Origin of the sequence: Azomonas macrocytogenes, from assembly GCF_014191985.1 — a bacterium.
Classification (GTDB): Bacteria; Pseudomonadota; Gammaproteobacteria; order Pseudomonadales; family Pseudomonadaceae; genus Azomonas; species Azomonas macrocytogenes.
In genome coordinates this window covers 1-52,678 of sequence record NZ_JACHXI010000023.1, presented here as the reverse complement: position 1 = coordinate 52,678, position 52,678 = coordinate 1, and the positions used below count along the sequence as shown (strand labels likewise).

Below are 52,678 nucleotides of genomic sequence, written 5' to 3'. Positions count from 1 at the left end.
CGTCTACAACCGCCTGACCAGCTACGAGGCAGAGCCGGCCGAGGATTCCTCGACCCAGGGGCTGATCGATCATTTCCGTGGTCGGCACCGCGGCTGAGCCTCCATTAATCCAGGTAATAAGCGGCGGGCATAAAAAGCCCGTCCACCGATTGCGTCGTGTTCCAGTTTTCGGATCGGAGCATGGCCGTTGTACCCAGACAACAACTCCAAGAGGAATGGTTACGATGAGCGTCGAACTAACTCTGCAAGAGCGATCGAAGATCATTACCGGCACAAGCAACCCTGTTTCGAGGAAACTCGCTTTTGCCCTGGTGACAGCCCTGTTCTTCATGTGGGGATTTTCCCACGGTTTGCTGGATGTGCTGAATCACCACTTCCAGGAAACCCTGAACATTTCTAGAGCCAAATCCGGATTGGTACAGACAGCGTATTTCGGAGCCTACTTCGTCATGGCTCTGCCAGTCGGGGCGTTCATGCAACGCTACGGCCACAAAGCAGGCATTCTGCTTGGTTTGGCGCTGTTCTCACTGGGCTCGCTGCTATTTCTGCCAGCCTCCTGGTCGGCAACCTTCGAACTATTTCTGGGCGCGCTTTTTGTGCTTGCCTGTGGTTTGGCTTGCCTCGAAGTTTCCGCCAATCTTTATGCAGCAGCGCTGGGCAATCCCGAAACTACCGTGCAACGCCTGAACTTCGCCCAATCCTTCAACGGCTTCGGCGTCTTTCTCGGACCACTGCTGGGCGGCGCAGTACTCTATGCACCACCGCTGCGCATTGGAACCGAAATCATCGCACCGACTTCGGTAATCTATGCCGCGCTGGCAGTGCTGGTCCTGCTGTTGATGCTGGTCTTCACTCGTATCTCATTACCCGAAATCGCTAACACAGAACAAAACAAGACTACAGATAAAGAAAATTCTTCGCTGTGGGCCAGGAAGAACTTCACTTTTGCCCTGCTCGCCCAGTTTTGCAATATTGGCGCTTATGCGGGTGTAGGAGCCTTCTTTATCAATTTCTGCCTGGAACACTGGCAAGGAATATCGGCGCAATATTGCTCGTTCCTATTGTCGATCGCCATGGTCGGCTACATGATCGGCCGGTTCTTCGGTACTTGGTTGATGCGCCGTATTCCGGCTCGCCATTTGCTGCTTGGTAATGGTCTCGCCTGTGCCTTTCTCTGCGTCGTCGCCATGATGGCTGTCGAAAAGGTTTCCGTACTGGCAGTGATCGCCATGTATTTCTTTATGTCTATCATGTATCCGACCATCTTTGGCATGGGTGTAGCCGGACTGGGTGAGAAGACCAATAAGGGTGGGTCCATCCTGGTAATGACGCTGGTTGGTGCAGCTATCCTGCCGCTGGTCATGGGAGCCCTGGCTGATGAATTCAGTATTGCGACATCATTTATCGTCCCGTTCCTATGCTACGTGGTAGTAGCTTTGTATGCCCTTTCGCAAAAATCGATAGGGTCTTCCGTTTCCAGTTCTGCCGCCTGCTAGGCCGGTAATGCGACAAGGAGATATGCAATGTTTTTAGTATGTGGCGAAGCTCTGTTCGATCTGTTCGTCGATCCTGCGCATAGTGAATTTCCCGGTAAGGTCGGCTTTACCGCCATTGCTGGCGGTTCTCCGTTCAATGTGGCCGTTGGCTTGAGCCGGTTGGGTGTAGGCTCTGCGTTGCTGACGGGTGTGTCGAACGATTTTCTTGGCCAGCAACTGCGGCAAGTGCTGGAAAACGAAGGCGTATCGACCCACTATCTGGCCCAGCCTGAAGCAACCAGTACAACCTTGAGCCTGGTAGCTGTCGATAAGCGAGGCGTCCCGCACTACAGCTTCTACGGACATTCAGGGGCGGATCGTCAGTTGCTACCGTCTCATGTACCTGAAATCGGCAAGGAAATCCGGGGAATCCACGTAGGTTCATATTCTCTGGTCGTGGCGCCGACAGCAGGAACCCTGTATGAACTGGTCCACAAATCGTCCCAGGATCGTCTGATCACACTTGATCCGAATGTCCGCCTGAATGTTGAGCCCGATCTCGATGTCTGGAGAGAGCGGATCACGGCATTCGCCCAGCATGCCCATATCATCAAGGTCAGCGAAGAGGATCTGGAGCTGCTCTATCCTGGACAGGACCCACAGGTAATAGCCGCTACATTGCTTGCCAACCAATGCCAGCTGGTCTGCTTGACCCATGGTGAGAATGGCTCAAGTGTTTTCACCCGCAATCATGGTAACTGGACCAGCCCGGCATGCCAGATCAATACGATAGACACCGTGGGTGCCGGCGATACCTTCCAGGCAGCGCTGATTACCTATCTGCTTGAAAACGGCTTCGATACACCGGCCACTCTTGCCACGCTGCAACGTGCGCACATTGAAGCAATGATTGACTTTGCCACGCAGGCTGCGGCCCTGACCTGCCAGCGTCACGGACCGGACCTACCTCGTCGTCATGAACTGCCCCGCGCAGGCAATGAACTACAGGCAGCTGCGCTCTGAGAGCCTGTTCACGATCTCGCGAGCCAGGGCTAAACGGTGGCAAAAACGGCTGAAGAAGCGGATCGGGCTGGCGATCCAGGTCGGTTTCAACGCCGTTTGGCCGACACACAGCAGATCGTGAATAGGTTCTGGAACACGTGGTGGATAGGATAGAGGCTGGATAAACCCCGGTTTTCCAGCCTGGACATAACCTCGATAACAACAAGGACTTCTCATGAACAAGCTTTCCTCCGGCCTTATCGGCCTAGGTGCATTGGCGGGCGTCACACCCGCACTGGCCCTGGAGCAGGTGCTGATCGATACTGACAAGCCGGCACAAAACTGGAGTATCGACAGCAAGCAACTCGGCATCGAAACCGACAAACCGTTTTCGATCACAGTGCGAACACTGCATGGCGGACGTCAGGAAGGTGTCAGCCTGATCGATATCGACAATGGCTCCATGCGTATCACAGTGGTGCCAACACGTGGCATGAACGTGTTGCGCGCCGTTGCAGGAGACGTGAAGCTGGGCTGGGATTCGCCTGTCGACGAGGTAGTCAATCCGGCCTTCATCGAACTCAATAGTCGCAACGGCCTTGGCTGGTTGGAAGGCTTCAACGAGCTGGTCACTCGTTGTGGCTACGAATGGATTGGCCATCCCGGCCTGGACAACGGAGAGCTACTGACCCTACACGGCCGTGCCTCGAATATTCCAGCCTCGAAAGTCACTCTGAGCATCGACGAAAAGCCGCCTTATACCATTCGCCTCAAAGGTGAGTTGAAGGAAAAGGCATTCAAGAAGGTCGACTTCGCCATCACCACTGAACTGGCCACTGACCCAGGCTCGTTACGCTTTACCCTGAATGATACCCTGACCAACGAGGGTGATTATTCGCAGGAATATCAGGTGCTTTACCACAATAATTTCGGCCCACCGTTGCTGGGACAAGGCAGCCGTTTCGTTGCCCCGCTCAAGCAGGTCTCGCCCTTCAATGAAAAAGCCCGTGCCGAGCTTTCCAGCTGGCAGGATTATCGTGGCCCCACTGAAGGTTACGACGAAACCGTCTATAACCTGGTTCCCTATGGGGATGACCAAGGCAATACGCTGGCTGTGTTGCACAACGCTGCCGGGGACCTGGGTATTGCAGTGGATTTCAATACCAACCAATTGCCGGTGTTCAGCCTCTGGAAAAATACCGATACCAAAGGCCAAGGCTATGTTACCGGTCTCGAGCCAGGTACCAGCTTCTCTTATAACCGTAGCCTGCAACGCCCGTTGAATCTGGTTCCAACCATTGGCCCCAAAGAGCAGCGAAACTTCCAGGTCGGTTTTTCATTGCTGCCGAAAAAAGAAAATATCGAAGCAGCCCTGAAAAAGATTGACGAAATCCAGGCGGGGCGCGGGATCGAAGTGAAGGAAGCGCCACTGGTTAAATTGGACAAAAACTGACCGTTGCAGCTTTTCCGGGAAATTGTGTTCGTTACACGGTGAGGCCACGCCTTTTGGCGTGGCCTTTCTATATATTGATAGTGCATGAATTGGATTAATGTTCGTAAAGTTACGATTTGTATTTATGATGTTATAAATAGCCTATTGCAATGTAGCCTTTAGTAACAACTTAACTCCTGTTCCGCCCCCTTTCCTCTGAACCGCTTGCACTGCGAGCCGGCCTTTCCACGCTCTACCCAAGCAAAACAACAAGCACAAAATCCGCGTCCTTGAGCGGTTACTGCACATGCATCGTGATATATGCATAAAGCAAATGTGAAAATGCCGTGAAAAAATATATTTTTGTCAACTTTAATTCTTAAAAAGTTCCGATTTAAAAATATTTCTAATTGTTACGTCGAGTATCAACATTTTATAATTCCTCCTACGCAAATGTACTGCCCGCCTCATGGGCCATGCGTGTTTCAAGGATCAAGATCGCTTGCCGGAATGGCATTGCGCCGAACCGATACACAAGCCTTCATAAATCCCCTCTTAAAATTGGGACGCCTGTCTATATGAATGCGATTGTCATTACCGCTCTGCGAAGGCCCTATACGTTCGTTGTCCTTTCCCTGCTTATTCTGATGTTCGGGATCAGGTCGGTTTTCCATACCCCGACAGATGTATTCCCCAATATCAAAATCCCCGTTATTTCCGTCGTCTGGACCTATTCCGGTCTGATGCCGGAAGACGTTGGCGGACGCATCGTTCGCTACTATGAGCAGGCCGTCACTTCCACGGTGGAAGGCATCGAACATATCGAAAGCATTTCCTATTACGGGAGTTCGATCACCAATATCTACTTCCATCCAGGCACCGATCTGGGCCCGGCCGAAGCAGATGTTGCCTCGATTTCACAAACGGTCATCCCGCAATTGCCACCCGGCATCTCGCCACCGATGATCATGCGTCTCGAGGCATCGTCAGTGCCGGTGCTGACCATGCAGGTGACCTCCGACTCACGTACCCCGGCAGATCTCTACAACCTTGCCTTCGCCCGGATTCGGCCCTTTGTCGTGACGGTTCCGGGGGCCATCATTCCACACCCCTATGGTGGCAAGCCGCCTTTCCTGCTGGTCAACCTCAACCAACAGCAGTTGTTGGCACATCACCTGTCGGGCGTGGATGTCGAGAAAGCCCTGGAGAAGCAGAGCATCGTGCTGCCAGCCGGCGACCAGAAAATTGGCCGACAGGACTGGATGGTGCAGACAAACGCGATTCCGTTGGCTATCGACCATTTCGAAGACCTGCCAATCAAGAAGGCTGGTAACGCCTACATTCATTTGCGCGATATCGCCGATGTGTCCCTCTCCGGGCCGCCACAAACCAACTCGGTACTGGTCAAGGGCAAGCAGGCCGTGCTGGTCGTCATTATGAAGAGCGGCGAAGCCTCAACGCTGGATGTGGTGCAGGGTGTCAAGGATCTGATGCCGAAATTGCAGAAGATTCTGCCGCCGGATGTTCATGTCAGTCTCATGAACGATGCGTCGACTTTCGTGAAAGATTCGATCAAGGATGTGGTCCATGAGATGGTCACCGCTGCCGCGCTGACAGGTATCGTGGTGCTGCTCTTTCTTGGTTCATGGCGCGCCACAGTCATCATCGCTACCTCGATTCCGCTGGCCATTCTCTGCTCCATCATCGGGCTCGGCTGGGCGGGCCAGACCATCAACGTCATGACCCTGGGAGGATTGGCACTGGCCGTCGGCATCCTTGTCGATGACGCAACCGTCATGATCGAGAACGTCGATACCCACCTGGAAATGGGCAAGGATATCGAAACGGCGATCATCGATGCCGCCAACCAGATCGTCATCCCGACCCTCGTGGCGACGCTCTGTATTTGTATCGTCTGGTTCCCGCTGTTCACCCTGGAAGGTGTCTCCGGCTGGCTGTTCATGCCAATGGCCGAAGCCATCATCTTCGCCATGCTCGCCTCGTTCATCCTGTCGCGGACCCTGGTTCCGACTATGGCGAAGTACCTTCTTGCCGGCCATGCCCACCATGCCGCCACTGAACATCCACATGCACCGGCGCATCCGCATGAAGCAGCAGTACTGGATGCGGCGGAAGAAGCGGAGTTCAACGAGGAGCACCACCGGCAATTGCAACTCGAAGCCAAGCGCACCGAGTATGCGAACAAAATGCTGCCAGCCGGCGCTGGCCACGGCACAGCGGAGCATACGGAGCCCAGTAAGCCTGGTTTCCTAAGCCGCTTCCAGAAGGGCTTCGAGAGAGGGTTCTCGAACTTCCGCGAAGGCTACCGTGATCTGCTGGAGAAAGCAGTCGCACACCGTGCCGGATTCGTCTTCACCTTCCTCATCCTGGCCCTAGCATCCACCAGCCTGTTCTACTTCAGTGGTCGTGACTTTTTCCCGGAAATCAAGTCCGGCACCCTACAGATGCACATGCGGGCGCCGCTCGGTACGCGTATCGAGGTCACCGGTCGTATCGCGACCCTGGTCAACCGGGAAATAGAAAGACTGCTGCCAGGCCAGGTCGAGGGAATCGTCAACAACTGTGGCCTGCCGGTCGGTCCGCACAACCTGGCGTTCATCCCGACCCCAACCATCGGTACGCAGGATTGTGACCTGACGATCTCGCTGAAGAACGAAACCTCGCCCGTGTGGGATTATCGAGCCATTCTGCGCGAAGGACTGGCGAAGAAATTCCCCGGTACCGTCTTCACCTTCCAACCGGCCGATCTCACCGCCAAGATCCTCAACTTCGGCTCTCCAGCACCTATCGATGTGCAGGTTTCCGGCCTCAACGCCCAGGAAAACTACGAGTTCGCCCTAAAGCTCGAAGACAAGCTGAAGAAAATCACTGGCGCCGCTGACGTCAATATCCAGCAAACGATGCGCACGCCGACAATCATGGTCAACGGCAACCGCACCCTGGGCCTGAGCAGCGGCACGACGGAAGAGGATCTGGCCAACAACGAGTTGATCACCCTGTCCGGCAGTCAGCAGGTGCATCAGAGCTACTGGCTCAACCCGGAAAACGGCCTGTCCTATCCCATCAACATCTATACCCCACAGGAGCAACTCACCAGCGTCAACGACCTGATGACCACGCCGCTCGGCAACGGCGATGGCAACCCGGACGGCAAGCCGACGCAATTTCTCGGCAGCATGAGCACCCTCATGCCGAAAGGCACACCTGGCCAAGTTTCGCACTACAACCTGATTCCGCTCTTCGACATCTATGTCTCCAACGAAGGACGTGACCTGGGTGGCGTAACGGCGGATGTGGAGAAAGTCATCGCCTCCATGGAAGAGGAATTGCCACGAGGTGCGGCAGTCGATATCCGCGGTCAAGCCGAAACCATGGAAAGCTCTTACAGCCAGCTAGTGGCTGGCCTGGCGATCTCGGTCGCTCTCATCTACCTGCTGATCGTAGTGAATTTCCAGTCCTGGCTCGATCCGTTCATCATCATCACCGCCCTGCCGGGCGCACTGGCGGGCATCGCCTGGGGGCTGTTCCTCACCGGAACCAACCTCTCCATCCCGGCCCTGACGGGGGCGATCATGTGCATGGGTACAGCGACGGCGAACTCGATCCTGGTCGTGTCCTTCGCTCGTGAACGGCTGGAAGTGCATGGCGATGCCATTCGCGCCGCCATCGAAGCCGGTTATGGCCGGATTCGCCCGGTCGTCATGACCGCAGCTGCCATGATTATCGGCATGGTGCCCATGTCCATGAGCAACTCCCAGAACGCACCGCTCGGCCGGGCCGTCATCGGCGGCCTGACAGTGGCGACCATTTCCACCCTGCTTTTCGTTCCCTGTGTCTACGCCATCGTCTATTACCGGAACAACCGCAAGAAGGAGAGCGCCTGATGCGCAAGAGTAAAAGCAAAAGTGGCGTGATCCTCGCTGTCGTGGTCGTTGCGGCTGTTGGCGGGCTTGGCGGCTATCAGGTTTACGACCAGATACACCGGACCGAGGAACTACGCGAAGAAACTCTCGAAGGAGCAATCCCCAAGATCTCCGTCGTCAATCCGGAACCAGGCCCGACCGAGCAAAAACTCACCCTGCCGGGATCGGTCGAAGCCTGGTACCAGGCACCAATCTATGCCCAGGTCTCCGGGTACGTCAAAATGTGGCACAAGGACTTCGGCGCCCATGTGAAGACCGGTGACCTATTGGCAGAGATCAACACGCCGGCGCTCGATGCTCAATATGCCCAGGCCAAGGCCGACTTGCGTTCGGCGGAGGCCAAGTATCATTTGGCGGTGGTTACCGCCAAGCGCTGGGTAGCCTTGCGCCATTCCCAGGCGGTATCGGAGCAGTCCATCACCGAACAGGAAGCCAACGCGCGATCCGAGAAAGCGTTGTTCGAGGCAGCCCAGCAGAATGTCAAACGCTTCGAGGCCTTGCAGAAGTTCAAGCATATCGTTGCGCCGTTCGATGGCACCGTGACCTCGCGTTCGATCAACGTGGGCGACCTGGTCAACGAAGGCGGTGGCAACCTGGGTGCGAGCGGTGACGCAACGGAGCTGTTCTCCGTCGCCGATACCCATGCCATGCGCTTGTTCGTCTCCGTTCCGGCGGTATTCTCCTACATGCTCAAACCGGGTCTGACCGCAGATGTCGAAGTTCCGCAATACCCCAACCGGCACTACACGGCGGACTTTCTGACGGTAGCCAAGGGGTATGATCCAAACACCCGTACAGCCGTCACCGAGTTCACCATCGATAACACTGATGCCAGCCTCTGGCCCGGCTCCTACGCCACCGTCAAACTGACGGCGCCAGCGGATAGCCATATTCTCACCATTCCGACCAGTGCCCTGGTGTTCGAGGAAAACGGCCTGCAAGTGGCGAGCGTGACTGCCGATAACCATATCCATTTCAAACCGATCACGTCCGGCAAAGTGCTTGGCGAACGCGTCCAGATCACGGACGGGCTCACCACGGCCGATCGCATCGCCGACAACCCACCCGCTGCATTGATGGAAGGTGAAGAAGTCCAGCTCGTCCCGCCGACACCCGGTTACAACCATGGTCCGTCCAACCATGCAGGAGCCCAGGATGAAACCTCCGAGCATGCCGGTGCGGCAGCCCATCAACCTCCGGTGCAAGAGGCGAACAGATGAAGAGATTCTGGCCCGCGATAAGTCGTTCTGCCGGTCTCGCGCTTTTCATGAGCCTGTCGGCTTGCGACCTGGCACCTACCTACCAACCTCCGGAGTTCGTCGTCCCGGCGAACTGGCAAGGCAACGGGCCCGGCTCCGCCGATTCCACGCAGACGGTCCAGCCTGGCTGGTGGAAGCTCTACCACGATCCGGTCCTCGACCGGATCGAGGAACAGGCAACGGCCAATAACGCGGACCTGCAGGCCGCCGCCGAACGTTTCCAACAGGCACGCGATTCGATGATGCAGGCGCGCTCGCGGCTTATGCCGCAAGCGCTCCTTGGCTTCGGTGCCTCTGCCAGCATGGTGTCTTGGGAGCCGGATATCTGGTCGGCAATCCGCAACGAAACCCGCGCCCAAGTCGCCGCTGCCCAGCAACGTGCCGCCGAATACGCGGCGGCGCGCCTGAGCCTGCAAGCCGAAATCGCCCATGACTACTTTGCCCTGCGCGGTCTCGATGCGCAGGATGCGAACTATAAGCAGTCGATCCAGTACTACGAAAAGTCGCTCGACATCGTGCAGACCCGTGTGACAGGTCTCCTGTCGCCACGGCTCGATGCCGTGCGCGCCCAGGAATTGCTCTACAGTACCCGGGCGGAAGAGCTCGATATACAAGCCCAGCGGCAGGTAATGGAGCACGCCATCGCCGTGCTGAGCAATGTCGCTCCCAGCAATTTCCATATCGCGCCGGTCGATACCAATGCCAATACGGCCGTACCGAGTATTCCGGCGAACATCCCCTCTTTGCTCCTGCAACGTCGCCCCGACATCGCCCGTGCCGAGCGGATGATGGCCGAAGCCAACGCCAATATCGGCGTCAAGCGCGCCTCCTTCTACCCCAATGTGTTCCTGCGTGCCGGGGGAGAAGAGTCAGGTGTGGGCGTCGAACTACCGGTCTTTACCGGTGGCGCACGCCGGGCTGGCACGCAGCAGGCCTGGTCGATGTATCGGGAAACCGGCGACAACTATCGCTCGACGGTGCTCAACGCCTTCCGGGAAGTCGAGGACGGCCTAAGCCGGGTAAACCGTTTCAGCGAGGAACTCAAGAGCCAGCATGCGGCGGTCGATGCGGCAGGCCAGACTCAGGACATGACCATGGAACTGTACAAAGGCGGCCTCAATACCAGCCTCGATCTGATCGTGGCCCAGGTAAATACGCTGCAATCCCGCACCCGGGAAGTGCAGGTCAAGATGGAGTTGCTGCAATCTTCAGCTGAACTGATTCGCGCCCTCGGCGGCGGCTGGAACCAAGCCGCTTTGCCGACATCCGACCAGATCCAGCCCTTCGGCACCCTGCAATACAATGATTTGGACAAGCCCACTCCGACGGGTGGCATCGATGTGAACACCGACCCCAAGGCCGGCACCGATCTGACGCGTTCCGTATTGCTGGAAGAAAGCAAACCAGCGCGCTAAGCCTGCCAGACCTGCAACAAAATATGGGCCCGAACTCCGGGCCCATGCCTACCACCTCAATGCCACCTTACTACTACCGGACCTGCTGCGTTTCCATCAGGTCGATATCGCGGATCAGCTTGCGGGCTACCTCCTCATCGAGCAACTTGCGCCGCGCCAGGCGGAACAGCTCATCACGCTCGGCGCGCAGGCCAGCCAGGCGCAAATGGCGCTCGATTTCCTCGGCCATGCGGTAATCCTCCTGCTTCTCCACTTGCTCGGCATGACTGTCGATACGATAGCGATAAATATCGGTAATCCGCGCAGCAGCCTGGATATACAGGTCGACATCCGGACGCCCCTCACTCATCTTGTGCTGGGCCTGTTCGATAGCACGGATCGCCGCTTCCGCCGCCAGATCGCGAGCCCGATCCACTTCGGCATGTCTTTCCGGCTCGGCAGGCATATCGATTCCCTTGAGCAACAACGGCATGCCGATACTGGCGACTATCAGCGAAACGATGATCACCCCGGCCGCGAGCAGAATCGCCAGATCCCGTGCCGGAAACGGCGTGCCATCATTCATCACCAGCGGCAAAGTCAGCACACCGGCCAGGGTGATCGCCCCACGCGCACCAGCCACCGAGGTCGCTGCAGCGATACGCCAGACCTTGCGTGGCCTGGGTTCGGTCGATTTGCTCCCGAAAAACCTGGTGACCCGAATGGAAATCCAGACCCAGGCGAAACGCAGCAGACCGAGCGCCAGGTTGATCACCAGCACGTAGAAAAGCAGTTGCTGCCAGTCTGGCCGGCCAATTTCCTCCATCGCCAGGCTGGCGCCGGCGACGATACCCGGCAACTGCTCGCCGAGCAGGACGAAGATCAAGCCGTTGAGCGCAAACTGCAGCATGTCCCAGACCGCGGTACGCTGCACCCGCGTCACCGCCAGCACTTTGCCGGACAGCTCGTTGTAGCTCATGGCGATACCGGCGGCCACTGCGGCAAGAATGCCCGAACAATGCAGATGCTCGGCAGCCTGGTAGGCCAGGAACGGCATGATCAGACTGATGAGAATCTGCGCGCCAGTCTCTTCGCCAAAACGGTGCGAAATCCAGGACTTCGACTTGTTGATGATCCAGGTGATCGCGACGCCGATGGCGATACCACCCAGCGACAATTGCAGGAAAGTCAGGAAGGCTTCGGTCAGCACGAAGCTGCCGGTCAACGTAGCGGCCACGGCAAAGCGCAGACAGACCAGGCCGGAAGCATCGTTGAGGAGCGACTCGCCCTCGAGGATGTGCATCAGGCGCTTGGGCACCGGCACCCGTGCGGCGATCGCCGAAACCGCCACCGGATCGGTCGGCGAGATCACTGCCGCCAGAGCGAAAGCCACTGACAACGGTATGGTCGGGATCAGCCAGTGGACGAAATAACCAACCCCCAGCACAGTGAATACCACCAGCCCCAGGGCCAGGGCCAGAATCATGCCTCTATCGCGGAACAGGCCTTCCTTGGGGATTTGCCAACCGTCGAGAAACAGCAGGGGCGGCAGGAACATCAGGAAAAATACCTGAGGATCGAGCTCTAGGCGCCAGTCCGACACCATGCCGATACAAGTACCGAGAAAGATCTGCACCAGCGGCGACGGTAAGGGAACAGGTGACATGCGCACCAGAATGCTGGCGACCAGAACGGCCACGAACATGACCAGAATCAGCGTGATGGTTAGCATCAAAACTCCTGAAAACATCCGAAACAGCCGCTGCATCCACTGAGCAATCGACGCGGCAGACAAGCACAGCGAAACGGCGGCGGACGTTTCAGGGTAACAAAATCGCCGTTACGGAAAAAACGATCAAGCAGCAGATATCGAAGCAGATCCAGTACCTGCCGCAAAAATTGCCTCCTGCGATTGACGCCGCATCGGCGGATTGCCTGAAAGAATTGATCAGAAAACTCAGCAGACCGAAAAACAGCAGGATCAAGGGCATCAACTCCAGCACATTGTCGCGCTGGGTCCAGATCATGATCGAGGCGTAGTTGTCAGGTTGTGAGACGTCATTCAACCCAAACCCCTGCCCCGCGCCAGCAGCAGCATTTGCTTTCTCGTCCAACCACTGAAGAAAATAACCGCCACGTGCGATCATGATCGACGCTCACCCTCCTGATGCGACAGGGTCTTGGCCCATCAGCATCGCCCACAAGGAACCTAGAATGGCTCCAAGACATGTAATCAATGCTTCGGTAAGTCCCAAAGGCAGTCTGGAAACCCTATCTCAACGCGAAGTACAGCAACTGAGCGCCGCCGGTTCGGGCAGCGTCTACACGCTATTCCGCCAATGCGCCCTGGCGATCCTCAACACGAGCGGCCACAGCGACAACGCCAAAACGATTCTCGAGCTCTACAAGGACTTCGAAGTCCGCATCCACCAACAGGATCGTGGCGTGCGCCTGGAACTGCTGAATGCGCCAGCGGATGCTTTCGTCGATGGCGAGATGATTGCCAGTACCCGCGAAATGCTGTTCAGTGCCCTGCGCGACATCGTCTATACCGAGAGCGAACGCGGCAGCCCGCACATCGACCTGAGCAACTCGCAGGGAATCACCGACTACGTCTTCCACCTGCTGCGCAATGCCCGCACCCTGCGTCCCGGGGTCGAGCCGAAAATGGTGGTGTGCTGGGGCGGTCATTCGATCAGCGCCGAAGAATATCGCTACTCCAAGAAAGTCGGCCACGAACTGGGTCTGCGCAAGCTGGACATCTGCACCGGCTGCGGCCCGGGTGTGATGAAAGGACCGATGAAAGGCGCCACCATCGCCCATGCCAAGCAGAGGATCAACGGCAGCCGCTATCTGGGGCTGACCGAACCGGGAATCATCGCGGCCGAGACGCCCAACCCGATCGTCAATGAACTGGTGATCCTGCCGGACATCGAGAAGCGCCTGGAAGCCTTCGTGCGCGTCGGCCACGGGATCATCATCTTCCCCGGCGGCCCTGGCACTGCCGAAGAGTTTCTCTACCTGCTGGGCATCCTGATGCACCCGGACAACCGGGAGCTACCCTTCCCGGTCATCCTGACCGGCCCCAAGAGCGCCGCGCCCTACCTGCAACAATTGCATGCCTTCGTCGGCGCCACGCTGGGCGAAGCTGCACAGAGCCACTATCAGATCATCATCGACGACCCTGCCGAAGTGGCCAGGCACATGGCTCAGGGACTGATCATGGTCAAACGCTTCCGCCGGGAGCGCAACGACGCCTTCCATTTCAACTGGCTGCTCAGGATCGAAGAAGGGTTCCAACGCCCGTTCGAACCCTCTCATGCCAACATGGCCAGCCTGCAACTCAAGCGCGAATTACCGCCTCACGCGCTGGCCGCCAACCTGCGCCGCGCCTTTTCCGGCATCGTCGCCGGCAACGTGAAAGACAAGGGGATTCGCCTGATCGAGCAACATGGACCCTACGAGATCCATGGAGATACCGCGATCATGCAGCCGCTGGATCGCCTGTTGCAGGCGTTCGTCAATCAACATCGTATGAAACTGCCGGGCGGCACGGCCTATGTACCCAGCTATCGAGTGGTAACCTGAAAAGCGGATCGAGGCTTGCGGAGAGCCTCGATTCATCCTCGGCAACATACCTATATTCTTATATCCAAAGGCTATTTATTTTCCATTCCGGATTTTGCTTAGGGTATAGCCAACCGGACCACCGGAGCCTCGCCAATCCAGCCTGCTCCGGTTCATCTTTGCGATGCCGCGATGCGGCATTATCAAAGATGAGACATTCGATGAAACCCCTCGCACGTTACCTCTACGGCCTGCTGCTGGTCGCAACCACCTGCCTGACCCAGGCTGAAACCCTGGATATCAGTTATCAGCGCTCATCAACGCTGCTGATGCTGCTGAAACGCAACGGCGCCCTCGAAGAACGCCTGAAACCCTTGGGCTTCGAGATCAAATGGCACGAATTCTCTTCAGGGCTGCTCAGCTCGCTGAATGCCGGCAGCGTCGACCTGCATGCCGATGTAGCCGATGCCTTCGCTTTGTTCACCCAGGCTGCCAACGCGCCCCTGACCTATTACGCCAAGGAAGACAGCCAGCCGGCAGCTCAAGCGATTCTGGTCGCCAAGGACTCGCCAATCCGGAACATAGCCGAGCTCAAGGGACGCAAGGTCGCCGTGAGCAAAGGCTCGGGCAGTCACTTCCTGCTGTTGTCTGCCTTGCAAAAAGCCGGACTGAGTAGTAACGACATCCAGCCCCAGTATCTGGAAGCACCGGATGCACTGGCAGCCTTCGTCAATGGCCAGGTGGATGCTCTGTCCATCTGGGATCCCTTCCTTTCCAGCCAGGAGCGCAGTGGCAAGGTCCGGGTGCTGGCCAATGGCAGCGACGGTATCGCCGCCTATTACCGTTTCTACATGGCCACCACCACGTTCGCCGAACAGCATCCGCAGGTGCTGCAAATTGTGTTCGACGAGCTGCAGAAAACCGGCAGATGGGTCAAGGAGCATCCACGCGAAGCGGCTGAAATCCTCGCGCCGCTATGGGGTAACCTGCCCGTGGAGGTCGTCGAACAGGCCAATAGCCATCGCAGCTACTCCGTCATTCCTGTGCGCCGGGATGAGCTGGACGAGCAACAGCGAATCGCTGACCTTTACCAGCAAGCCCATATCATTCCCCAGAAGCTGAATGCCAGGGACATCCGTATCTGGCAGGCACAGTAAACCAGACAACCGCACCAACATCTCCCTTGCGGCTACAGCCCGAACAGCTGTGCCGCATTGCCGTAGAGCAGCTTGTTGCTCATCACCTGAAACCGGGAGCCAGGAAATCGTCGACGGACTGGCCCAGTGACATTAGCTTGATTACCAGCAGCCAATCGAAGAACAAGCCTTCGGCTTTGATGGCTTTGCCTCTGTGCGAACGGCAACGGCTGTTGCCGCTTCAAGGATGCACGTTGGGGAATTGGCTACTTGCCTAGTCAAGACAGCCAGAATTCTGGATCAGCTACCCGTTCTTGAGCAGAGATTTACGGTCGAATATTCCATGACATGCCGCTGCCCCTGGTAATCATCGTAGGTCATTCGGGTAAGCACGGCACCGCACTCATCAGCAGCCCGCGTGATGCTGATCACCTTGGCAATATTCGGATGCATTGAGTAATGGTATTTTTCGATCTTCGCAGACGTCTGCTGCTCCGTCGCCGTGCCATACGCAGGACGCGAAATAACCGTATCCAGTTTATGATCAGCCGCAGGTTCCTGTATTCCGCCGGCTACAGCCGTACACGACATTCCAGCCAAAGCCAGCAAAGCAATTAGTTTTTTCATTGAAGGTCACCTATCGAGCGATATTTCATGGGTTGATTCCATCAGCCTCGCAAGGAGCCAGCACCAACATAAGAAAAACCTTTTTTATTACATACTCCCTTTTAGCGCCGCTACCTTATTTAGCTGAGATATGCCTTTACTGCATTTATTAAGATAAGAGCTCTTCATTGAAAGGTTCCAGCGGCAGTTACAACAATGACTTTTGCCAGAATCTGCAATAATCCAACTCTCAACTTTATGCAGCAACGCTCAAGATCGCGGCTTGCTGACGATTCTCAATGCCTGCTGAAAACCTTGTGCCGACGAGCCCGCTGCGAATGGCTGCACCTCGTCGGCAAGCGTAAGCTTCCCTATCCAAGCGGCCCCTCAAATACCCATGCCGCAGTAGTACCCTATCGCCTGACGGCAGATAACTGCGCCTCAATAAGCGCCACCTTTCAATAACACCCGAGTGAATGTATCTATCACTATCAACACTCATTCAAATATTAAAACAATTTAAATCTATTCAAAAACAGTTTGAGATATTAATTAAAGATTTCCACAAGTATATTTTTTACGTGAAAACAACCTCAAAAATCACGTTGAACCGTAATAACCAAATCGATGATCAGCATCATGCAAGATGCACATCAAACTCATATAATCATTTTTATATCAATAATATAAATACATCATACAACAATCACCAGGTATCTTTTTGATCAACTGTTCAATAGCCAACAGTGATCTCGATTAACCATTAAATCGATCCAGGCCAATTTCTCATCGTCATACTGTTGCCTGACGTTCAACGCCATAACAAAGTGTTGCCCCACATACATCTGTTATTTTCAAAACAATAAAAAAAGCGTGAAAACATGCTTCATTAAGTTCGGCACGAACCTTGCCATAAACTTTCAATACCAAGTCAGGAATGAACTCATTTAAAAAGAATACGTTTTAAACGTTATTAAAACAGGAGTTATTCGAATATGGCCTCTCGCATTATTCTCAATGCCTTCGACATGACCTGCGTCAGTCACCAGGCCGCCGGGACCTGGCGCCATCCAGAAAGCCAGGCATGGAAATACAAGGATCTCGATTACTGGGTCGACCTGGCCAAGCTGCTTGAACGTGGTTATTTCGATTCGTTGTTCATCGCCGACGTGGTGGGTGTCTACGATGTCTATCGCGGCTCGGTGGAAACCTCGCTGATTGATGCCGACCAGGTGCCGGTCAACGACCCATTCTTTCAGGTGCCGGCCATGGCCGCTGTTACCAAGCACCTGGGCTTCGGCGTGACCTCGGCGCTGACCTACGAACTGCCGTATGCGCTGGCACGTAAATACTCCAGCCTCGATCACCTGACCAAAGGCCGGGTGGCCTGGAACGTGGTGACCTCCTACCTGAACAGCGCCGCCCTCAATCTCGGCCTCAAAAAACAGATTTCCCACGATGAGCGCTACGACATCGCCGACGAATTCCTCGATGTCACCTACAAGCTGTGGGAAGGCTCCTGGGATGAGGACGCAGTACTGCGCGACCGTGAAAAAGGTGTGTTCACCGATCCAACCAAGGTTCACCCCATCGGTCACAAAGGCAAATATTTCGATGTACCTGGCATTCACCTCTGCGAGCCTTCGCCACAGCGGACCCCGGTGATCTTCCAGGCTGGTGCCTCCAGCCGAGGCCGCGACTTTGCTGCCAAGCACGCCGAAGGCGTATTCATCAGCCCGGCGACCCCGGAGCAGGCTCGAACAGTCTCCGACGATATTCGCGACCGGGCCGTACAAGCGGGCCGTCAGCGCGACTCGCTGAAAATCTTCGTCCTGCTCACCGTGATCACCGGCGAAAGCGACGAAGCTGCACAGGCCAAATACGAGGAATATCTGCAGTACAGCAACGGCGAAGGCATGCTGTCGTTCTATGGCGGCTGGACTGGTGTCGACTTCTCCGAGTACGACCCGGACCAACCGCTGGAAGCCATCGACAATGACAGCATCCGCTCGGTGCTGGAGTTGCTGTCAACCGCCGACCCGAACCGCAAGTGGACCCCCCGCGACATCATCAAACATCGCAGCATTGGTGGTCTAGGTCCGGTATTCATCGGCGGCCCGCAGAAAGTTGCTGACGAACTGGAGCGTTGGGTGGATGTCGGCGGCATTGACGGTTTCAATCTGGCCTACGCCATCACTCCCGGCACCTTTGAGGACTTCATCGAGTTCGTCGTCCCTGAGCTTCAGCGCCGCGGCCGCGTGCGCACCGCCTATGAAGGCGAAACCCTGCGCCAGAATCTGTTGGATGGCGATTCCTCCCATGTCGCCGACGATCATCCGGCAGCCCGCTACCGGGGGGCCTTTAAAGAAGGCGCCAATGCCACCGCCCATACCAGGCCATCGAAATTCTCCGATCTCGTCTGAAGCCACAGCCCTAGCCCAAAAGGAACCTAAGCCATGTCCAGCGCCCAGTCTTTCAATCCGCTGTCTCGCGGTAGCGACTATGAACAGCTCGCCAAGCGCTTCCGCCCGATCTTCGAACGCATTGCCGAAGGCGCCGAACAGCGCGAGCGCGAACGCAGCCTGCCGGTGGAGCAGATCCGCTGGCTGAAAGAGGCTGGCTTCGGCGCCGTGCGCGTCCCGCAGGAATACGGCGGCGATGGCGCCTCGCTGCCGCAACTGGTGCGCCTGCTGATCGAACTGGCGACTGCCGATTCCAATCTGACGCAGGCTCTGCGCGGTCATTTCGCCTTTGTCGAAGACCGGCTCAATGCGGCGCCGAGCCCCGAGCGTGATCGCTGGTTCAAGCGTTTCGTCGACGGCGATCTGATAGGTAACGCCTGGACGGAAATCGGTGCCGTGAAGATCGGCGACGTGGTCACCAAGGTCTCTCCCGAGGGCGATCACTGGCGGCTAGACGGCACCAAGTACTACAGCACCGGCAGCCTCTTCGCCGACTGGATCGATGTCTATGCACAGCGCAGCGATAACGGCGGCGATGTGATTGCCGTGGTCAGCACGCATCAGGACGGCGTCAAGCGCAGCGACGACTGGGACGGCTTCGGCCAGCGCACCACCGCCAGCGGTACCACTGTGTTCGAGAATGCCCGGGTCGAAGCCGAGAATGTCATCGACTTCGCCACCCGCTTCAAATACCAGACTGCGCTCTATCAGTTGAATCTGCTGGCAGTCCTGGCGGGCACCGGCAAGGCCATCGAGCGCGATATCGCCCGCCATGTCCGCGAGCGCACCCGTGTTTTCAGCCATGGTAACGCACCAAGGGTCAGTGAGGACGTGCAGATACAGCAGGTGGTCGGGCAGATTTCGGCACTGGTCTACGCAGCCGAAGCCACTGCGATTCGTGCCGCCGAACCCGCCCAATGGGCCTACGAGGCGCGTTTCGGCAAGGACGATGAAAACGAACGGCAAGCCAATATCGCCGCCGAGATTGAATCGGCCAAAGCACAGGTCGTCGTCGCCGAATTGATCCTGCGCGCGGCCAGCGACCTGTTCAACGCCCTGGGCGCATCGGCGGCACGAATCGACAAGGTACTCGATCGCCACTGGCGCAACGCCCGCACCGTCGCTTCGCACAATCCGCTGATCTACAAGGCGCGCATCATCGGTGACTGGCTGATCAACGGCACCGAGCCGCCCTATATCTGGCAGATCGGCGACGGGTCGGACAAGGCCGCCTGAAAGCCAGCCCTTTCAAGGTGTTTGGTTTCAAAACTCGGGATTTCCAGACCGCAGCCCCCGGAGCGGTACCGGAAGGAGGGAACCCCGACCGCAAAGCGGTTAGGGCCGGAAAGCACATATCGCAGGCACCCATGCGCTTCCCTCTCCCGCTAGTTGGGTGACTACGAGGAAACGAGGCATCCATAGGGTACGAGCCGCTGCCGACTGCTGAAGCTGAATGCCAACGCGCCGGCCAGCGCTTCAAGAAATAGCGACCGCATTGAGATAGTGATCGCCCAATTTACGCTGCTGTTCGAACAACAGCGGTTCCGGCTCACCAGCAGGCTGGTGAGGCAGATCGTTACCCGTCAACCTGCGCTGCAGCTCAGAGCCCAGCCTGGCCGCTTCCACCGCGGCCAAACGCGCTTCGATGGCAGCCGTGGCAGAGGTCCCGGCACGTTGCTGTAGGGATTCAGCGGCGTTAATGCGAACCTGCAGCTCACCGATACTGGCAATCACCAAGGCATCGTTTCTGCTCGGTTGTGTGCGCAAATATTCGACCAGGGCGGTCAGGGTATTGCGGGCATAGGCCAGATCCGGCTGGCTGTGGGAATGCGTATGGGGCATGGCTGGGAGCTCCTTCAATTCCAGGAATGACGTGCCGGCTTGACGCCATTGAGCACATGGTTGCCGATCAGGTGATATTTCCAGCGCACCGGATCGTGCAGGGTATGAGTGCGTGCATTGCGCCAGTAACGATCCAGATCCTGACGCGAGGACACCGAGCGCGTTCCACCCAGTTCGAACAGCTTGCTTGACGCCAGCAAAGCGATCTCGGTGGACAGAACCTTGGCCTGGCCGACGATCACCGAAGCCTCGGCCACACTTTCCTCGCTCGGTTCAGCCAAGGCGCGCTCCACTGCCTGGGCGGATTTTTCAAGGATTGCCTCGGCCGCGCGCAGGCGCCACGCCAATTCGCCGATGGCCGCCTGGCTCAGCGGATCCTGCCAGCCGTGCTCCAGACCGCTATCGACCCAGGGCCGGGCTTCGCGCGCGACACGCAGGGTCTCGGCGAAAGCGCCGCGAGCGATGCCAGTATCCACGGCGGCCTGGATGATCTGCGAAACCGGGCCGTCGGCGGTCGGCTGGTCATAGGCTCTCCAGGCCGGGATTACCTCACTGGCAGGAACCCGCACGTTCTCGATCAGTACCTTGCCGCTGGCGGTGGTGCGCTGGCCGAAACCGTCCCAGTCGTCGATGACCGTCAGCCCCTGGGCATCGCGCGGCAGGAAGGCGATGAACGGGCGATTCTCCCCATCCACTCCCACCACCGGCACGATATGGGCGAACAACGCACCGGTGCAGTAGAACTTCTCGCCATGGACGACCACCGTGTCGCCCTCGAAGCGAACCCTGGTTTCGAAGGCGGTGACGGTCTTGCTCCTGGCCTCGGAGAAGGCATTGCCAAAGCGATAGCCTTCCAGCACCTTGGCGAAGTAGCGCCCCTTCTGCTCTTCGTTGCCGGTCAGCAACAGGTTGTTGAGCACGCCGAAATGATTCTGCGGCAACTGGCCGAGGGAGGAATCCGCCGCCGAGATGGTAGCGACCACCTCGCTCAGGGTGCTCCAGGAAACACCGGCACCGCCATAAGCCTTGGGCACGGTAATCCCCCAAAGACCACTCTCAGAAAAGCGCTCAAGCTCCTCCCATGGCAGACGCCGCTCACGGTCGCGCTCGCCAGCTTCGCGGGCGAAGTCCTCGGCCAGCTGCTGAGCGACCTCGATTGCCTCGGCGTCACTGCGGATAAGCTTTGCCTTGCGTCGGGGCGTTGGCGACGCCTGCGCAGGCAGGTTGGAAACGGTGCTTTGGGTCATGCAATGGCTCCTTGCGGGACAGGTTTGGCCGAACAGGCTTGCCAGGCTTACAGCAGCACCCATGCCAACTTATTAAACCATTTAAAATCATATAGTTGAGCAGGATATCGATTTACCCCTGAAAGTCGCTCGACGGACAGTCTGTGGATTCGTTGCCCGCCAGCGGACAGTGATGAGGCAGAGCAGCCGTACATCCAGCGAACGCCACATAACTGGCGGACGCAGAAAGACGAATTCCAGACTCGCCAAGAAGAAATCAGGCACTGCGCCCCCCCAGATAGAAGTGTTGAATGTCTTCGTGCGCCTCGCCCTCGCCCACCACCCGACCGTTTTCCAGGATGTAGGCGTAGCCGGCATGGCGCAGGGCGACGTTGAGATTCTGTTCGGCGACCAGGAAACTCACGCCTTCCCGGGCATTGAGCTGGGCGACGATCTCGAAAATTTCCTCGACGAGGATCGGCGCCAGGCCCATGGAAGGTTCGTCGAGCAACACCAGTTTCGGCCGGGTCATCAGTGCGCGGCCGATGGCCAGCATCTGCTGCTCGCCCCCGGAGGTCAGCCCGGCCTGGGTCTTGCGCTTGGTCTTCAGACGTGGAAACCAGGCGTAGATGCGCTCCAGGTCCCGTTCCAGTTCGCGGCGGCCCGGATTGCGCAGGAAGCCGCCGCTGCGCAGGTTCTCCTCGATGCTCAGGTGCGCGAACACATGGCGCCCTTCGAGAACGTGGACGATGCCGCGGCGCGCCAGCTCGTTGGGCGCCACCCCGGCGGTATCCACGCCGAGAAAGCGGATGGCGCCACGGCTAACCTGGGCGCGGTCGGCCCGGACCAGGCCGGAGATGGCCTTGAGGGTGGTGCTCTTGCCGGCGCCGTTGGCGCCCAGCAAGGCGACAATGCCGCCCTGCCCGACGCGCAGCGAGACGCCGGCCACGGCGAGGATCGCGCCGTCGTAGATCACTTCGATGTCCTGCACGGCCAGCAGCTCGACGGGAGCGGCGGCGCAATGGGTCTGGCTGTTCATCAATGGATTCCTGTCGGTCAAGGCGGGCCAGGCTGTGCCGTTACCCGCCCGCTAGTGAGTGAATAGATCAGGCCAGGCGCAGCGCCTCAGCTCTCTGCGCCGCAATCACGCGGGGTCACGCTTTTCTCCCTAGCGTATTCCGCCGACTTGGCCTCGATCAGAGGGCGCAGGGTCTGGCGGTCGGCCTGTACCCAGTCGGTGATCAGCTTCCACTGGCCACCGTCCCACTGTTGCACCTTAGCCGCGCCACCGCCCTCATGGTCGTTGCAGGACAGCTTGAGTGGTTGCATCAGGCCGAGAAAACCGATTGTCTCGAGGCGGGCAGCGTCGATGTTCAGGTGCTCCAGCCCCCAGCGGCCTTCGTCACCCTCCAGCGGACGCTTGCCGAATTTTTCCTGCCCGGCGCGGATCGCCTCCACAGCAATGGCGGCGTTCACCAGACCGGAGTTGTAATAGACGCTGCCGAAACTTTTCGGGTCCTTCAGATCGCTCTTGCCCTTATCGAGGATATGTTCCTTGATGCGCTTGTGGATCTCGAAGCCGGCGCCACCCGGATAGGGCGTGAGCGCTAGATAACCCTTGCCGGCCGAGCCAGCGGGTAGCACGTCCTCGTCGGAACTGGCCCAGATATCGCCGACGATGCGCTCGACCGGAAAGCCGAAGCGCGCTGCGGTCTTGATCGCCACCGGGGTGGACACGCCCCAGGTGCGCAGGAATACCCAGTCCGGCTTGAGCTGGCGTACCTGGCGCCACTGCGCCGACTGCTCGTTGCCCGGGTCGGCCACCGGTATCTGGATGTTCTCGAAACCGTACTTTTCCGCCAGCAGCTTCAGCGGACCCTGGGTTTCCCGGCCATAGGCGGAGTCGTGGTAAACGGTGGCGATTTTCTTGCCCTTGAGCTTATCCAGCCCGCCCTCGCGTTCGGCGACATAATTGATGAAGGCCGAAGCCTCGCTGTAGAAGGTCAGCATCACCGGGAAGTTATAGGGGAACACGCTCCCATCAGTAGCCTCGGTGCGACCGTAGCCGAGGGTGATCAGCGAAATCCTGTCGGCGGCGGCCTTGTCTGCCAGGGCATAGGCGGCCGGGGCACCGTTGGGTTGGTAAACCGCCACCGGCGCGCCGTTCAGGCCGTTCTTGAAGCGCTCGTAGCACTCGATGCCCTTCTCCGCCGTCCACTCGGTCTCGCACTCCTGCCATACCAGTTTGACGCCGTTGATGCCGCCTTCCACCTCGTTGATATAGCGCAGGTAATCGATCATCCCGGCCCACACCGGGATACCGCTGGAGGCATAGGCGCCGACCCGGTAGGTGGCCAGCGGAAAGAACTGTTCGTCGGTTGCCGCCTGGGCGGGCAAGGTATTGCAAATGCTCAGCGCGAGGAATGCGCCGACGAAGGTGCGTTTCAAGGTTGCATGCATGTCGTTACTCGCTCGTATGAATCGAAAGACCGGCGCTATTGCCGCCTCGCACCGGCGTTGTTCCAGATGCCGGGTAAATAGTTGCCTCGGCTCAGCGCTCGGCGGCGCAGTTGCGCGGGGTGATGCCCTTTTCCTTGGCGTAGGCGGCGGACTTGGCTTCGATCAGCGGGCGCAGGAGTTGGTGGTCGGCGCGAATCCAGTCGGTCACCAGTACCCATTGCTGGCCGTCCCATTGCTGTACGCGGGCGGCTCCACCGCCTTCGTGGTCGGAACAGGAAAGTTTCAGCGGCGCCAGCAGACCCTCGAAGCCGATGGCCTTGAGGCGGGCAGCGTCGATGTCCAGGTGCTCGAAGGCCCAGCGGCCCTCCTCGCCATTCAATGGACGGTTGCCGAATTTCTTCTGCCCAGTGCGCAACGCCTCCACGGCGATGGCCGCATTGATCAGGCCGATGTTGTAGTAGACCTCGCCGAAATACCGCGTGTCTTTCAGGTCGCTCTTGCCTTGGTCGATGATGTACTGCTTCAAGCGCTGATGGATCTCGAACGCCGTTCCACCGGGGAACGGCGCCAGCGCCTGGTAGCCCTTGGCCGCGCTACCGGCCGGGATCACGTCGGCTTCGGAACCGGCCCAGACATCGCCGACGATGCGCTCGACCGAGATGCCGAAGCGCGCCGCGGTCTTGATCGCCACCGGGGTGGACACGCCCCAGGTGCGCAGGAACACCCAGTCCGGCTTGATCTGGCGCACCTGGCGCCATTGCGCGGATTGCTCGTTACCGGGGTCGGCCACCGGTATCTGGATGTTCTCGAAGCCATACTTCTCCGCCAGCAGCTTCATCGGCGCCTGGGTTTCGCGACCGTAGGCGGAATCGTGGTAGACGGTGACGATCTTCTTGCCCTTGAGCTTGTCCAGCCCGCCCTCGCGCCCGGCGATGTAGTTGATGCCCACCGACGCCTGGCTGTAGTAGTTCATCAGGATCGGGAAGGCGTAGGGGAACACGCTGCCGTCGGTGGACTCGGTGCGTCCGCCGCCGCCATCGATCAGTGGAATTCTGTCGGCGGCGCCCTTCTCCATCAGCGCATAGGAGCCCGGCGTGCTATGGGTGAAGAAGAAGGCGGTCGGCGCGCCATCCTGGCCAGTCTTCAGGCGTTCGTAGCACTCGACGATGCGGTCGACGTTCCACTCCGTCTCGCACTCCTGCCAGACCAGCTTGACGCCGTTGACGCCGCCTTCCACCTCGTTGATGTAGCGGAAGTAGTCGATTTCGCCGGCCCACCAGGGGATGCCGCTGGAGGCATAGGCACCGACCCGGTAGGTGGCCATCGGAATGAATTGCGCGTCGTCGGCCGCCCACGCCTCCGGCGGGCTGGCCTGAAGGCCCAGGACAAGGCTGGCGACCAGGGAATACTGCAAGGTTTTACGCATGTCTTTCACTTCTGCTGGTTGGGTATGGATTCATCCCTCCCGAGGTCGGGTCAGGTGGTCGAAAGCGATCAGAAACGCAGCGGCCAGACCCGCAAGCGTTCGCGCAGATTATCGAGCAGGCGGATCAATCCCTCCGGCTCCTTGATCAGGAAGGTGATGATCAATGCGCCGAAGATGATTTTTTGCAGGTTCTGCAATTGCCCGGCATCGACGTGGCCGCCGAACAACCACTGGCCGGCCTGATTGAGAAAGATCGGCAACAGGCTGATGAAGGCGGCGCCGACGAAGTTACCGGCGATGCTGCCCATGCCGCCGATAATGATGATGAAGAGGATCTGGAACGAACGGTTGATATCGAAGCTCCCGGCGCTGGCGGTGCCCAGGTAGGCGAAGGCCCAGAGCGCGCCGGCCACGCCCAGGTAGAAGGAACTGACGGCGAAGGCCAGGCGCTTGTAACGGTCCACCGGGATGCCGATCACCGCCGCGGCGGTATCCATGTCGCGGATCGCCATCCAGTTACGGCCGACCTGGCTACGCACCAGGTTGACCGCCACCCAGGTCAGCAGCACCACCGTGCTCAACACCAGCAGGTAACGCCCCACCGGCGAGGCCAGGCTGTAGCCGAACAGCTCCAGGCGCGGCGCACTGATGGTGCCGGAGGAGCTGTAGTTGTAGAACCAGGGGAACTTGGTGAATACCCATTCGAGGAAGAACTGCGCGGCCAGGGTGGTGACCATCAGGTAGAAGCCCTTGATTCGCGAACTCGGAATGCCGAACAGGAAACCGACCGCCGCAGCGATCAGCCCGCCGCCGAGCAACGCCAGTGGCAATGGCAGCCCCGGTACGCGCAACAGCAGGCTGTAGGTGGCGAAGGCACCCACCGCCATGAAGCCGGCGGCACCCACCGAAGTCTGTCCGGTATAACCGGTCAGCAGATTGAGGCCGAGCCCGGCCAGCGACAGCACTAGGAACGGGATCAGAATGGCATTGAGCCAGTAGTCATTGCCCAGCCAGGGCAGCACACCGAAGGCAGTCGCCAGCAGCACCAGCAAAGGCCATGGCAGATGCCGGGCGACCAACTCCACGGGGGCGTTGTCGACAGCGGCGGACAGAGGGTGAGAGGTTGCAGTCATGAGGTCACACTCGTTCGATGGTGCGCTCGCCGAACAGACCGGCGGGACGGATGTAGAGGAAGATCAGGGCGAGGAAGTAGGCGAACCAGGGCGTGATGCCGCCGCCGATCAGCGGACCGATGTAAGCCTCGGCGAGATTTTCCGCCGCACCGACGATCAACCCGCCGACGATAGCCCCGCCGATGGAGGTGAAGCCGCCGATGATCAGCACCGGCAGCGCCTTGAGCACCACCAGCGAGAGGGAAAACTGCACTCCCTGGCGCGCGCCCCACAGGAGCCCGGCGACCAGCCCGACCACCCCGGCCACCGCCCAGACGATCTGCCAGATGCGGTTCAGGTTGATGCCGATGGACAAGGCCGCACGGGTATCGTCGGCTACCGCGCGCAGCGACACGCCGATCCGCGTGTGGTTGAACAGCAGCGCCAGCACGATCACCAGCAGCGCCGCGGTAGCCGCCGCCACCAGATCGAACTGGCTGACCATGATCTCGCCGAAGAACAGCGGCACATCGTCGATGCCCAGATCCAGCGCACGCACCTGGGCGCCCATCAGCCCCTGGGCCAGCCCCTCGATGATGAAGGACAGGCCGAGGGTGGCCATGAACAGGGTGATCTGCGAGCGGTTGACCAGCGGGCGCAGCACGGCACGCTCGATGATCAGCGCGCCGATGGCCATCACCACCGAGGTCAGCAGCAGGGCCAGGACGAAGGGCACACCCTGCTCCTGCAGGCTGACGAAGGTCAGCGCGGCGAACAGCAGCATGGCGCCCTGGGCGAAGTTGAACACACCGCTGGCCTTGTAGATCAGCACGAAGCCGATGGCTACCAGCGAATACAGGGTTCCGGCGAGCAGGCCGCCGATCAGCGTTTCCAGAAAGAAGGTCATTTCGACTCCTGAATATTTTCCGCGCTCACCTGTAGGAGGAGGAAAACGAAAAACCCCCTCTCCCCGGCCTTCTCCCGCAAGCGGGAGAGGGAGAACTGCCCTGCCATTCCCCCGTCCACCTGCGGAAGAAGGAAAACAGCCCCGATACTCCCCTCGCCCACTTGTGGGAGAGGGGCCAGGGGAGAGGGAGAAAGCCTCTAATGCCGCGTCCCCAGGTAAGCGGCGATCACTTCGGGATTAACTTGCACTTCGGCCGGCGTGCCGTCGCCAACCTTGCGGCCGTAGTCGAGCACGACCACATGATCGGACAGGCCCATAACCACGCCGATGTCGTGCTCGATCAGCACCACGGTAGTTCCTAGGTCGCGGTTGACATCGGCGATGAAGCGACTCATCTCGTGCTTTTCCTCGGCGTTCATTCCAGCCATCGGCTCGTCCAGCAGCAGCAGGCGCGGTCCGGCGATCAGCGCGCGGCCCAGTTCGACGCGCTTTTGCAGGCCATAGGCGAGATTGCCCACCGCCACTTCGCGCCAGGGTTGCAGTTCGAGGAATTCGAGAATGCCCTCAGCCTGCTCACGAAACTGCTGCGCCTCACGCCGGGCGCGCGGCAGGCCGAAGGCCTGTTCGAAGAAATGGCTGCGCATGTGCCGCGACAGGCCAGTGAGGAGGTTGTCGAGCACGCCCATCTTCTTGAACAGCGCATTGTTCTGGAAGGTACGCCCGATACCCCGGCGCGCCGCCTCCAGTGGATGAATGCGGCGGAAGTGCTCGGTCTCGAACACCACCTCTCCGGAATCCGGGCGATACACGCCGTTGAGGATGTTGAGCAGCGAACTCTTGCCAGCGCCGTTGGGGCCGATCAGCGCACAGATCTCGCCGCGACGCACGTCAAACGACAATCCGGAGATTGCCTTGACGCCTTTGAACGACAGGGAGATATCGCGCACCTCGAGGATCGCCTCGATACTCGGAACACTGCTCATGCGGCCTGCTCCCGGTCCTCGCGAAGCCAGCCGTAAGCGTGTGGCAGCGCCACCACCGACGCGGGTCCGGGAAGAATCGTGCGCAGACGACGCAGGCCGAGCAGCTCGCGCACCCGCCCTTCAATCCAGCGCCGAATACCACGCTGGGTATCACGCGCGGCCCAGTCGCACAGTCGGCGACGCCAGCTATCGGCAGGTGCCAGGCGATGCTCGATCTCCTCGGCCAGCGCCTGCTGACGCGCTGACGACAGCAACAGAGTGACGGGAGAAACCTCGCGACGGTCGCGCGCCGCCGACTCGCTGTTTTCCGGGAAGGCCAAACCTTCACCGCGATCCAACCAGCGTTCAAGCAGCAGCGACAAGCCTTCGCGCCACTCGCTACCCTCCTCGCTCCACAGGCTGTCCTGTTCCTCGAATGCTTGCCAGGGCTGGGGCAATGCCACGGCCGGCGGCCCGGCCAACGGCAGCACCCGGCAGTTGCCTTGCTGGCGCGGTGCCGATCGGGCGGAGAACAGCAATAACTCGTGCGGTTGTTCGGCACCGACTTCCAGCCAGCGGGAGACCGCCTCGCGACTCTGCAAAAAGGCATGGCTCGGCCGGTAGCGCAGCAGCCACACACGCAGCTCTTCGCCCGCAAGCTGCCGCGCCGCCGAAACAACCTGGCCGCCGGCGGCCAGGGCCGCCAGGGCGAACAGGATCAGCGTTGGTTCCAGGGCGCCGCACAGCGCCAAGCGCGAATCAGAGCCGAATCCCTGGCGCCGCAACAAGGTCTCCAGCCGGGCGACCTCGGGCGGCACCTCGGCCCAGCGCCAGGCTTTCCAGCGCCCGCGCCGCTTGTGGCACAAGGCGATCGAGAGCGGGCGGCTGACGGCCCAGCGCCGCAACGACTCGGCGGCATTGACTGGCAAAGCGTCGGCGCTGGCCAGACCCGATTCATACACGCGCATGGCATTTCTCCCCGCAGGCCTCGTGGCCCGCCTGTAACCAAGGATGGGTCAAGCGATGGCCGCTTTGCTGCTGGGCTGCGTCGCGAGGGCGGCGAGGTCACGGTAGCCGGCGCCCGGATGGCTCTCCGGCAGCCGCGGGCCGGCGCCGAACAGCTTCTCGCGCAAGGTGCCGGGCGCGTATTCGGTCTTGAACGCGCCGCGCTTCTGCAACTCGGGCACCAGCAGCTCGACCACATCGACGAAGGTTTCGTGGGTCACCGCGTAGGCCAGGTTGAAGCCGTCCACATCGGTCTCCTCGACCCATTCCTGCAACTGATCGGCCACAGTTTGCGCGCTGCCGACGAACAACGGACCGAAACCGCCGATACCGACCCAGTCGGCCAGTTCTCGGACCGTCCACTGCTTGTTCGGATCAGCCGTGGAGAACGCCTCGACCGCCGACTGAATGGCGTTGGTATGAATGTGCTTGAGCACCTGATCGGGTCGGTACTGGCCGAAGTCGATACCGGTCCAGCCGGAGATCAGCGCCAGCGCGCCCTCGTAGCTGACGTAGGACTTGTAGTCCTGCCACTTGGCCTGGGCCTGGGCATCGGTCTCGCCGAGGATCACCGTTTGCAGGTTGAAGATGCGCACCTGGTACGGATCGCGACCGGCTTCGGCGGCGCGGCGGCGGATGTCGGCCACGGCGTTTTTGAGAATGACCTTGGACGGCGCGGCGACGAACACGCACTCGGCATGCTCGGCGGCGAACTGCTTGCCACGATTGGAAGCGCCGGCCTGATAGAGCACTGGAGTGCGCTGCGGCGAAGGCTCGCAGAGGTGGATACCAGGCACCTGGAAGTGTTTACCAAGATGATTGATCTCGTGGATCTTGCTCGGGTCGCTGAAAATACGCTTTTCGCGGTCGCGCAGTACCGCGCCCTCCTCCCAGCTGCCCTCGAACAGCTTGTAGAGCACTTCCAGGTATTCGTCGGCATAGTCGTAGCGATCATCGTGGCCGCCCAAAGCTTTCTGTCCCAGGTTGCGCGCGCCGCTGTCCAGATAGGAAGTGACGATGTTCCAGCCGATACGCCCCTTGGTCAGGTGATCCAGGGTGGAAAGGCGCCGGGCGAAGGGATAGGGATGCTCAAAGGTCAGCGAGGCGGTCAGACCGAAGCCCAGGTGTTCGGTGACCAGCGCCATCGGCGTGATCAGCGCCAGCGGATCGTTCACCGGCACCTGGGTGGACTGGCGGATCGCCGCCTCGCCGTTGCCGTTGAGCACGTCGTAGATGCCGATCACATCGGCGATGAAGATTCCGTCGAGCTTGCCGCGCTCAAGCAATTTTGCCAGATCGGTCCAGTATTCCAGGTCCTTGTACTGCCAGGCACGATCGCGTGGGTGCGCCCACAACCCGGGGGACTGGTGGCCGACGCAGTTCATCTCGAAGGCATTGAGGCGGATTTCGCGAGGCATGGGGTTCTCCTTGAAAAGTACCTACGGGCAAATTCGTCAAAGCGCGCCGCCTGGACGACACACTCGCTGGGATACCTTTCGCAGAAACCGTGCCACAAGTATAAATAGTTTAAAATCAATAACTTAATAATAAAAATTGAATTCCAAAGTGTATCTGGAGACGGCAGGCTGCTGATCGGCTGTTGAAGTGGAAACAGTTGCTGATCTGCGGGGAAAATGGCAGGCGCACAAGGTCCGTCCAGACAGAATCTCTGCTCGTCAAAGCAGGTTCAGAGGGTATTCGAGGATCAGCCGCAGCTCGTCGATGTTGGCTTCGGCGGTGTGGCCACCGCCTACTCGGTGAGTGGCTTGCAGGATGGTGAAACTCAGATCCTTCGCCGGTCCTTCCTGTACCGCATAAGTGACCCAGAAGTCACGCTCCCAGTGGCGACCGTCGCGGATGCCTTGGTAGGCAGCATAGCCCGGCCCGACGTGGCGACCGTCGATATCGGTACCCCGCACGTAGCGGGTAATGAAGCTCAGACCGGGAAGGCCAACAGCGGCAAAATCGTAGTCATAACGGAACATCCAGGTGCGCTCGTTAGGATTATTGAAGTCGGATATTTGCGAGCCGGTATTCAGGAAGAAATCCCAGGTGTTGTACACATAATCGAATGGCGAGTCCTTATCGATCCGAGTATGCGTCAGGGTGAAGGCGTGGGCGCCGGCGGTCAGGCCGACATGGGCGCTCCAGGAGTCGTTGTCGATATCGCCCAGCAGCGATTTGCCGGTATCGCGGGTACGGAAGTATTTGAACCCTGCGTTAAGGCTCAGGCTCTCGGCTAAGGGTTGCGTCCAGTCGACATACAGGGCCGTCTGATTCCAAATGTCATCAAGCTTGCCATGGTGCAGTTTGACGGCGAGCCGGTCGTTGAAACGATAATCGGCACCCACGTAGACAAAATCGTCGGACTCCTTGAAGCGCCCGCCGTAAGCGGTACCCAGATCACCATTGTGGGCAGTGGCGGCACGTTCGCTGGAGGACTCCAGCTTGCCACCCTGCAGGGTCAATCCCCTGATCGAAGTATTGTTGAAAAGCGTGCCGCGAAAGCTCTGCGGCAGTAGACGGGTGTCGCTCGAATACAGTACAGGACTCTTTATATGGTGGTCGCCATAACGCAGTTCAGTATTCTCGAACAGGCGCATCTTCAGCGCGACGTCGATCTTGCCAAACTCATCCTTGGGCTTTCCATCATAGTTATAGCCACGCCGAGGAATGAGACCACTGCAGCACGTACCATTACCAACCAGACCGTTGCCGCCGTCCAATTTGACCCCATACAAGCCGCGGACATCCAACCCGAAACCGACCACCCCCGGCGTGAAGCCGGACTGGAAGGTGGCAATCACACCATGCGCCCACTCGGAATTGCGGCTCTTGTTCTCACCATTCTGCGGGTTGGTAATGCCGTCACCGTTGCGATAATCCTGGGTCATGTAGAAATTTCGGTTGAGCACCTTAAAGCTGGCATCCTCGAAGAAACCCTCTCCGACCGCGGCCAGCGGAATGCTCATGGCAACGGAAAAGGATAGGGCGCGGGTTGAGTTTTGCATGGACTGGTTCCTGTCGATTGATCATGGCCGTTTCTCCTCGGTGGAGACGCGACATGCCTCATCTCAACATCCATGCCACAATAAAAACTCAATTTATTCAAATGGTTAAATGCGCACCCCGGATAAACCCGAAACCCGTATCCAAACAAAATGCCCGTTCGCTGTTGCCTGCCGGGCAGCGGCGGATCAGAGCCGATCCAGCGCCTGGATGAAATCGCCGACGATATCCACACTCTCCTCAATACCTACCGAGACCCGTACGGTGCCGTCGTGGATATCCAGCTCGGCGAGGGTCTCCGAGTTCAGGTTGCGGTGCGAGGTCTTGCCCGGATGGCTGATGCTGGTTGCCACTCCGGCCAGCGAGGGGGCGAATACCGCGAGCTGCAAGGCCTGGATCAGCCGGTCCACCTCGTCCAGCCCGCCCTTGAGGGTAAAGCTGAGCATGCCCGAACTGCCCTGGGGAAACAGCCGTTGCGCCAGGGTGTGATTCGGGTGCGAGGGCAGATCCGGGTAGTACACCCGCGCCACCTTCGGATGCGCCTCCAGCGCTTCGGCCAGCGCCAGGGCATTGCGCGAATGGGCCTGCATGCGCAGGGCCAGAGTCTTGGCGCCGCGAAAGGTCAGCCAGGCCTCGAATGGGCTGGCGCTGCCGCCGGCGTTGATCTGGAAGCGCCGCGCCCGAGCCACCCACTCGGCATCGCCGACCAGGATGCCGCCGGTGGCATCGCTGTGGCCGTTGAGGTACTTGGTGGTGCTGTGCAGCACCAGGTCGGCGCCGTGGTCCAGAGGACGGAACAGCGCCGGCGACAGGAAGGTGTTGTCCACCAGTAGCTTGAGATCGTGCGACTGCGCCAGCGCGGCCAGCGCCGGCACGTCGCTGACCCGCAACAATGGATTGGAGGCAGTTTCCGTGTAGATCAATCGGGTCCGTGGCGTGATCGCCGCTTCAACAGCGACCAGATCGCCGATATTCACCAACGTGACGGCGATGCCGAAGCGCGCCAGTTCCTTTTCCAGCAAGCTCTGGGTGGTGCCGTACAACTCGCGGCTGGCAACCAGGTGGTCGCCGCTATCCAGACTGCCCAGCAGCGCCGCGCTGATCGCGGCCATGCCGGAGGCGCAGAACAACGCCGCCTCGCCGCCTTCCAGTTCGCGGATCAGCGCCTCCAGCGCCGCCGGATTGGGATTGCCGAGGCGCGTGTACATGTAGTTGTCGGGATTGCCGGCCAGGAAGTCGTCGACCTGCGCCAGCGACTCGTAGACGAACACCGAGGTCTGGTAGATCGGCAGGATCTTGGGCTGGGTGACCCTTTGGCGGTCGATGTCGTTGCCAGCGTGTACGGCACGGGTGGAAAAGCCTGGGAAGCGTTCGGACATGGGAGGACCTGCGAAGCAAAGGAAAGGCGTCGGCGTTTTCACCCGGCGGCCGGGCGCAGACAGAGGATCGCCCGCGCCCGGCCCGGTTTCAAGCGAGCCCGAACAAGCGCGCCGCGTTGCCGTACAGCAGCTTGTCGATCACGCTTTCGTGAAAACCCAGGCCAAGGAAATCGGCGATGGACTGGTGGATCGGTCGGAACGGGTAGGAAGAGCCGAACAACAACTGATCGGAAAGGAAACCATTGGCCGCCTGGACGAACGCCTCGCTGCCGGGCAGGAACAGGTACATGTCCGGCACCGCCAGGATATTCTCATAGCGGAAGGCCACGCCCAGCAGTTGCTGAACATTCGGCCAATAGCCGTGGTAGCAGACGATCCGCAACTGCGGAAAATCGCGGGCGATCTTTGCCAGCCGGCCCGGATCGTTGAACGCCGGGTCCGGAGTGGTCGGCCCGGACATCAGAAACAGCGGGATACCCCGTTGAGCCAGGTGCTCGTACAGCGGGAAATACAACGCATCGTCGGGGTGCCGGGCCGGTTCGCCGAAGCCCGGCTCCAGATCGATGCCTGCCAGTCCCAGGCGATCGATGGCGCGATCCACTTCGGCCAGGGCTGCATCTATTCCCTGCAACGCCGGATCGACGCCAGCGATACCCAGCAGCTCATCATGCCCCTGCACGATTTCGTGGATGAAATCGTTGGGCAGGTGCTGGCTCGGTGTGTGCCGCCCCACCACCACCGCCTTGCTCAGCCCCGCTTCGCGGACTTCGGCGAGAAAGCCCTCGGCGGTCAGCGAGCGCTCGAAGTGCGCATCCGGGCCACGGGTGCCGACCCGCCGATTCAACCAGCGGGCGGTAGCATGCTCGGGCGAGCCGGGCGTGGCACCGAAGAAGTCGTGCAGGTAGGCTGGCCGGCAACGCATGTCGATCACGTTCATGCCGCCGCCTCGCTATTTTTAGCGCGGATATCGAAGGCGCCGCCGGTCAGTACCTGGTCGGTCACGGTAACCGGCTGTTTACCGGGCAATAGAGGGAAGACCAACTCGGCGAAACGGATGGATTCTTCCAGATGCGGATAGCCGGACAGCACGAAGCTGTCCACGCCGAGATCGGCGTACTCCTTCAGCCGCGCGGCCACCGTCTGCGGATCGCCCACCAGCGCCGTACCGGCACCGCCGCGCACCAGACCGACACCGGCCCAAAGATTGGGGCTGACTTCCAGCTTGTCGCGCCGGCCGCCGTGCAGCGCGGCCATGCGGCGCTGGCCTTCGGAATCCATGCTGGCGTAGTTGGCCTGGGCCTGGGCGATGGTCTCGTCGTCCAGATGGCTGATCAGCCGCTCGGCAGCGGCCCAGGCTTGCTCGTTGGTCTCGCGCACGATCACGTGCAGGCGCACACCGAAACGCACGGTACGGCCATATTTCTTTGCCCGCTCACGCACATCGGCGATCTTTTCCGCCACCGCCGCTGGCGGCTCGCCCCAGGTGAGATAGGCATCTACATGCTTGGCCGCCAGTTCATGAGCTGCCGGCGAGGAGCCGCCGAAATACAGCGGCGGATAAGGCTTCTGTATGGGCGGGAAGAAATTCTGCGCTTGCTGCACGGTAACGTGCTCGCCCGAAAAATCGACAGTCTTGCCAGCCAGTAGATCGCGCCACACCGTGAGGAATTCGTCGGCAGCCTGATAGCGCTGGTCATGATCGAGGAAGACGCCTTCGGCAGCCAGTTCAGTGGCATCGCCACCCGGTACGACATTGAGCAACAGTCGGCCATGCAAGGCCTGGTCGAGCGTAGCGGCCTGGCGAGCGCAGGCGGTGGGCCCGCTGACCGAGGTGCGCAGAGCTACCAGCAACTTGATGCGGCTGGTCACCGGCACCAGGCTGGCAGCAGTAACCCAAGGGTCCAGGCAGCTGGCTCCGGTGGGAATGAGCAGACCGTCATAACCCAGGCTTTCAGCCGTAACGGCAATCTGCCGCATATATTCGTTGGTAGCCGGCCGACCGGAGGATGATTTGCCCAGATAGCGTGTATCGCCGGAAGTAGGCAGGAACCAGAAAATATCCAGACTCATGAATGAGCTCTCACAAACAGAAGAGGGAAAAGCCGGGAAACCTGCAGATACACACTCGGCAAGCGGTGCGGTACTGCGGGCTCGGCACTTCTCCTTTCTTCAGCAAGGGCTGTACCAGCCAGCATGCCCGCACCTCGCTGCTGCTTGCCCACAAGCCAGGCCTGGCGCGGCTTGCCGCCCTTCCCTGGCCAGCCTTTGGCCACTGTCGCAAAACCGCTACTGCGGCGGCCTACTGTTGCCCCCGATACTTTACCTGTTGATTTGCTGTTGCTCGATCAACACCACCCATATGACAAGTGTTGCCTGGCAAACACAATCGCGGCATCAACACCTCTCTCACAACCTCAGCAACTAAGTTAATAACTAAAGATTATTTATTTTTATTAACTTAGATCATTTAGCTTGCTTGCTGGACAGTTTGCAGCCATGTCGACGCCGGCTTCTACAGCGAAAACCGACACCGCACTGTTGCTTGTGAAACATTCCGATAACTGTTTATTTCGCAACAGTATTCGGCAAGGCGTACTCGATTCGTCCGTTAGCGCTTGGCCACGAGCTCGCGAGCCAGGCGAAAACGACTGAGGAAGCGGACCAGGCTGGCGCGAGTTTACGGGTAGTAAATGAACATGCCGATCGGGCTGGCGATCCAGACCGCTTTCAACGCCGTTTGACCGACGCGCAGCAGATCGTGAACAGGCTCTGACACGCCTTGAACATCCAAACCAGCAGAGGAACCGCATGTGACTGCTTCATCCCAATCCCTTCAGCCGATTTCACCTCTGCTGATTGCCCGCAAGCTGGCCAGTGAATTCGCCGAAACTGCTGCCGAGCGTGATCAACAGGGCGGCACCCCGAAGGCCCAGCGCGACGCCTTGCGCCGCAGTGGCCTGCTGGCCCTGAGCATTCCCCGCGAATACGGCGGCCTGGGTGCCAGTTGGAGCGAAGCACTGGAGATCGTCCGCGAATTTGCCCGCGTCGACAGCTCCATTGCCCATGTCTACGGTTTCCAGCACCTGATGCTGGCCACCGTGCGCCTGTTTTCCCGCCCCGAGCAGTGGCAACCCTGGTTCGAGCAGACGGCGCGCAAGAACTGGTTCTGGGGCAATGCGCTCAACCCCCTGGATACCCGGACCGTGGCCAGGCGTTGCGATGGCTGGCGCGAATTTTCCGGACGCAAGAGTTTCTGCTCCGGATCGGCCGATTCGGAAATGCTGATCGCCTCCGGGCTGGATGAGTCCAATGGCGGCAAACTGCTGATCGCCGCCATTCCCAGTGGGCGTACCGGCATCACCCTGCATGGCGACTGGGACAACATGGGCCAGCGCCAGACCGACAGTGGCAGCGTCACCTTCGAGCGGGTGCGGGTCGAGGAAAACGAGTTGCTGCTTGATCCCGGTCCGTTGAGCACACCCTTCGCCTGTCTGCGCCCACTGCTGGCCCAGCTGACGTTCGTCAACCTGTTCCTCGGCCTTGCCGAAGGCGCTTTCCATGAGGCCCGGCAATATACGCTCAAGGAAACCCGCCCCTGGTTCAAATCCGCCGCCGCCTTCGCCACCGAAGATCCCTATATCCTGCGCCACTATGGCGAATTCTGGGTCGGCCTGGAAAGCGTGCGCCTGCTGGCCAACCGGGCCAACGAGCTGTTTGACGAAGCCTGGAGCAAGCAGGAAGGGCTCGGTGCCCGCGAGCGCGGTGAACTGGCGCTGGCCATCGCCACTGCCAAGGTCGCCGCCACCCGCGCCGGCCTGGACCTGACCAGCCGCCTGTTCGATGTGACCGGCGCCCGCGCCACCCATGGCGCGCTGCGGCTGGATCGCTTCTGGCGCAACTTGCGGACCCAGAGCCTGCACGATCCGCTGGACTACAAGCTGCACGAACTCGGCGATTGGGCTCTCAACGAGTCGTTGCCGACCCCGACCTTCTATTCGTAGGGACCATCATGCAACTGCTGACCTTACCGCCCACGCCAGCACTCGCTACCTCGATCCGGGCCACCGCCCAAGTGTTCGAGGACCCCAAATCCGAGGCCCTGCTTGCCCATCTGCAGCAGATCGCACCCAGCGACGCCAGTGTGCTGATCATTGGCGAGACCGGCACCGGCAAGGAATTGGTGGCCCGCCATGTCCACAACCTGAGCAACCGCTGCAACGGTCCTTTCGTTGCGGTCAACTGCGGCGCTTTCTCGGAAAATCTGGTGGAAGCGGAACTGTTCGGCCATGAAAAAGGCGCCTTTACCGGCGCGCTCGGAGCCAAGGCGGGCTGGTTCGAGGAGGCCAATGGCGGCACGCTGTTCCTCGACGAGATCGGTGATTTGCCAATGCCGATCCAGGTCAAGTTACTGCGCGTGCTGCAAGAGCGCGAGGTGGTGCGCCTGGGATCGCGTAAAAGTATTCCGATCAACGTCCGGGTGCTGGCGGCCACCAATGTGCAGCTGGAAAAGGCCATCAACGCCGGTAACTTCCGCGAGGATCTCTACTACCGGCTCAACGTGGTCAGCCTGGAACTCTCGCCGTTACGCGAACGGCCTGGCGATATTCTGCCGCTGGCCAACCATTTCATCGTCGAATACGGCCGCCGCCTGGGCTACGAACAGATCGTCCTGGACCAGGACGCCCGCTGCAAACTGGTCGAGTATTCCTGGCCGGGAAACATCCGCGAGCTGGAAAACGTCATCCACCACACACTGCTGATCTGCCGCAACAACCTCATCCGTGCCTGCGACCTGCACCTCTCCAACCTGCGCCTCGAACGCCAGGAAGAGACGTCCCAAACCACCGACGAATCGGCCGAAGCCCTGCTGCAACGGGCCTTCCAGAAACTCTTCGAGGAAGAATGCGGCGCTCTGCACGAACGGGTCGAGGCCACCCTGCTGCGCACTGCCTACCGCTTCTGCCATGGCAATCAGGTCCACACCGCCAACCTGCTCGGTCTCAGCCGCAACATCACTCGGGCACAACTGATCAAGTTCGGCGAACTGGTGGTCAACAAGCGCCGACCGACACGCCATGAGCAGGACGGGCGGCTGGGCAGTCTGTCGATTTGAAATTCAGCTCAGGAAAAGTCTTGAAGCAGCGCGGCAAGTCACGGACACCGGAGCAATTCAGGCGAGCAATGCCTTAGCCCTCTGCAGGGTTTTACCACCACGCTCCAGACGCAGTTGATCGACCCCACACCGCACGGCCGTCAGTCCGGCACTCACGGCTTGGCAGCACGTAACTGCCGCCAGCCCTGCCGGGGCAATGTTGGAGGTTCTGGTGCACCTGGAAATCGACCCGGAAGATTTTCCCTCGACGCTGCAGCTAATCCGCATTGAGCTTCCCGACTCGGTTCCGCTGGCCGATTCCCCGATTCTGCCGGAGCATTGGAAGTCAGGCCCGCAGGCCACTCGGATTATCGGGGATCACTTTCTGGATGAGCGAAGCGCACTGCTTCTGCCAGTGCCGAGCGCGATTATCCCCTGCACAACCAACTACCTGTTCAACCCGGCTCACTTCGCGACTGACCTAAGAGCCTAGAAGCCCCCCAGTCCTACATCGGCCTATTTAGTCATGACCTGAATGGGTGTATTTCCTTACAGGAAAAAACCGAATGGCAAATTCATTGCTCCAAGCGGCATTGGAGTAATGAACTCTTCGCAGATTTATTCAGGAGATTCGGCGTATCGCTATCAAGCTTACCCAGCGACGGATAGATCCAGCTCACCTCATCGCGTGGCCGATCTGGCGCAAAGCTCATCAAGCCCGAGCTCGCCAGTCCCATATCACCGCAACAATACAACTGACTGTAGCCGTTGGATAAAGCCGGTGCGGCTCTGCCCATTAGGCGCAGATCAGGAACCGTGATTTCGAACGTTCGACAAAAACAGGAGGATATTAATGAGTGAAGCAGACGACAGGAACGGACCAGTCTCGAATACACGTCGCGGTGTGCTCGCGGGTGTGGCAGTAGGGCTCGCGGGAACGCTTGCCGCCAAGGTACAGGCACAACCGTCTGAACAGGCGAACAGCACCGCTGCACCACCGCCTTCCGATCCGCGCAAGCTTTATGTGCATCCCCCCTTCGCGGCACAGCCGCAGCCCTGGCCAGGGTTAGCCTCCAAGATGAATCCGCGCCCCGATCACGGCGAGACCAGCTACAAAGGCAGCGGCAAGATGGCCGGCCGAAAGGCGCTGATCACCGGCGGCGACTCCGGGTTGGGCCGCGCGGCAGCCATCGCCTATGCGCGAGAAGGCGCCGATGTGGCGATCAACTACCTTCCGCAGGAGGAGGAAGATGCGCGCGAAGTGATCGAACTGATTCGCCAGGCAGGCCGCAAGGCCGTGGCCATTCCCGGCGACATACGCGAGGAAGCGTTCTGCCAGAAGCTGGTCGCCGACGCTGTCGAGCAGCTCGGCGGGTTGGATACGCTGGTCAATTGTGCGGGAAGACAGCTCTACCACGAGGACTTCCTCGACCTGACCACCGAGCAGTTCGACTGGACGCTGAAGACCAATCTCTATGCGCTGTTCTGGATCATCAAGGCAGCGATCCCGCACATGCCACCCGGCGGTGCGATCGTGAACACGGGTTCGACCAACTCCTATGTTCCCGGCCCGATCATCCTGGACTATGCGCTGACCAAGGCGGCGATCACCAATTTAACCAAGGGCCTGGCGAAACAGCTCATGCCCAAGGGCATCCGTGTGAACGCCGTGGCTCCCGGGCCGTTCTGGACACCCTTGCAGGTCTGCGGCGGGCAACCGATGTCGGCGGTGGAAAAACACGGTGCCGACGTACCCATGGGGCGGCCCGGCCAACCCGTGGAAATCGCACCAGTCTTCGTCCAGCTCGCCTCGACCGAGGGCAGCTACCTTACCGGCCAGGTGTTTGGCGTAGCGGGCGGCAGCGGCATCCCCGGCTGACGGCCCTTGATGCGCTGCATCTTGCAGCGCGTCTCAGAGCCTGTTCAAAGGCTCGCGAGCTAACGCAGACTATTACCATGCGTCCCCCCATAACAGCAGTTACCCAGCCATCAGCCCTCAATGACAAACCAGGCCATTTTCCAGCTTGAGCATATCGAGGCCGAAGTCGCTGATGCGCTGACCAAGTGCCTGGTCCTGCAATCCTTGGCGCTGCCAGTCACGTAGCGCTGCCGCAAGCCAGGTGACAGTCTGGGGTTCTGTATCCGGCAGTTGCACATAACCACCGGTTTCCTGGCGTACTTCGAACGGCAGTTGGCGATAGAAGCGCCAGTCGGGCTGTTGCAGGAGCCATTCGACCAGGCGGAGGTCTTCTGCCAGCACATCGCATTCGCCAGCCATGAAGGCAGTGGCCGCCTGAAGCGATGAAGGATGGTTGCGCACCAAACCGCCCCTTTTGCTGATCGGCAGGTGGTATGGGCTGCCTTCGGCCAGGCAAACCGAATGCCCGGAGAGTGCTTCGGGCTCTGGCAGAGCGAGGGTACGCAACGCAATCAAGGCACCGCGGCCATGAACGGCAGAAGCCGGAACCGGCACTGCAGTCCTGGCCGCTGGCTCCGTCGCACCGGTAATCAACACGTCGACCTGCCGTTCGCGCAAGGCTGCCTCGCGCTCATCCGACGCCAGACCGAGCATTTCCACCGGAACCTTCAGGTAGCGCCCCAGTGCTTGTGCCAGTGCCGCATCGACACTATCCGGTTCGCGCCGGACTGGCGCACCCGGCATGCTTGGCCGCGAATATTCACGGACCCCGACAACCAGTTTGCCGCGCAGGCGCGCCTGTTCCAGCAGCGGGCCAGGAGAACGCTCATGCAGCAACGGGTTATCGGTCCATTCCGGTAGACCATATAGGCCTGCCACGGCCAGCAGCGTCGAGATCAGCAGCCAGCGCGTCGCCGGACGGCTCCACCACCACGGAGCCTTGCTGAAAAGCGGCGTCAGCGCTTCAGGCATTGTGGCTCAGCCCTTTACGCCAGCGGGTGAAGCGTCGCTCGATCAGCGCCAGCACCAGATTGAGCAACAAGCCGACCACGGCCAGCAGCAGGATGCCGGCATACATGCTGGGGATCTGGAAGATTTCCTGGGAATTAAGGGTTAAAAAACCCAGCCCGGAATGCGCGCCGATCATCTCGGCAGCCACCAGTGCCGTGACGCAATAGGCTCCGGCAAGCCGGATGCCGGTAAAAATCGACGGCGAAGCGGCCGGCAGCACCACCTTATAGAACAGGAACAGCTGGGAAGCCCCCATGGAACGGGCCGAATCGATCAGCAGTTTATCCACCTGCTTCACACCACTGATCGTACTGAGCAGGATCGGCCAGAACGAGGCCCAAAAGATGATCGCCACTTTGGAGAGTTCGCCGATGCCGAAAAACAGGATGAACACCGGGAACAATGCCAACGCCGAAGTCTGCCGGAACAATTGCAGCAAAGGATCGACCATCGACTCGAAGCGGGCGAACCACCCCATCAGCAAACCCAGGCTCACCCCGGTAAAAATGGCCAGCAGCAGACCGGACAGCGAGCGATAGAGACTCGCTTCCAGGTGTTTGAATAACAGGCCCGACGAGGCCAGCTCCCAGATACTTTGCAGGACAGCCGAGGGTGGGCTGAGGTAAGCCTGGCTGACGATACCGCTGCGCGGCAGCAGTTCCCAGACCAGAATGAAGAGGAGGATGCCCAGGCAGCGATCAAGCAGCCTGGATAAACGCTGGCTCATGATGGCTCTCTATCCCTTGGCAAACTGGCGAATGGCCTCTGGAGGTGAAGCTAGCTGCACGTCGGCAGTGGTACGGGACGGCAAGCTGGCAAAGCGGACTTCATCCTTCAAGACCGCCCAGGCGCGCTGGCGCAGATGAACGAACTCCTCGGAATTACGGACTTCGGCCTGCCGTGGACGCGGTAACGGCACTTCGATGATTTCCTTGACCCGTCCCGGGCGATGGGTCATCACGGCGATGCGGTCGGAGAGGAAAATCGCCTCGTCCAGGCTGTGGGTGATGAAGACGATGGTTTTCTTGTAGCGATCCCAAATGCGCAACAATTCATCCTGGAGAATTTCCCGGGTCTGGGCATCCAGGGCGGCGAAAGGTTCGTCCATCAGCAGCACATCGGGCTCGTAGACCAGCGAACGGGCAATGGCCACACGCTGGCGCATGCCACCGGAAATTTCATGGGGATAGCGTCCACCGAAACCCTCCAGCCCCACCAGCTCCAGATATTCCCGGGCCCGTTCGCGACGCTCGGCGCGCGGGACGCCCCGAATCTCCAGGCCCACTTCGATATTCTCCAGCACCGTGCGCCAGGGAAACAGGGCATAGCCCTGGAACACCACACCCTGGTTGGCATTGATGCCTTCCAGCGGCTGGCCGTCGATGCGGATGCTGCCGGCAGTCTTTTTGGCCAACCCGGCAAGAATGCTGAGGAAAGTGGACTTGCCGCAGCCGGACGGACCCAGCACCGACAGAAACTCACCTTCGCGAACGTCCAGATTGAAGTCTGCCAGGGCCACAACGCGTTCGGGTTGACCGCTCTCGTTCTTCGCCGTGAACTCCATGCGCAGGTCATGCGCCACGATTTTGCTGCTCACGCTGGCAACCTCAGGCGAAAGGATTGAATTCGTTGGTGTAGACATCCTTCACCCGAATCTTGCCGGGCGGCAGCTTGCCTTCGCTTTCGAGAATGTCGATGTAATACTGGATCGGCGCTTCGGTAACGACCAGATTCTCGACATAGGCGAAGCGCTCGACCAAACGCAGCTCCATGCCGATGCGCTGGGCAGTGATCTTGCGGGCCTCGTCGGGATTGGCGTTGACCCAGTTGGCTGCCTTGGCGATGGCCCCCACCAGATCACGCGTGGCTTCGGGATGCTCGCGGGCAAACTTGCCATAGACGCTGTAGGGCGCCATGCCACCCAGCCCACCGTCGAGGTCGTAGTCGCTCCAGAGCTTGGTCAACTCGGTGTTGCTTTCCGCACCTCCGGAAAATGGTGGGTGGATGATCGCCAGATCGGTATTGCCAGTCGCCAGAGTCTGCTCCGCCTGGTTATCCGGCACCACCAGCCAGTTGATCTTGTTCACATCCACGCCCTGGGCACGCAGGTATTTCTTGGTGACGAATTCGGCGCAGGCACCGAAGCTGTTGAAACCGACCGTCTTGCCTTCGAGATCCTTCGGCGTGCGAATCCCGGCATCCTTGCGCACGAAGTATTTCATATGCGGGGCTTCTTCCAGGGTCTTGCCGCCAGCGGATACCACCTTGATATCCAGGCCGCTGGCAATGGCAGAAATCACCAGCGGTACCATGCGTGTCCCGAAGTCGATCTCGCCGGTGCCGATCAGGGGAATGATCTGCGGCGCGGCAACCTTGCCCACATAGCGCGGCCGCGTGCGAGTGCCGTCGAAATACCCCAGCGCCTCGGCCAGATAAACCAGATCAAAGGTCGGGTTGTCGGGATACTTGAACTCGACCACGCCATCACCCACCTTTTTCAACACGGCTGGAGCGCCCGCAGACGAACTACTGTCGGCGCCGCCCTCTTCCTTCTTCCCGCACCCTGGCAGGATCAGACTCGCGGTAGCGAGCCACGCCATATTCCTGAGTAACGATCTGCGGCCGACATCGATTGTCATGTCCCTTTTCCTCTGGCGCACTGACGTATGGGTGAATCTGTACAGATGTACCTGTCAGGGCAAAAGTCGCGCCATAGAGGTTGCCAGCTTGGCTGGTAGCGCTGGAGAACGAGGGATTTTACCGTCGATAGCCGTGAATGGCGGCAACCCCGGAGATACCGGCACAAGGAGTATCTGTCGGCACCTGCCACTGGGTAGCGTGACCAGTCGAAGGCCATGTGCTGCCCTGGCAACAGTTAAAAGACAGTACTGCTTCACTAGCAACAGTGCAGCTCACTCACTTTTCCGTGCCGGTGGGCCACATTTCGGAAGATTGGAAATCCTCCGGGCAAAGCGCCTTATTAGTGAAAAATAATCATATAAAAATATAATTATTATTTATTTAATGAATAATATGACGGGCCGCTAGCATCGCCTTCATTCAACGAATAGGAGAGAGGAAATATCGATGCCGAGACACTCAGGCGGTCTGTCGCGCCGCCAGTTCCTCGCCGCGACTGCCGGCACCCTGGCCTTGGCGCCACTGCTGGTTCACGGCCAGCCCTCTGCACCAGGCAAGCTGCGGGTTGCTCAGTACAAGGGTGGCGACAAGCTGCTGCTGGAAGCTGCCGGCTTGCTCGATACGCCATCCCCTCTCGAATGGGCGGAATTCGCTTCGGGCAACCTGATGCTAGAGGCAATGAACGGCGGCTCGCTTGACCTAGCTTACGGTAGTGAAATCCCGCCACTGTTTGGCTTCATCAAAGGCGCTCATATTCGTGTAATCGGCGTGATCAAGGGCGATGTCAACGAACAGACGGTACTGGTGCCCAAAGATTCGCCTATTCAGTCTATTGCCGAACTCAAGGGCAAGCGTGTCGGTTATGTACGCGCCACCACAACCCAGTATTACCTGACCAGAATGCTCGATGAGGTCGGCCTGAGTTTTGCCGATATCCAGGCGGTCAACCTGTCGGTTCCCGATGGTGCCGCCGCATTCCGCACTGGCCAGCTCGATGCCTGGGCCATCTATGGTTATTCGGTGCCGCTGGCGCAAACCTCCGTCGGAGCACGGGTACTCAAGCGCGCCAATGGTTATCTGTCGGGCAACTATCTCTTCTTCTCCACTCCTGAAGCTATCGCCGATCCTCAACGCCACGCAGCCATAGCCGATTACTTCGCCCGCCTGCAAAAGGCATTCGCCTGGCGCCAGAACAATCCGGAACGCTATGCGACAATACTCGCTCCGGAAATCGGTGTACCGACCGAGGCCATACTTACCCTACTGCGTAACGAAAGCCAGGTACGTCGCTTGGTACCGGTGGACGACACGGCGATCCGCAGCCAGCAGGATGTGGCTGATCTCTTTCTCAAGGCCGGAGTGATCGAGCGACCGGTGGATGTGCGGCCACTATGGGATCGCAGCTTCCAGGCCGCACTGAATGGCTGACACATATAGCTAGCTGTACTTAAGCCCAGCCCCGTTCCGGCCAGCTGTGCTGGCATCGCCGGAACTGGCTGGACAGGCGATCGAGTTGCTACTGCGCTCTGCCAGCGTCCGCCTGAGCAAACACCAGGCAACCAAGCAAGGTTCTGAGGACGGGAACAGGTTCGCCATGCCGCTCAGCGATGGCGATTGGCACAGCAAGCAGGGCCTGTGTTTCCAGACGCCGTCCGGCCAGACGGTCCTGAAGCATCGACGTGCGCGTTTCGCCTACCTCTTCGGCACGCTGCACGCGCACCTCGGGAGTGGTGCTCAGGGTACAGCCGTCCAACTCGGCGAGGCGAAAGATTTCCGTCATGCCAGCGAGTAGCACAGAACGGGTATGCGGAGTACGGGCGAGCGCACCGGTCGTTGCCCCGGTGATCGCACTCAGCGGATTGAGCGTGGCGTTGCCCATGAGTTTGGTCCATACCTCACGGCGAATATCCGCCGAACTCACTGCTGCGATGCCTGCCTGGTGCCACTCGGCAACCAGCGCTTGCAACGGAGCATCCGGCTGGCCCTGAATCCGGGCACAGATGTAACGATCATTGCCGGTGCGACGAACTCGAATGCGACCGGGAGCGATACGCTCTACCGCATGATGGACGATCACCGCTACGGTGCGCGCCAGTAGCGGTGCGCCGCTGATCTCGCCATCGCGATGCGACCACCACCAGGGAATGCCATTCTGCAGGAAAAGGTATTCGGTATCCGCATTGCCGAGCTCTACCAGGCGCGGCAGCAGTTCATCCAGATCGTGCGACTTCACCGCCACCACCACTTGGGCGAAAGGCCCCTGCAGTTCATCGAACGGCGTATAGCGTACCTGCGGTGCTTGCCAGTGCTCATCGCCTTCGGCCGTTATCCCGGCATCCTGTGCCGCGGCGCCATTGCGTTGCGCCACGGTTACCGGCTTTCCCGCCAGACTCAGACGACCGGCAATGTATAACCCAAGACTGCCCCCTCCGATAACCAGGACAGTTTTTTCAATCGACATGGACAAGCTCCTCGAAAATAGATCGGTCGAACGAGAGTATCGGCAAAATACCCAACGGCCGACCGCTGGCAACACCGTATGCAATTGCTGTGCAAGGAGCCCTGGCTCGGAATCGAATTGCTAATGACTGAGGTGGTTAATTACTCAAGTTCGGCTGATCGAAGTTTTTAAGACCAGACGCTACAACGGGCCATGGCGGGCTATGACGGGTAGTGGCAACACCGTATCAGGACCTCGGGCCGCAGAATTGGCTAATCGAATCAACCCAACAATCAGGTTCCGGCAACCTTCAGCCAGGCTTGCAATACATCGATCACCAGTTGATGGTCTTCCTGCGGCGGCAGTCCCGACAGGGTCACTGCTCCAATCAATTCCCCGCCACCTGCCAAGCGCAGCGGAAAGCTGCCGCCGTGGGCTGCGTACTTCTTGGCATCGATATGCGGCTGGGTTTCGAATTCGCGTCCCCTGCTGCGGTTGTACTCGCCCAGATACAGCGAACTGTGCCCATAACGCAGCACCGTATTACGCTTGCGCCGGACCCAGTCGTGATTGTCTGCGTTGGAGCCCGGCAAAGCGGCACTGAAGACAATCCGGCCATAGGCGTGAATCTCCAGCACGGCCGGAGCCTGGACGGCGGCAGCATACTGATACAGCAGTTGGCCCAGTTGCCAGGCGGCGACAAGATCGAAACCTGGCAGATGCAGCTGTGTTTCCTGTTTAAGCAGTTCGGCTGGCGTCACGGCTTCACCTCCAGAGTCCGCCCTTGTTCATGACTGCGATAGGCCAGTTCGATCAACCGGATACCCTGCAAGGCATCGGCAGGACTGACCGGTGGTGGCTCGCGGCGTTGCAGGGCCTGTACCAGCTGCCGGTAGAAGAGTTGGTAATTGCCGGCCAGGGTCGCCAGCGTCCGGGTTTCATGCTCCGTATACAGGCTGCCGTACTGACTCGCCCTTTCCTGCCCCCAGTCCGGGCCGCCTGGCCGCTCGCCGGCACGTAGCGCATCTTCCTGCGGATCGAGCCCGGACTTGTGGTAGCTACCCAAGGTCCCCTGCAGCACGAAACGCAGGTTGGGAGCAGCGCAGAATGGACTCGAATGCACGATCACTTCTTTATCCGGGTAGTGCAGTTGCAGATGAAAGTAATCAGTGGCTTCGGCACCGGTGCGTAATTCGCGACAACGTGCACTGATCGCTTCGGGCAGGCCGAACAACACCAGCGCCTGATCAATCAGGTGCGGACCGAGATCATAGAGAATGCCGCCACCGGGTACGGACTGCTCGCGCCAACGAGCCCTTGGCGTCGGACGAAAACGGTCGAAGTGAGATTCGAAATAACGGATTTCTCCCAGTTGCCCAGTGCGCAGCAGTTGTTGCAAAGTCAGGAAGTCACCATCGAAACGGCGGTTGTGATAGACCGCCAGAAGGCGTTGCTGGCGCTCGGCCAGAGCTACCAATTCTTCACCCTCTGCCGAACTTACGACGAAAGGTTTCTCCACCAGTACATCCTTGCCAGCCAGCAGCGCCTGCCGGGCCAGAGGAAAATGACTGTGGTTCGGTGAGGTGATGACGACCAGTTCGGCATCGCTCTGGGCAATCAGCTCGCTGCCATCGGCGTAATGCTGCACGTGCGGATAATCCTGTCGCAACTGCTGCTGGGAACTGCTGATAGCCACCAGTTGCAGTTCCGGCTGATTGAGGATGAAAGGCAAATGGAAAATCCGGGCCGAAAGCCCGTAACCGATGACTGCAGTCTTAATCAAGGGAAACCTCCAGGGTGACAATCGGGATGTCGAGATCGGAGAGTGCCTGACGCAACGGCTCCGCAGGCAAGGCATCGCAAATCAGCAGATCCAGTTGCGCCAGTTCACAAACCTGATGCAATTGCTGCTGACCAAATTTGTCGCTGCTACCGACCGCAATCAGATGCCCGGCTTGGCTGATCGCCCGGCGTTTCAAACCGGCTTCGGCAGCTGTTGGAGCAGTCAGGCCGTGCTCATTCAAAGCGCAAATCCCCATGACCGCGTGCTGCAAGCGGAACAGTCCCAACTGCCGTTCGGCTTCCGCGCCCAGCATCATGCGCTGCAAGGGTTCGAACTCTCCGCCCAGACCATGCAGGCTGAGCACCGGGTTCTGACTCAGCAATTGCAACGCATCCAGCGCGGCGCTGACCAGCCGGAAGGGCTGCGCCTGCGCCGCCAGCAGCCGAGCCAGTTCCAGCAGAGTGCTGCCACTGTCCAGATACAGACTGGCACCAGGCTGCAGTACCTCCAGGGTACGCTGGGCAAGCGCCACCTTGGTTGCGCTGCGTGAGCGCTGCAGGAATGGCAATGGCTCCGCGATTAGCTTGAGCAGCCTGGCACCTCCACGGATGCGCTGGAACCGTGGCTGCTCGGTTAGCTTGACCAGATCCCGCCGGGCGGAATCACGAGAAATGGCAAAATTCCGGCAGATTTCATCGACCGTAATGCGCTGCTGTCGCTCTAGCAGGGCGGCGATTGCATCGAGCCTTTCTTCCTGGGTCACATCAATAACCTTAAGCCATTTCAAACAATACTAATGAACTATGCAGTTAAATATAGGAATTATTTATTATAAATAAGTGATATTAAGTAATTATCCACCAAAAAAAACCGAAGGCTGAACGAAAATACTGCTTTCGTTCGGCCTCCGGCAGTCCTTATCAAATATTCATTCGATAAGGATTAGCGCCCCAAACCCTTGTCACGCGCCAATCGCTGTACAACAGAAACCAGCAGATCGACTTCAGCATGGGTGTTGTAGAACGCCAGCGATGGCCGCACCGTGGTTTCCACACCAAAGCGCCGCAGGATTGGCTGCGCGCAGTGGTGCCCGGAACGCACGGCGATTCCTTCGCGATTGAGGGCCACGCCAATTTCTTCGGTACGGTAGCCATCCAGCACGAAGGACAACACGCTGGCCTTGTGGGCCGCCGTGCCGATCAGGCGAATACCGGGAACCGCCGACAGACCGCGAGTCGCATAGACCAGCAGGTCGTGCTCGTAGCGATAGATGTTCTCCAGCCCGATCCGCTCCACATAGTCCAGTGCCGCACCCAGCCCTACCGCGTCAGCGATGTTGCCGGTGCCAGCCTCGAAACGCAAAGGCGCCGACTGGTAGATCGTCTTCTCGAAGGTTACATCGGCGATCATGTTGCCGCCGCCTTCCCAGGGAGGCAGTTGCTCAAGCAGTTCCTGTTTGCCGTAGACCGCTCCGATCCCGGTCGGCCCGAAGACCTTGTGTCCGGAAAACACGAAGAAGTCGGCATCCAGCGCCCGCACGTCAACCCGCATGTGCGAGACCGATTGCGCACCATCCACCAGCACCCGTACACCGAGCGCGTGCGCCATGCTGATGATTTCGGCTATCGGCGTCACGGTACCCAGGGCATTGGAGACCTGCGTGACCGATACCAGCTTGGTCTTCGGGCCGAGCAGCTTGGCGTACTCTTCCAGAATGATCTGGCCCGTGTCATCCACTGGAATCACCCGGATCTTCGCCCCAACCTCGGCAGCCAGCAATTGCCAGGGCACGATGTTGGCGTGATGCTCCAGGTTGGAGACGATGATTTCGTCGCCTTCGCCAATGTTCTGGCGACCGAAGGTATTGGCAATCAGGTTGATGCCTTCGGTGGTGCCGCGCACGAAGATGATTTCATCCACCGAACGCGCCCCGAGAAAGTCCGCCACTTTGCGGCGGGCGCCCTCGTAGGCGTCGCTGGCTCGTGCCGCCAGTTCATGCGCGGCACGATGGATGTTGGAGTTTTCGTGCTCGTAGAAGTAGCTCAGGCGTTCGATGACCGATTTTGGCTTGTGCGTAGTGGCGGCATTATCGAACCATACCAGTTGCTTGCCGTTGACCCGCTCACTGAGAATCGGGAAATCCCGGCGCACAGCCTGCACATCAAAGACATTCTGGGTCGAGGGCTGGCCCTTGGCTTGCGAGCGTTCCGCCCGGTATGGCGTTCCGGCCCGGTCGAGGAAATAGAACTGTCCGTTCGTTCCCCCGGCCTGCGGCTTGACTGCTCCCGGTGCCGAAACCGGCTCCGACTGGTGGACCGACCCAGGCGCTTTCGCGTCCGGCAGGCCGAACGACGACAGATCGGAATAATCCGGCAACGCCACAGCCTTGATCGGCTCGCGCGAGTAAGTGCCAACCTCGCTGCTCTGGCTACCCTGGCTATAAAAGTAGAGTGGACTGCCAGCCGCTTCCGGAAGGCCCAGCGAAGAGCCCGGATAGATCCGCGGGATCGCCGCAGTGTAAGCCTCCGGCGAACCCAGCTCGACGCCATCGGCCACCCCGGCCGGCGGCGTGGCCGCCAGCGGGACTTCATGCGGCACCTGGCTCGTGGCAGCGTCTGCGGTCACCGGAGCAACCGTCGGCTGGGCATGCGAATTGCCGCCACCCGGCAGACGAGAAAATAACTCATTCGCCAGTTGGCCCAGCTCCCCCAGATCCAACGGGCTGACGGGCGAGCCGCCATCCAGTGCCGGATCGGGTAGTGGGTTACTTGTAAGTGTCTGGATAGTCATGGTACTTGCCGACCTCCACGTCATCGAGCACAGCCAGGGCATCCTCGGTCAGCACTGCCAGCGAGCAGTACAACGAAATCAGATAGGAAGCGATGGCATTGCGATTGATACCCATGAAGCGGACAGACAGTCCGGGGCTCTGCTCGCCAGCCAGACCCGGCTGATAAAGACCGATTACGCCCTGACGCTGATCACCGACGCGCAGCAGCAGGATCTTGGTCTTGCCATTCTCGTCGAACGGTATTTTGTCCGAAGGGATCAGCGGCAGGCCGCGCCAGGTGATGAACTGCGAGCCGAACAGGCTGATGGTGGGCGGCGGTACACCACGGCGAGTGCACTCACGACCGAAGGCGGCGATCGCCAGCGGGTGGGCCAGGAAGAACGCCGGCTCTTTCCAGACCTTGGTGATCAACTCGTCGAGGTCATCCGGTGTCGGTGCGCCGCCCAGCGTCGAGATGCGCTGAGTCGGATCGACACTGGCCAGCAAACCGTATTCGGGGTTGTTGATCAGCTCGTTTTCCTGACGCTCCTTGATGGTTTCGATGGTCAGGCGCAGCTGTTCGCGGATCTGGTCGTGCGGGCTGCTGTACAGATCTGAGACGCGGGTATGAACGTCGAGAATGGTGGTTACCGCGTTGAGGAAATACTCGCGCGGCTGGTCTTCGTAATCGACAAACGTTTGCGGTAGTGCTGACTCGTCGCGTTGCGAGCAGGCTACCTGCACGTTCAGCGGGTTCCTGACCTTGTTCAGGCGGAAGATACCGGCTTCCAGCGGCGTCCATTGCAGCAGATGCACTAACCAGCGCGGAGTGATGGTAGAGAGCTGGGGAACGGTCTTCGTCGCATTCGCCAGCTGGCGAGCGGAATTGTCGCCAAGGGCCTGGGGTGCAGCCTGATTATCGGCCATTAATTACTCCAAAAAAGACAAGGTGGCAGTTCATCGGCATCGTGCAAAAATGAAACACAAACACATGCAAGCCATTTGGCAATGACATGTCTGCGAGCCACTTACGCGCCCGATGTCCAGTAGTCAATAAATGAACAGGCCGGAAAGGTTCGTCATGCGACTACCCCGCGTTGCCTGGCAGATGTTGCAAATTCGCCTGGGTGACACTGCTGCCAGATGGCACGCTACAGGTCAGCCAGAGGTTTCCACCAAGGGTGGAAGTTCTGCTGATGGTGATGCGCCTGAAGATAGCCCCAGCGTAGATCACGACATCGTCTTCGACGATCGGGTGACGTGCCTGGTCCTTGTACAACAGGCCGGCCTCGTCGATGGTAAAGCGTTTGAGATCCATCATTACCTAGGGTCTGTTGACGTTTCACATGGGGAGCCATAGAAACCCACAGGCCATGGCTACCATGCTCTCGTAATTTCGCTTCAGCTTGTCGTAGCGGA

General features: G+C 59.5%; 41 protein-coding genes and 3 pseudogenes. 16 read left to right on the top strand and 28 right to left on the bottom strand.

Annotated features, from left to right (window positions below; genetic code table 11):
- From FHR87_RS19315 to FHR87_RS16810, 7 genes are all read left to right on the top strand, one after another.
- A partial coding sequence (locus tag FHR87_RS19315) for a hypothetical protein (protein WP_246336079.1) occupies nucleotides 1-97 on the top strand: 97 nt, incomplete at its 5' end.
- A gap of 127 nt (nucleotides 98-224) precedes the next feature.
- Complete coding sequence (locus tag FHR87_RS16835) at nucleotides 225-1,496, top strand: sugar MFS transporter (RefSeq protein ID WP_183167901.1); 1,272 nt, start codon at nucleotides 225-227, stop codon at nucleotides 1,494-1,496.
- Nucleotides 1,497-1,523: 27 nt separating this feature from the next.
- On the top strand, nucleotides 1,524-2,498 hold the full coding sequence (locus tag FHR87_RS16830; RefSeq protein WP_183167900.1) for a carbohydrate kinase family protein: 975 nt from the start codon (nucleotides 1,524-1,526) through the stop codon (nucleotides 2,496-2,498).
- A 214-nt stretch (nucleotides 2,499-2,712) separates the two neighbouring features.
- Nucleotides 2,713-3,930: an aldose 1-epimerase family protein gene (locus tag FHR87_RS16825; RefSeq protein ID WP_183167899.1), complete on the top strand. Its 1,218-nt coding sequence runs from the start codon at nucleotides 2,713-2,715 to the stop codon at nucleotides 3,928-3,930.
- Between the two features lie 557 nt (nucleotides 3,931-4,487).
- Nucleotides 4,488-7,814 carry an efflux RND transporter permease subunit gene (locus FHR87_RS16820; RefSeq protein ID WP_183167898.1) on the top strand — a complete coding sequence of 1,109 codons (3,327 nt, stop codon included), beginning with the start codon at nucleotides 4,488-4,490 and terminating at the stop codon, nucleotides 7,812-7,814.
- Complete coding sequence (locus FHR87_RS16815; RefSeq protein ID WP_183167897.1) at nucleotides 7,814-9,073, top strand: efflux RND transporter periplasmic adaptor subunit; 1,260 nt, start codon at nucleotides 7,814-7,816, stop codon at nucleotides 9,071-9,073. Before FHR87_RS16820 ends, FHR87_RS16815 begins: the two co-directional genes overlap by 1 nt.
- Nucleotides 9,070-10,527 carry a TolC family protein gene (locus FHR87_RS16810; RefSeq protein WP_183167896.1) on the top strand — a complete coding sequence of 486 codons (1,458 nt, stop codon included), beginning with the start codon at nucleotides 9,070-9,072 and terminating at the stop codon, nucleotides 10,525-10,527. The genes FHR87_RS16815 and FHR87_RS16810 overlap by 4 nt, the downstream gene beginning before the upstream one ends.
- A 73-nt stretch (nucleotides 10,528-10,600) precedes the next feature.
- Here the strand turns inward: FHR87_RS16810 and FHR87_RS16805 are convergent, their stop codons facing one another.
- Together FHR87_RS16805 and FHR87_RS16800 are read right to left on the bottom strand one after the other, a co-directional pair.
- Nucleotides 10,601-12,238 carry a Na+/H+ antiporter gene (locus FHR87_RS16805; RefSeq protein WP_183167895.1) on the bottom strand — a complete coding sequence of 546 codons (1,638 nt, stop codon included), beginning with the start codon at nucleotides 12,236-12,238 and terminating at the stop codon, nucleotides 10,601-10,603.
- Between the two features lie 211 nt (nucleotides 12,239-12,449).
- Nucleotides 12,450-12,545: pseudogene (locus FHR87_RS16800) on the bottom strand (amino acid ABC transporter permease); the annotation flags it as partial.
- Between the two features lie 175 nt (nucleotides 12,546-12,720).
- Between FHR87_RS16800 and ppnN the strand changes: the two are divergent.
- Both ppnN and FHR87_RS16790 read left to right on the top strand, forming a co-directional pair.
- Entirely contained in the window at nucleotides 12,721-14,094 is a 1,374-nt protein-coding gene (gene ppnN, locus FHR87_RS16795; RefSeq protein ID WP_183167894.1) for a nucleotide 5'-monophosphate nucleosidase PpnN, read from the top strand.
- Between the two features lie 200 nt (nucleotides 14,095-14,294).
- A complete protein-coding gene (locus tag FHR87_RS16790) occupies nucleotides 14,295-15,230 on the top strand; it encodes an aliphatic sulfonate ABC transporter substrate-binding protein (RefSeq protein WP_246336075.1) in 936 nt (311 codons plus the stop codon).
- A 279-nt stretch (nucleotides 15,231-15,509) separates the two neighbouring features.
- On the opposite strand, the gene FHR87_RS16785 is transcribed toward FHR87_RS16790, so the two are convergent.
- Complete coding sequence (locus tag FHR87_RS16785) at nucleotides 15,510-15,836, bottom strand: DUF2790 domain-containing protein (protein WP_246336074.1); 327 nt, start codon at nucleotides 15,834-15,836, stop codon at nucleotides 15,510-15,512.
- A 974-nt stretch (nucleotides 15,837-16,810) separates the two neighbouring features.
- Between FHR87_RS16785 and FHR87_RS16780 the strand changes: the two genes are divergently transcribed.
- Together FHR87_RS16780 and FHR87_RS16775 are read left to right on the top strand one after the other, a co-directional pair.
- Nucleotides 16,811-18,238 (top strand): LLM class flavin-dependent oxidoreductase, encoded by a 1,428-nt coding sequence (locus FHR87_RS16780; RefSeq protein ID WP_183167892.1) that lies wholly within the window; start codon nucleotides 16,811-16,813, stop codon nucleotides 18,236-18,238.
- Nucleotides 18,239-18,271: 33 nt separating this feature from the next.
- Nucleotides 18,272-19,513, top strand: a complete 1,242-nt coding sequence (locus tag FHR87_RS16775; protein ID WP_183167891.1) for an acyl-CoA dehydrogenase family protein — start codon at nucleotides 18,272-18,274, stop codon at nucleotides 19,511-19,513.
- A 240-nt stretch (nucleotides 19,514-19,753) separates the two neighbouring features.
- On the opposite strand, the gene FHR87_RS16770 is transcribed toward FHR87_RS16775, so the two are convergent.
- From FHR87_RS16770 to ssuD, 14 genes are all read right to left on the bottom strand, one after another.
- Nucleotides 19,754-20,119, bottom strand: coding sequence for a hypothetical protein (locus FHR87_RS16770; RefSeq protein WP_183167890.1), 366 nt, complete (start codon nucleotides 20,117-20,119; stop codon nucleotides 19,754-19,756).
- A 14-nt stretch (nucleotides 20,120-20,133) separates the two neighbouring features.
- Nucleotides 20,134-21,366, bottom strand: a complete 1,233-nt coding sequence (locus FHR87_RS16765) for an SfnB family sulfur acquisition oxidoreductase (protein ID WP_183167889.1) — start codon at nucleotides 21,364-21,366, stop codon at nucleotides 20,134-20,136.
- 256 nt (nucleotides 21,367-21,622) lie between these two features.
- A complete protein-coding gene (locus FHR87_RS16760; RefSeq protein ID WP_183167888.1) occupies nucleotides 21,623-22,384 on the bottom strand; it encodes an ABC transporter ATP-binding protein in 762 nt (253 codons plus the stop codon).
- 86 nt (nucleotides 22,385-22,470) lie between these two features.
- Entirely contained in the window at nucleotides 22,471-23,805 is a 1,335-nt protein-coding gene (locus tag FHR87_RS16755) for an ABC transporter substrate-binding protein (protein WP_183167887.1), read from the bottom strand.
- Between the two features lie 91 nt (nucleotides 23,806-23,896).
- Nucleotides 23,897-25,231, bottom strand: a complete 1,335-nt coding sequence (locus FHR87_RS16750; protein WP_183167886.1) for an ABC transporter substrate-binding protein — start codon at nucleotides 25,229-25,231, stop codon at nucleotides 23,897-23,899.
- Nucleotides 25,232-25,299: 68 nt separating this feature from the next.
- Complete coding sequence (locus tag FHR87_RS16745; protein WP_183167885.1) at nucleotides 25,300-26,364, bottom strand: branched-chain amino acid ABC transporter permease; 1,065 nt, start codon at nucleotides 26,362-26,364, stop codon at nucleotides 25,300-25,302.
- A gap of 4 nt (nucleotides 26,365-26,368) precedes the next feature.
- Entirely contained in the window at nucleotides 26,369-27,250 is an 882-nt protein-coding gene (locus tag FHR87_RS16740) for a branched-chain amino acid ABC transporter permease (protein ID WP_183167884.1), read from the bottom strand.
- Nucleotides 27,251-27,447: 197 nt separating this feature from the next.
- On the bottom strand, nucleotides 27,448-28,233 hold the full coding sequence (locus tag FHR87_RS16735; RefSeq protein WP_183167883.1) for an ABC transporter ATP-binding protein: 786 nt from the start codon (nucleotides 28,231-28,233) through the stop codon (nucleotides 27,448-27,450).
- Nucleotides 28,230-29,180: a hypothetical protein gene (locus FHR87_RS16730; RefSeq protein WP_183167882.1), complete on the bottom strand. Its 951-nt coding sequence runs from the start codon at nucleotides 29,178-29,180 to the stop codon at nucleotides 28,230-28,232. Before FHR87_RS16730 ends, FHR87_RS16735 begins: the two co-directional genes overlap by 4 nt.
- Before the next feature lie 48 nt (nucleotides 29,181-29,228).
- Entirely contained in the window at nucleotides 29,229-30,635 is a 1,407-nt protein-coding gene (locus tag FHR87_RS16725) for an LLM class flavin-dependent oxidoreductase (RefSeq protein WP_183167881.1), read from the bottom strand.
- A 258-nt stretch (nucleotides 30,636-30,893) separates the two neighbouring features.
- The gene (locus tag FHR87_RS16720; protein WP_183167880.1) at nucleotides 30,894-32,228 is read right to left on the bottom strand and encodes an OprD family porin; all 1,335 of its coding nucleotides are present in this window, start codon (nucleotides 32,226-32,228) and stop codon (nucleotides 30,894-30,896) included.
- Between the two features lie 186 nt (nucleotides 32,229-32,414).
- The gene (locus FHR87_RS16715; protein ID WP_183167879.1) at nucleotides 32,415-33,605 is read right to left on the bottom strand and encodes a trans-sulfuration enzyme family protein; all 1,191 of its coding nucleotides are present in this window, start codon (nucleotides 33,603-33,605) and stop codon (nucleotides 32,415-32,417) included.
- An 88-nt stretch (nucleotides 33,606-33,693) separates the two neighbouring features.
- Nucleotides 33,694-34,542: an amidohydrolase family protein gene (locus tag FHR87_RS16710; protein ID WP_183167878.1), complete on the bottom strand. Its 849-nt coding sequence runs from the start codon at nucleotides 34,540-34,542 to the stop codon at nucleotides 33,694-33,696.
- Complete coding sequence (gene ssuD / locus FHR87_RS16705; protein ID WP_183167877.1) at nucleotides 34,539-35,675, bottom strand: FMNH2-dependent alkanesulfonate monooxygenase; 1,137 nt, start codon at nucleotides 35,673-35,675, stop codon at nucleotides 34,539-34,541. The genes FHR87_RS16710 and ssuD overlap by 4 nt, the downstream gene beginning before the upstream one ends.
- Before the next feature lie 770 nt (nucleotides 35,676-36,445).
- On the opposite strand from ssuD, the gene FHR87_RS16700 reads away from it, so the two are divergent.
- From FHR87_RS16700 to FHR87_RS16685, 4 genes and pseudogenes are all read left to right on the top strand, one after another.
- Nucleotides 36,446-37,606: an acyl-CoA dehydrogenase family protein gene (locus FHR87_RS16700; RefSeq protein WP_420826753.1), complete on the top strand. Its 1,161-nt coding sequence runs from the start codon at nucleotides 36,446-36,448 to the stop codon at nucleotides 37,604-37,606.
- 8 nt (nucleotides 37,607-37,614) lie between these two features.
- Complete coding sequence (locus FHR87_RS16695) at nucleotides 37,615-38,718, top strand: sigma-54 interaction domain-containing protein (protein WP_183167875.1); 1,104 nt, start codon at nucleotides 37,615-37,617, stop codon at nucleotides 38,716-38,718.
- A 184-nt stretch (nucleotides 38,719-38,902) separates the two neighbouring features.
- Nucleotides 38,903-39,190 (top strand): annotated as a pseudogene (locus FHR87_RS16690) (RES family NAD+ phosphorylase); the annotation flags it as partial.
- Between the two features lie 360 nt (nucleotides 39,191-39,550).
- Nucleotides 39,551-40,576 (top strand): SDR family oxidoreductase, encoded by a 1,026-nt coding sequence (locus tag FHR87_RS16685; RefSeq protein WP_183167873.1) that lies wholly within the window; start codon nucleotides 39,551-39,553, stop codon nucleotides 40,574-40,576.
- Nucleotides 40,577-40,693: 117 nt separating this feature from the next.
- Here FHR87_RS16685 and FHR87_RS16680 read toward each other — a convergent pair whose 3' ends face one another.
- Genes FHR87_RS16680 through FHR87_RS16665 form a run of 4 tightly spaced genes read right to left on the bottom strand, consistent with a single transcriptional unit; the run spans nucleotide 40,694 to nucleotide 44,265 of the window.
- Entirely contained in the window at nucleotides 40,694-41,587 is an 894-nt protein-coding gene (locus FHR87_RS16680; RefSeq protein ID WP_183167872.1) for a substrate-binding periplasmic protein, read from the bottom strand.
- On the bottom strand, nucleotides 41,580-42,353 hold the full coding sequence (locus FHR87_RS16675; protein ID WP_183167871.1) for an ABC transporter permease: 774 nt from the start codon (nucleotides 42,351-42,353) through the stop codon (nucleotides 41,580-41,582). Before FHR87_RS16675 ends, FHR87_RS16680 begins: the two co-directional genes overlap by 8 nt.
- Before the next feature lie 9 nt (nucleotides 42,354-42,362).
- A complete protein-coding gene (locus FHR87_RS16670; protein ID WP_338021267.1) occupies nucleotides 42,363-43,223 on the bottom strand; it encodes an ABC transporter ATP-binding protein in 861 nt (286 codons plus the stop codon).
- 10 nt (nucleotides 43,224-43,233) lie between these two features.
- Nucleotides 43,234-44,265: an ABC transporter substrate-binding protein gene (locus tag FHR87_RS16665; protein ID WP_183167869.1), complete on the bottom strand. Its 1,032-nt coding sequence runs from the start codon at nucleotides 44,263-44,265 to the stop codon at nucleotides 43,234-43,236.
- A gap of 448 nt (nucleotides 44,266-44,713) precedes the next feature.
- Here FHR87_RS16665 and FHR87_RS16660 point away from each other — a divergent pair, with 448 nt between their 5' ends.
- Nucleotides 44,714-45,694, top strand: a complete 981-nt coding sequence (locus FHR87_RS16660) for an ABC transporter substrate-binding protein (protein WP_183167868.1) — start codon at nucleotides 44,714-44,716, stop codon at nucleotides 45,692-45,694.
- Nucleotides 45,695-45,782: 88 nt separating this feature from the next.
- On the opposite strand, the gene FHR87_RS16655 is transcribed toward FHR87_RS16660, so the two are convergent.
- From FHR87_RS16655 to FHR87_RS16625, 7 genes and pseudogenes are all read right to left on the bottom strand, one after another.
- Complete coding sequence (locus FHR87_RS16655; RefSeq protein ID WP_183167867.1) at nucleotides 45,783-46,727, bottom strand: ketopantoate reductase family protein; 945 nt, start codon at nucleotides 46,725-46,727, stop codon at nucleotides 45,783-45,785.
- A 272-nt stretch (nucleotides 46,728-46,999) separates the two neighbouring features.
- Nucleotides 47,000-47,467 (bottom strand): heme-degrading domain-containing protein, encoded by a 468-nt coding sequence (locus FHR87_RS16650; RefSeq protein WP_183167866.1) that lies wholly within the window; start codon nucleotides 47,465-47,467, stop codon nucleotides 47,000-47,002.
- Entirely contained in the window at nucleotides 47,464-48,489 is a 1,026-nt protein-coding gene (locus FHR87_RS16645; RefSeq protein WP_246336073.1) for an oxidoreductase, read from the bottom strand. The genes FHR87_RS16650 and FHR87_RS16645 overlap by 4 nt, the downstream gene beginning before the upstream one ends.
- The gene (locus FHR87_RS16640) at nucleotides 48,482-49,252 is read right to left on the bottom strand and encodes a DeoR/GlpR family DNA-binding transcription regulator (protein WP_338021266.1); all 771 of its coding nucleotides are present in this window, start codon (nucleotides 49,250-49,252) and stop codon (nucleotides 48,482-48,484) included. Before FHR87_RS16640 ends, FHR87_RS16645 begins: the two co-directional genes overlap by 8 nt.
- A 179-nt stretch (nucleotides 49,253-49,431) precedes the next feature.
- Entirely contained in the window at nucleotides 49,432-51,279 is a 1,848-nt protein-coding gene (locus tag FHR87_RS16635; RefSeq protein WP_183167863.1) for a family 2A encapsulin nanocompartment cargo protein cysteine desulfurase, read from the bottom strand.
- Entirely contained in the window at nucleotides 51,254-52,186 is a 933-nt protein-coding gene (locus FHR87_RS16630) for a family 2A encapsulin nanocompartment shell protein (RefSeq protein ID WP_183167862.1), read from the bottom strand. Before FHR87_RS16630 ends, FHR87_RS16635 begins: the two co-directional genes overlap by 26 nt.
- Nucleotides 52,187-52,346: 160 nt before the next feature.
- Nucleotides 52,347-52,583, bottom strand: a pseudogene (locus FHR87_RS16625) (serine O-acetyltransferase EpsC); the annotation flags it as partial.
- Nucleotides 52,584-52,678: the final 95 nt, after the last annotated feature.

Bases quoted from the DNA above. Each gene is read 5' to 3' on its own strand.
- FHR87_RS16835 (WP_183167901.1), top strand. From the start codon at position 225: ATGAGCGTCGAACTAACTCTGCAAGAGCGATCGAAGATCATTACCGGC.
- FHR87_RS16830 (WP_183167900.1), top strand. From the start codon at position 1,524: ATGTTTTTAGTATGTGGCGAAGCTCTGTTCGATCTGTTCGTCGATCCT.
- FHR87_RS16825 (WP_183167899.1), top strand. From the start codon at position 2,713: ATGAACAAGCTTTCCTCCGGCCTTATCGGCCTAGGTGCATTGGCGGGC.
- FHR87_RS16820 (WP_183167898.1), top strand. From the start codon at position 4,488: ATGAATGCGATTGTCATTACCGCTCTGCGAAGGCCCTATACGTTCGTT.
- FHR87_RS16815 (WP_183167897.1), top strand. From the start codon at position 7,814: ATGCGCAAGAGTAAAAGCAAAAGTGGCGTGATCCTCGCTGTCGTGGTC.
- FHR87_RS16810 (WP_183167896.1), top strand. From the start codon at position 9,070: ATGAAGAGATTCTGGCCCGCGATAAGTCGTTCTGCCGGTCTCGCGCTT.
- FHR87_RS16805 (WP_183167895.1), bottom strand. From the start codon at position 12,238: ATGCTAACCATCACGCTGATTCTGGTCATGTTCGTGGCCGTTCTGGTC.
- ppnN (WP_183167894.1), top strand. From the start codon at position 12,721: ATGGCTCCAAGACATGTAATCAATGCTTCGGTAAGTCCCAAAGGCAGT.
- FHR87_RS16790 (WP_246336075.1), top strand. From the start codon at position 14,295: ATGAAACCCCTCGCACGTTACCTCTACGGCCTGCTGCTGGTCGCAACC.
- FHR87_RS16785 (WP_246336074.1), bottom strand. From the start codon at position 15,836: ATGAAAAAACTAATTGCTTTGCTGGCTTTGGCTGGAATGTCGTGTACG.
- FHR87_RS16780 (WP_183167892.1), top strand. From the start codon at position 16,811: ATGGCCTCTCGCATTATTCTCAATGCCTTCGACATGACCTGCGTCAGT.
- FHR87_RS16775 (WP_183167891.1), top strand. From the start codon at position 18,272: ATGTCCAGCGCCCAGTCTTTCAATCCGCTGTCTCGCGGTAGCGACTAT.
- FHR87_RS16770 (WP_183167890.1), bottom strand. From the start codon at position 20,119: ATGCCCCATACGCATTCCCACAGCCAGCCGGATCTGGCCTATGCCCGC.
- FHR87_RS16765 (WP_183167889.1), bottom strand. From the start codon at position 21,366: ATGACCCAAAGCACCGTTTCCAACCTGCCTGCGCAGGCGTCGCCAACG.
- FHR87_RS16760 (WP_183167888.1), bottom strand. From the start codon at position 22,384: ATGAACAGCCAGACCCATTGCGCCGCCGCTCCCGTCGAGCTGCTGGCC.
- FHR87_RS16755 (WP_183167887.1), bottom strand. From the start codon at position 23,805: ATGCATGCAACCTTGAAACGCACCTTCGTCGGCGCATTCCTCGCGCTG.
- FHR87_RS16750 (WP_183167886.1), bottom strand. From the start codon at position 25,231: ATGCGTAAAACCTTGCAGTATTCCCTGGTCGCCAGCCTTGTCCTGGGC.
- FHR87_RS16745 (WP_183167885.1), bottom strand. From the start codon at position 26,364: ATGACTGCAACCTCTCACCCTCTGTCCGCCGCTGTCGACAACGCCCCC.
- FHR87_RS16740 (WP_183167884.1), bottom strand. From the start codon at position 27,250: ATGACCTTCTTTCTGGAAACGCTGATCGGCGGCCTGCTCGCCGGAACC.
- FHR87_RS16735 (WP_183167883.1), bottom strand. From the start codon at position 28,233: ATGAGCAGTGTTCCGAGTATCGAGGCGATCCTCGAGGTGCGCGATATC.
- FHR87_RS16730 (WP_183167882.1), bottom strand. From the start codon at position 29,180: ATGCGCGTGTATGAATCGGGTCTGGCCAGCGCCGACGCTTTGCCAGTC.
- FHR87_RS16725 (WP_183167881.1), bottom strand. From the start codon at position 30,635: ATGCCTCGCGAAATCCGCCTCAATGCCTTCGAGATGAACTGCGTCGGC.
- FHR87_RS16720 (WP_183167880.1), bottom strand. From the start codon at position 32,228: ATGCAAAACTCAACCCGCGCCCTATCCTTTTCCGTTGCCATGAGCATT.
- FHR87_RS16715 (WP_183167879.1), bottom strand. From the start codon at position 33,605: ATGTCCGAACGCTTCCCAGGCTTTTCCACCCGTGCCGTACACGCTGGC.
- FHR87_RS16710 (WP_183167878.1), bottom strand. From the start codon at position 34,542: ATGAACGTGATCGACATGCGTTGCCGGCCAGCCTACCTGCACGACTTC.
- ssuD (WP_183167877.1), bottom strand. From the start codon at position 35,675: ATGAGTCTGGATATTTTCTGGTTCCTGCCTACTTCCGGCGATACACGC.
- FHR87_RS16695 (WP_183167875.1), top strand. From the start codon at position 37,615: ATGCAACTGCTGACCTTACCGCCCACGCCAGCACTCGCTACCTCGATC.
- FHR87_RS16685 (WP_183167873.1), top strand. From the start codon at position 39,551: ATGAGTGAAGCAGACGACAGGAACGGACCAGTCTCGAATACACGTCGC.
- FHR87_RS16680 (WP_183167872.1), bottom strand. From the start codon at position 41,587: ATGCCTGAAGCGCTGACGCCGCTTTTCAGCAAGGCTCCGTGGTGGTGG.
- FHR87_RS16675 (WP_183167871.1), bottom strand. From the start codon at position 42,353: ATGAGCCAGCGTTTATCCAGGCTGCTTGATCGCTGCCTGGGCATCCTC.
- FHR87_RS16665 (WP_183167869.1), bottom strand. From the start codon at position 44,265: ATGACAATCGATGTCGGCCGCAGATCGTTACTCAGGAATATGGCGTGG.
- FHR87_RS16660 (WP_183167868.1), top strand. From the start codon at position 44,714: ATGCCGAGACACTCAGGCGGTCTGTCGCGCCGCCAGTTCCTCGCCGCG.
- FHR87_RS16655 (WP_183167867.1), bottom strand. From the start codon at position 46,727: ATGTCGATTGAAAAAACTGTCCTGGTTATCGGAGGGGGCAGTCTTGGG.
- FHR87_RS16635 (WP_183167863.1), bottom strand. From the start codon at position 51,279: ATGACTATCCAGACACTTACAAGTAACCCACTACCCGATCCGGCACTG.
- FHR87_RS16630 (WP_183167862.1), bottom strand. From the start codon at position 52,186: ATGGCCGATAATCAGGCTGCACCCCAGGCCCTTGGCGACAATTCCGCT.